We start from the raw sequence: 44,913 nt of genomic DNA, 5'->3' as shown, positions 1-44,913 counted from the left end.
AGGTGGCTAAGTGCCGTTGAACCAGAGGGGTCAGTACTATGCGGGTACGGGCACGGTAACCGTTACTGGAACGAGACGGGACGAACTGCAGGGGGTTCATCGCAGTCCCAAGCCGATTGGAGCTAGAATCGGGGGTTTCACATTCATCAACTAAGTCTTTTACTCGTTGGTCCATTGCTTCAATTTCTGCATCGGTTGCATATCCTTTTTCTTTGATAATATCAAGAACTTGAGTAATTGGATCGATTTTTTTGTATTCTTCCACTTCTTCTTTTGTTCTATATAATTGTGCATCCGACATTGAGTGACCTCTATAACGGTAGGTTTTCATTTCTAAAAATGTTGGTCCGTCTCCGCGACGTGCTCTTTCAATAGCTTCCGTCATTGCTTCTGCAACCTTCACTGGATTCATTCCGTCTACTGGTCCGCAAGGCATTTCATAGCCTAAACCTAATTTCCAAATATCGGTATGATTAGCCGTTCTTTCTACAGAAGTTCCCATTGCATATCCATTGTTTTCACAAATAAATACTACAGGAAGTTTCCAGTTCATTGCCATATTGAATGCTTCGTGTAATGATCCTTGACGTGCTGCACCATCACCAAAATAGGTTAAAGTAACACCACCCGTGTTGAAATATTTATCAGCAAAAGCCATACCTGCTCCAACAGGAATTTGCGCTCCTACAATTCCGTGACCACCAAAAAAACCATGCTCTTTAGAAAAAATGTGCATTGATCCACCCATACCTTTAGAAGTACCGGTAACTTTTCCGTAAAGTTCTGCCATTACTTTTTTAGGATCTACTCCCATACCAATTGGCTGAACGTGATTACGATAGGCAGTAATCATTTTATCTTTTGATAAATCCATTGCATGAAGAGCACCAGCAAGAACTGCTTCTTGTCCGTTGTATAAATGTAAAAATCCTCTTACTTTTTGTTGAATGTATACAGCAGCTAATTTGTCTTCAAATTTTCTCCAAAACTGCATGTCTTCATACCATTTTAAATAAACTTCTTTAGTAATCTCTTTCATTTTTAATGAATTACGGATGTTATAGAATTAGTTTTTATAATATTTTGATGCAATAAATTGCATTTCACAAATTTACGAATTGCAAAAGTAAGATATTGTAAGTAGATGTAAAAATTAATAGCCTTGAAATTGACATAAATTTTATACAGTTTTGTCAAAAATATCAACTATATCGATATAGCTTACAAGGAAGTGCTGTTGAAGGATAAAGGCAATAAATTGTTTATGGAATTGGATTTATAAATTTCGCCTTTTTCCCCCATGAAATAGATTTCAATTGGAGTATCTTGTTTGAATTCATATTCTGCAATAGATTGCCTGCAGGCTCCGCAAGGTGGGATTGGTGACAAAGTAGGGTTGCTATCTGAAGCAGCTGTAATTGCAATGGTTACTATTTTGGCTTCGGGATATACGGCACCCGCCTGATAAATTGCCACTCTTTCGGCGCATAAACCCGATGGATAGGCTGCATTTTCTTGATTGGAACCCAATACAATTTTTCCATTATCTAAAAGTAGTGCGGCACCAACCCTAAAATGCGAATAAGGGGCATAGGCTTTTTTTCTAATTGCTACTGCCTCATTCATTAACGATTGAATGTCTTTGGGCAATTGTGAAAGGTTTTCAAATACTTTAAACGTGGTTGTAATATGTAATTCTTTCATAAGTTATGAGGAAAAAAAATCCAAATTTCAATGAAATTTGGATTGATATTAATTTGTTTGAACTATTAAAGATCGTCGTATTTTTCTCCAAAATTAAAAGTTAGTGAAAAACGAAGCGTGTTTTCAAGAGGGCTTTTAATATTGGAAGCATTGAATAAATAGGATACGTCTACTTTAACTACGTTGTATTTAAATCCCGCACCTAAAGTAAAGAATTTTCTAGCTCCTTTAACAGGGCTTTCATGAAAATACCCCATTCTGAATGCAAAAGAATCTTGATACATATACTCCGTACCAACCGAATAAGTAATTTCTTTCAACTCTTCAGACATACCACCTGGAGCGTCTCCAAAAGATTTAAACATTCCAGAAACCCAGTTTATTTTTTTGTATTCGGTATTGATAATTGCTTGATCGTTGGTGTTAATTACTCCATCGCCATTTACATCAGTTAATTCTTGTGGAGTAGGCACCATTAGTTTAGCAAATTCTACGTTTAAAGCCACTTTATTGTATTCATCTAAAATAAAGTCAAATCCTCCTCCTAACCGCAAGTTTGCAGGTAAATAATTTGAAGTTACATCGTTTTTATCTGGGTCGTAACTAATTTTAGGCCCCATGTTTTGGAAGTTGAAACCAAAACGGTATTTTGCATTAAAATCACTTAGCGCAAATTCTTCCGATTGAAAGAAACCAGCTACATCTACTGCAAAAGAAGTTCCGGCTACGGCATCATTGTTTACGTCAGCAATTTTTAAATTTGATCGAATGTATCTTCCGCCAACAGCCATACTAAAGTGATCGCTTAATTTTAACGAATACGATCCGTCTAAGGCCAATTCATTTGGTTTAACCACATTCGCAGGATCATCATAATTTTGTCTTAATTCGATTTCTCCTAAGCTAAAGTAACGTAAGCTTGTTGCAAACGCACTTCGTTCAGAGATACGATTGTAGTAATTTACCTGACCTAATGAAATGTCATTAACTAATTGTGTAAGGTAGGGTGTATAGCTAATTGAGAATCCTTGTTTGTTGGATGCAAATGCATATTTCGCTGGATTCCATTGTTGAGAATAGGCATCTGCAGAAGTGGCTACCCCTTGATCTGCCATACCTGCAGCTCTTGCATCTGAAGCCACTAATAAGAAAGGTACTCCTGTAGTAATTACTCGCTCTTGTGCATAAATATTAGGATTTGCTAAAAATACCAATAACACAACTAGGTTATTTTTATTAGAGCAAAATTTCTTAATAAAATTAATTCTTTGAAACATTGATTTCATTTTTTTTTGGTGTAATTAATTAACAAATATAGTATTTTCTTATAGGATTACAAGTTTTTCATATTTTTCAGCAACATTATTGGAAGAATTTGATTTTACGGTCAGTTTATAGATATAGACCCCTTTTCCTATTTTATCTCCAAAATCGTCTTTGCCATCCCAATTTATTTCTCTTGATAAAAAACCTTCTGTAGTGACTATTTGATTGATTGTTTTTACAATTTTTCCAGTAACCGTCATGATTTGAACTTGAACTTCTAACGGTTCGTAGGGTTTGTTATGGCTGAACCAAAATTGTGTGTAATTTACAAATGGGTTAGGATAATTTAAAACATTGGTTAAAGTTACCTCTTGACTATTGGTCACCACAAATTGAATTTCGCTAGATACATAGTTATTGTAAACATCCCAAGCTTTGAAAGTAAGGGTATGCAAACCTGCTGCTAAATTACGGAACGGAAAACGAATTTTACCTTTTGTGTAATTGTTGAGTTCGGTTTCATAATAGTCGTTAAAAATATAGGGTTTAGTTTCATCCCCATCTAAAATTCCTACAATATCGTGTCCAATTCCGCTTGCAGTATTTATTCCATGTTCGTCTTCTAAAAAAGCAAGTAAATAGGGAGATTCATTCGTGATTCCGCCATTTACAAAAGTTTCATCGTTCATGTATAAGCGCACCCGAGGTGGAGTGACATCGGCTACGGCATTGGTGTTAACACCCCCCACTTTAATGTTTAAATTATATCCTGTTTTGTCTTCCAATACTTGATTTTTCTTAGCATAAAAACTTACTCTTCCATTTCCAAGAGGGATTTTGATGTCTTTAGGAACTACGAAGCCAATTTCAAATAACCCATTAGAAACGGAAGCATTCCCTCTAAAAATTGTTTCTCCAAGGCTATTTAGAGAAATAGGAGGGCTAAATCCATCATTGTTTAATGTCATCTGGGTGTAATTCTTATCAAAAACATTAATTGCAACATCTCCGTTAAAATTTGATAATAAAATTCCGTTATCATCTTGCACCTCGCCCGATAGCTTTATATAACTTAGTGCTTTTAAATCATCAACAGGCTGTGAAACGGAAACATCATTTATTTTTGTTAAAACAATTTTTGGTTTTGGAATAGCTAAAATTAGTGCTGGATCTCCAATATAGGAAGTTACTCTCACTGCAGAGCCGTCGGCATTACTAAAACTTTTAGCTTGACGTAATGCTTCAGCTACAGAAACACTAGGGGTATTTCCAAAAGAATAAAGTATACCCGAAAGTGAGCTGTTAAAATCAAATGCGTAGCTAATTTCTCTTGTCGTTGATATTAATGAGATAGCGCCTCCTTTTGGATTCCAATAAGTGTATTCACCTGCTGTTGGTCGGAAAGGGTTGTCAAAACGAGTGAATTGACACGTAATTGTAATGAAAAGTGGATACCGGTATTGATTGTAAAAATTAGCCCCATCTAATTTGTCCCACAAACGCTCGCCTGTAAGTCCGTCTTCGCCACCATGCCCTAGAAAATTAAAAACTAAGGCTCCTTTTTCGAAATAATTATTTAAATCTTCTTTTGCTTTTGGATAGCGATCACCACCGGCAGATGTTTCTTGCTGATAGGAATCCAAAATAATTTTCTTAAAATTAATGAATGGCTTGTTGGAGTATATGGTATCGGTTAGTGAATTTTGGGCCGCTTGTAATACATTGTCACCGGTTTTGTCGGTATCGTCTGAAATGGCTACGTAATTATTCCTCCAACTTCCATAGGATTTAATGTCATAATATTCAATTACTTTATTTACCATTTCTTCTGCTTGTTGCGAAGAAGAAATTAGCATTCTTCCAACTGCAATATCAGGTGCGCCGTAATTAATATCAAGGTTTCCTTCGTTTGAATCCATTTCAACAAAATAATCATCTGAAGAAAATGAAGCGGCAGTTTCGTAATAGCTATTTACGGCATGATAGATAGGAACTACATTGGTGTTATTTCGAATACGATCCTTAAAATCAAAAGAAGCATCGCCAAAGAGGTTCACATATTTAACTCTATTCGAAGTACTGGAAGCATTTTGATACACATATTTAATGAAATTTCTAATGGCTCCAATGTCTTGTTTTCCGCCTCCAAATTCAGGGTAAATAAGCTCAAGATTCACAACCTTTACATTCAAACCTGAATAATTGCGATGAAAATTTGCTAATTTTTCTGCTTGTGCATTCAAGGAGCTTGGCGTAATGATTAGATAGTCAATATCTTGAAATACACCTTGATTGTTTTTAAAAACAGTACCTTTTAAGTCTTGATTAGCAACCGATGTGTTGGCGTCTTTGGACGGATTATACGTGTCTGATAAATCAAGAGCAATGTATTTTTTTGTTTGACCTAAATCTGCTTTAAACGAAAAATTACTTTGTCCGCTGTTGGTATAGGAACCTACATTATAGATGTCGGTAATATCCCAAACTTGAGCAATTCCGGTTGCATTTGAGAATTGATATTGAGCAATTCCGGTTAAGGAACTCGTTGCGTTATTTGTAAATCGGAATTGTTTGCCGTAGCCAACTAAATTGCTTTTTGCTTTTAAATTTATAAAATCCAAATATCCTTTAGAGGTAGGAACGCCATTATTATTGTAAGTTAATTTGATGCTGATGTTTGATGCAGCAGGAATTGTGGTGTTGGCAGGTAAACTGGCTTCAGCTGCTGCTTTACCAGAATTTAACGCAACATCAACCATATTCAAGGTTCCTAAATTTGACCCATTTGCAGTTGCAACAAAAGAAGTAGCAACAACCGAATTTGCTCCAGTATGAATTGATACATTAACGGGTGTTGTTGTATCGATATTTGGAAACGAAAAATCAAAAGTTTGTTCGTTTTTTGTGCTAAAATCTTCTCCAAACCAGGTTCTTCCAAGTCGGCCAATATTGGTTAAATCAACTTCATGAAATTGATAATCATCAAAAGTATTGAATGTTGTTGTTGCAGCTGCCGAAGGCTCTGTAATGGTGTTTATTCTTTTTCCGTTCGTGGCTCCAACGGTGATGTAATAATAGGATTTGTTGGCGTATAAATTAAGGTTGGTGTTGTTTTCTGCGCTCCAATTGTCCATTCCTTCGCCATAAAACAAGATATAATCTCCATCATTAAAATATCCATCAGACTCACCAACAACCTGAATTGCATTTTCTGCAAGGTCATTTGGGTAGGGAGTGTTGTTTGATAGGGGAGCCATTCTGCCTCCAAGTCCGTAGATTTGAATTTTTTGAGGGTCAATAGAATTAGTGTTAAAGCCTAAATCAGATAAAAAACTCTTGGTAATTTTATAGATTCCAGATTTTTGGACATAGATGCGTTTCCATATTCCTGTTGCCAAAACCGAATTGGTTATTGTGGTCGTTGCATTGTTTGAAATTTGTTTTGAATTCGCGGAAGCTTTGTCAAAATAATAAGTTAATGAAATTACTTTTTTATATCCGGTTTCATCTCTAATTATTGGTGAAAAGGAGAGGTAGCAATAATTTTGATCTCTTGAAATTATGGTTTTAATAGATGCATTAATGTTGTTTTTAATTTCAGATTTTGATAAATCACCCAATTCATTTTCGGAAATAGATTCATAGGAAATTGAAGAAATTTGAAGTGAATTTTCACTTACAAAGAAATCAACTGGAAATTTTTTTATAAAAAGTAGGGATCTGTTTTGAAAATTAAAATTGTAACTATCAGATGAGAATTGAGGAATGTTTAAGTGGGTTTCTTCAATGGAATATTCTGTTTTAGCGGTCCAATCTAAAGCGATTGTGCCACCTTTTTGAGCTTTTAAAAAGCAACTAAAAAGAATAAATACAGAAGTAAGGAAATATTTCATTTGGTAAAAAAACGAAAATACAAGGCAATTATTACAATTTGGTAAAATTAAAATTAAAAATTTGGTTATACAATAATAAAAGAGGTGTTGCGTTATTAAAATATGTTGAAAAATATTTTTTCTATTTTTTAAAAATGTTGTTGCAATATCAAGGTAAATTCTTATATTGCGGCTCGAAATTTATTACCTACTTAATATGAAAGTAAACAAATTTATGGCAATTAGATTGTTACTTGTTTTAGCGATAACGATTAGTATAACAAGTTGCAGTAAAAAATCAAGTTCTAATTCTGGTTCTAAATCAACTGGATGGAAGGTGAATGACAAAAAAGGTGGTTTTCAGTATGCTTCTAAATTCAAGAAACAAGAAACTGGGCCAGGTTTGGTGTTGGTAGAAGGAGGAACATTTACCATGGGTAAAGTTCAAGACGATCCTATGCACGATTGGAACAATACTGCCAATCAACAACACGTGATGTCTTTTTATATGGATGAAACGGAAGTTACCAACTTGATGTATATGGAATACTTAGATTGGATTAAGAGAGTATTTCCACCAGATCAAGATAACTATAAAAATATTTATGAAGGTGCATTGCCAGATACATTAGTTTGGAGAAACCGTTTAGGTTATAACGAAACAATGACCAACAACTATTTAAGACACCCTGCATATGCTGAGTATCCTGTAGTTGGTGTGAACTGGATTCAAGCATCTGAATTTAGCAAATGGAGAACAGACCGTGTAAATGAATCTGTTTTGGAAAGAGAAGGTTATTTGAAAAAAGATGCTAAAATTTTAGATGTAAAAGCAGACGCTACTTTTAATACAGATACTTATTTAGCTGCTCCATCTAAAACTTTTGGTGGTGATGATAAAGTAGTTCTTAAAGGTAGAAAAAATTCTAAAGCTGCTGGTAAAGGTGGAACTAAAGGTCCTGGTGGAACTATGAAACCTGCTACAAATGTTTATGCACAAAGAACTTCAGGAATTATTTTACCTGAATATAGATTACCTACAGAAGCAGAGTGGGAATATGCTGCGGCTGCTGATTTAGGACAAAGAGAATATAATTCTTACAAAGGTCAAAAGAAATATCCTTGGTCTGGAAGCTATACTCGTTCTAGAAAAAGACAAATTAAAGGTGACCAATTGGCCAACTTTAAACAAGGAAAAGGAGATTACGGTGGAATCGCTGGATGGTCTGATGATAATGCAGATATTACAAATAAAGTGAAATCGTATCCTCCAAATGATTTTGGATTGTATGACATGGCTGGAAACGTGGCAGAATGGGTTGCTGATGTATACCGTCCTATTGTAGATGATGAAGCAAACGACTTCAACTATTTTAGAGGTAATGAGTATACCAAAAATAAGTTAGGTACCGATGGTAAAGTTGAATTAGTAACAGCTGAAACTCAAAAGTTTAAAACATTGCCAAATGGTAGAGTAATGGCCATGGATTACGTTGGTCAAATTGCTCAGGTTCCTGTTGATCAAAAAGAGACTTATCTAAGACAAAACTTTGATAAAAGTTATGAAATAAATTATAGAGATGGTGATACACAATCTAGAAGAGATTTCATTAATTCTGGATCGGAACAAACTGCTGCAAATGGAAAAGAACAGCAAAAAATGTATGATTCACCAAATCGTAATGTAGATGTAGATAGTATTGGTAATTTTAATTACAATAATTATGATAAATCAAATACTAGAACTTCTTTAATTTCAGATGAAGCTAGAGTGTACAAAGGAGGATCATGGAGAGATAGAGCTTATTGGTTGGATCCAGCACAAAGAAGATATTTCCCACAAGACATGGCAACAGATTACATCGGATTTAGATGTGCAATGTCTAGAGTAGGTCCTAAATCAGATTTCAAAAAATCTGCTAGAAACAAAAAAAGATAATATTTATAATTAAATATAGCAAAAGCCCTTTTATTAGGGCTTTTTGTTTTTTGAAAAATATTTAAAATGATAATTAGCGAAATTCATAAACTATTTCTAAGCTGTTCTTCAATTGTTATTGATACTCGAAAAATAATTTCTAATTCTTTTTTTGTTGCATTAAAAGGGGAACGATTTGATGCCAATACTTTTGCAAAAGAAGCATTAGAAAAAGGTGCTGCTTATGTCTTAATTGATAACAAAGATTATTTTATTGATGAACGAACCATTTTGGTTGATAATTGCTTAATTGCCTTGCAAGAATTATCAAAATACCATCGTGTATATCTTAATATTCCAATTGTTGCATTAACAGGTAGTAATGGGAAAACAACAACCAAAGAGTTGATAAATGTTGTACTTTCTAAAAAGTACACTACCAAAGCTACTATTGGAAATTTAAATAATCATATTGGTGTTCCTTTAACCTTACTTTCTTTTAACTCTGCTACCCAAATTGGAATTGTAGAAATGGGTGCCAATCATCAAAAAGAAATTGAATTTTTATGTGAAATTGCACAGCCAGATTTTGGGTACATAACCAATTTCGGAAAAGCGCATTTAGAAGGTTTTGGTGGAGTAGAAGGCGTAATAAAAGGCAAAAGCGAAATGTATAATTATTTAAAAGCGAATAACAAAAAAGTATTTGTTAACCTTGATGATGCCATTCAAATTGATAAAACTAGCGCTATGGATTGTATTACCTTTGGTCAAAATTCTGATGCCGCTTCAATCAATATAGAGCATGTTATCGCCAATCCATTTGTTGAATTGCAATTTCATGGTTTAACAGTAAAATCGAATTTAATTGGGCTTTATAATGCCAATAATATAAGTGCAGCCATTGCTATTGGAAGTTATTTTTCTGTAGAGGATGTTGCAATAAAAGAAGCTATTGAAAGCTACATTCCAGAAAATAATAGGTCACAGTTGCTTACTAAGAACTCCAATGAAATACTATTAGATGCCTATAATGCCAATCCGAGTAGTATGCTCGTGGCGTTACAAAATTTTTTACAATTAGATAAAAGCAATAAAGTAATTATTATTGGAGACATGTTTGAGTTAGGGGAAGAAAGCCTAGCCGAGCACCAATCGATAATTAATTATTTAAAATCGAATGAATCGGTTGAATGTTATTTTATTGGGAATGATTTTTATTCTAATAAAATAGAACAATCTAATTTCAAATTTTATAAAGACTTTAATTCTTTTGCAGAATATTTACAAACAACTGAATTTTCTGACAGTACCTTATTAATAAAAGGTTCAAGGGGAATGGCTCTTGAGCGCGTGTTAGATTATATTTAATAAAAAAGCTCCACTATGTGGAGCTTTTTTATTAATTTCCAAGTTTAAAGTTAATTACTACAAATCCAATTTGAGTCTCTGGAGCATTTGTGTCAGGGAGCCATTTAAATGTTTTAGCAGTTTCAATTGCAGGAATTACAAGACATGGATCTGTATTAGTTGTGCCTTGAGCTCTTTCCGCTTTGAAAACATTTCCTTGCCGATTTACATATACCTTAACAACTACTATTCCGTATTCATTACATGTTTGTTGCTTTTGATTATTGCTAAAGAGTTTTCTTCCTTTTAAACCCCATCCACTTCCTTTTCCAGACTTAATTCCTTCACCATCTCCAGTTCCGTCACCATAAACACTATTGCCGTATTTGCCTTGACCTAATCCTTTTCCGTCATAATTTTTCGAATTTTCGTCACCATTTTTAGAGCCTTTATTTCCTTTAACATTATCATCTCCATCTCCACCTTTTTTATTTCCTTTTATAAGATTTGCTACTGCATCATCTACTTTTCTTTCTACAGGTTTTTTGACTTCAACCGGTTTTACTACTTCGGGTTTAACGAGTACTTTTGGGTTTTTTACAGGTTCGTTTTTCGGAATTACCACATCTGTTTTATCAGCATCCGTTTCTTCTGAAATGATATCTTCTTGTGGTGTTTCCTCTGCTTCAACAAGTTGGGTGTTGGTTTTTACATCCAGCTCCTTACTGTCAAAATTATCCCCAGAACCCAATTCACTATCACCAAAATTCACAGTAACACCACCGCCGCCGCCACCACCTGTCATGGCTAATAATTCTTCATCGGATGGAGGCCAGAAACTAATTAAGTAAAGGATGCAAAGTAGGATACAATAAAAAATAGTAGCCAATATCAGCGACTTTTTTTTATCTGATGCCGAAGAATTGAGCGTTTTCTTAATTGCTAGTGATGTTAACCCCATAATCCCTTTTTTTATTTAACGACGAAAGATACTAAAAATTGTGAATTTGTTTTTAATTATTCACCTGATTTAAAATTGTTACTCAACAGTATATATCCTATACAGCCCGATAATAATGAGGCAATTAAAATCATTATTTTAGAATTATTTATTATTTGTGTACTATCAAAAGCTAAAAGTGTTACAAATATTGACATAGTAAATCCAATTCCTCCAAGAAATCCAACCGCTAAGAGTTTGTTCCAATTTATATCTTTTGGTAAATGGGTTAATTTAAGTTTGATCGATAAATAAACAAACGACACGATTCCAATTGGTTTTCCTATAGTTAAACCAAATACAATTCCAAACGAATAAGGTTCATTAATAATATTCAACCAATTAGTATCTAAATGAATTGCAGTATTGCACAAAGCAAATAATGGTATGACAACAAAAGCTACCGGATAATGTAACCAACTTTGTAGCTTGTATGAAATAGAATTTGCTCTCCCATCTTCAAATGGAATTGCAAAAGCTAATAGTATACCTGTAATGGTAGCATGTACTCCAGAGTTTAACATAAAATACCACATTAATACGCCGCCTATAAGATATATAATTAGGTTGTTTATTTTTAATCGATTGAGAAGTAACAAAAAAACGAAAATAGCCAAAGAAATGGCCAGATTAATGAAGTAAATGGTTTTGGTATAAAATAGTGCAATCATTAAAATTGCACCTAAGTCATCAATAACTGCTAATGCGGTCAAAAATATTTTAAGTGATAAGGGAATTCGATTTCCTAGTAGGGATAAGATTCCAATAGCAAAGGCAATATCGGTTGCCATAGGAATCCCAAATCCCTTTTGATAAGTAGTGTTGCTGTTGAATAATAAATAAATAATTGCAGGAATAATCATTCCGCCAAGAGCGCCACTTAATGGAAGAATTGCTTCCTTAATTTTTGATAATTCTCCTTTGTAAATTTCCCTTTCTAATTCCAATCCGATTAATAAAAAGAAAACCGCCATTAATCCATCATTAATCCAATACTCTAAAGGATGATTTCCAATTTGAATGTGCCAAAGTGAGTTGTATTGAACTGAATAGTTGGAATTGGCAAGCAATAACGAAATAATGGTGCAAAGTAATAGCACCATGCCGCCAGCTTTTTCACTGTTAAAAAATGAAATAAATAGTTTTGTTCTTTTCATCTTTAATTTAGTTATAAATCACCCCACTGCTGTGATCGTTTTTCGCGCCAGTAACGCTACTCAATACATTGATTTCATTTCTTAATTTCAAAACACCAAGTAACGCAAAAATTAATGCTTCTTTAAATTCTAATGTTTTGCCATCCGGCACTACAATTTCAATATTTGGTAGATGAAAGTGCATCCGTTCCAACAAGAATTTATTGTAAGCACCACCACCTGTAATGAGCATTTTGCCTTCTTTTTTTGCTAAAGCTAAATAAGTTTGCCACGCAATGTGTTCGGTAAAAGTGTGCATTTTATCTTCTATTGCTATAGAATGGTTTTCAATTAAAGGCAATACAATTTCTTTCACAAATTCAAAACCTAATGATTTTGGAAAGGGTTTCGAATAATACTCTAATGCATTTAATTCATTCAATAAATCCAAATTCAGTTTTCCTTTTTGAGCAATTTTTCCTCCGTCATCGTATTCCAATCCCAATTGATTGGCATAAAAATTTAATACAGTATTTACAGGCGAAATATCAAAAGCATATCGGGTTCCGTTTTCCTCAAACGAAACATTGGAAAATCCACCTAAATTCAAACAAAAATCAAATTCTGAAAACAAAATTCGATCTCCAATAGGAACTAACGGTGCACCTTGGCCACCCAACTCCACATCTTGAGCCCTGAAATCACAAACAACTTTTTCATTCACAAAAGCACCAATTTTTGGCAAGTTGCCAATTTGTAGCGTAAAGCCATTTTGGGGTTGGTGTAAAATGGTATGCCCGTGGGAACAAACCGCATCAAGATCTATAATTTTGTTTTTATCAATAAACGATTTGATGATTTTACCTAATAAATCGGTGTAGTTTTCATTCAATTCTTTCAACTCCGAATCAGAATAATTTACCGCTTCTTTCAGTTTTTGAACCCATTCTGGAGTGTAGGAGATTGTTTCGCTTTTTAATATGGTAAAACTCCATTTGTTATTTTTTATTTGGAAATTTATCTCCGCCAAATCAACTCCATCAAGCGATGTGCCTGACATGACGCCAATAACATTATAGTTTTCTTTAATCATTTTTAAAATTGCGAAATCGTTTGAGAAATTAATAAAAATGTTCTATTTTTGATGTCTAAAATTAAGTAATTACTAAATAATATCCCTCAAAAATATGGATTTTAATCTTACCGAAGAACATTTAATGATTCAGCAAGCTGCTAAAGATTTTGCTCAAACCGAATTATTACCTGGAGTTATTGAAAGAGACGAACATTCTAAATTTCCTACCGAGCAAGTTAAAATGATGGGTGAACTTGGTTTTATGGGGATGATGGTTGATCCTAAATACGGCGGTGCTGGATTGGATAGTGTTTCTTATGTTTTGGCAATGACCGAAATTGCTAAAGTGGATGCTTCTGCAGCCGTAATTATGTCGGTTAACAACTCGCTTGTTTGCGCCGGAATGGAAAGATATTGCAACGAAGAGCAAAAAATGAAATACCTAGTTCCACTTGCAAAAGGGGAGGTGATTGGTGCTTTTTGCTTGAGTGAGCCAGAAGCCGGTAGCGATGCCACTTCTCAAAAAACAACTGCAATTGATAAAGGGGATTACTATTTGTTAAACGGAACCAAAAACTGGATTACAAACGGATCTACAGCATCAACTTATTTAGTAATTGCTCAAACCGATATTGAAAAAGGACATAAAGGAATCAATGCTTTCATCGTTGAAAAAGGTTGGGAAGGATTTGATATTGGACCGAAAGAGAAAAAAATGGGAATCCGTGGAAGTGACACCCACTCATTGATGTTTAATGATGTGAAGGTACCTAAAGTAAATCGAATTGGCGCAGACGGTTTCGGATTTGCATTCGCAATGAATGTTTTAAATGGTGGTAGAATTGGTATTGCTTCGCAAGCTTTAGGGATTGCAACAGGCGCCTACGAATTGGCATTGAAATATTCACATGAGAGAAAAGCATTTGGAAAAGAAATTTTTAACCACCAAGTAATTGCATTTAAATTGGCCGATATGTATGTAAAAGTTACTGCAGCCAAATTATTAGTAATGAAAGCGGCTTGCGAAAAAGATGAAGGCAAAGACATTGCACATTCTGGAGCTATGGCTAAATTATATGCTTCCGAAATCGCATTGGAAGTAGCAAATGAAGCAGTTCAAATTCATGGTGGAAACGGTTATGTTGCCGAATACCATGTAGAACGTATGATGCGTGATTCTAAAATCACCCAAATTTATGAAGGAACTTCTGAAATTCAGCGCATTGTAATTTCAAGAGGATTAGAATAATTAGATTTCAAATCAAATAATATACCCTTTCAGAATTTCGTTTTTGAAAGGGTATTTTTTATTATTTTAGCATTTGAAAAATAGCGTTATGAAAAATGTAATTATTACCGGAACTTCTAGAGGAATAGGATTGGAATTGGCGTTGCTATTTGCCTCGCAAGGTCATCAAGTGGCAGCAATTTCGCGTAAAGTCGCTCCTCAATTATTAGGAAATCCAAATATTACATGCCTTTCTGCTGATCTTTCTACTGAAAAAGGGATAAACGAAATCGCTGCTTTTATTTCATCTTCATGGAAAAAAGTAGATATTATTATTCATAATGCCGGAATGCTAGTAAACAAACCTTTCGTAGAAATCACACCTAGTGATTTTGAAAAAATATATCAAGTTAATGTTTTTGGCGTGGCACATTTAACACAAATCTGTATTCCGTATTTGAATTCAGGTAGTCATGTAGTTTCTATCAGTTCTATGGGAGGCATTCAAGGGAGTATGAAATTTCCTGGGTTAGCTGCTTATAGTTCTAGTAAAGGAGCTTTAATTACCCTTTCGGAATTATTGGCAGAAGAATATAAAGAGCAAGGAATTGCCTTTAATGTGTTGGCTCTTGGAGCGGTACAAACCGAAATGTTACAAGAAGCCTTTCCGGGTTATCAAGCGCCAACATCAGCCAAAGAAATGGCCGAATACATTACAAATTTTGCTTTGACGGGTAATAAATATTACAACGGCAAAGTGTTACAGGTTTCTTCTTCAACACCTTAATTTTGAGTGAAGTTTTAGCTAAATATTTGCCCGAACATGCTGTCGAACCTTGTTTTGAGTTAATCAAGGCAAATCGGGTACACCTCAAAATCGTTAATGAAAGGCAAACCCGCCACGGAGATTACAGAAAAGGACTTTCTGGAAAACATGAAATTACCGTAAATGCCAATTTAAATAAATACCGATTTTTAATTACGCTTATTCATGAAATTGCTCATTTAGTAGCTTTTGAAAAATTTGGAAGAAAAATTTTGCCTCATGGAGTAGAGTGGAAGATGACTTTTCAAAGACTAATGGTTCCCTTTATTCGCCCCGAAATTTTCCCGCATTCAGTATTGCCATTAGTTGCTAATCACTTTAAAAATCCAACGGCCAGTAGTGATACCGATGCTAAATTAGCATTCGCATTAAAGCAATTTGACGAAAGAAAACCTGATGTTTTCTTTGTTCACGAAGTGCCAAGTGGAAGTTTATTTAGAATTAAAAATGGAAGAATTTTTCAAAAAAAAGGACTTCGAACAAAACGATATGAATGTTTAGAAGTAAAAACAGGAAGGGTTTTTTTGTTTAATGCCAATGCAGAAGTAGAAATTATACCTGGATAATCTTATAAAGTAGTAGAAATATTCGAATCGCTAGATTTTAATAAATATATTTGTCACTTATTTAATACCTCAGAAACTAAGTAGCTTAGTACCTATAAAAATGAATAAAAATTATTATGCAATATTAATGGCTGGTGGTGTTGGGTCACGTTTTTGGCCTGTTAGCACTGAAGATTTTCCAAAACAATTTCATGATATGTTGGGTTCGGGAAGCACCTTGATTCAAAAGACTTTTAGTCGTTTGAGCAAATTAATTCCTGCTGAAAATATTTTAATTCTTACCAATGAGCGTTACAATGATTTGGTATTAGAACAATTACCAATGGTGAATCCAAGTCAAGTTTTACTTGAACCGGCTATGCGTAATACGGCTCCGTGTATTTTATATGCGTCTTTAAAGATTCAAAAAATGAATCCGAACGCCTTGATGGTAGTCGCTCCAAGTGATCACTGGATTGAAGATGAGGAGGAATTTACATCAAATTTGCAACAATGTTTTGACTTTTGTCAGAATCAAAATGCACTCATGACCTTAGGGATTCAACCTACTTTTCCAAACACGGGTTATGGTTATATTGAGTTTTCTAAAGCAGATACAAATCCAATAAAAAAAGTAGCGCAGTTTAGAGAAAAACCTGATTATGCCACTGCTAAATCCTTTTTTGATTCGGGTAATTTCTTATGGAATGGCGGAATTTTTATATGGAGTGCGCAAACTATTGTTGCTGCATTTGAGAAATTCCAACCCCAAATGAATGTCTTATTTCATAGCGGAATGGACAGCTATAATACTTCTGCCGAAAAACAATTTGTTGAGGATAATTATGCTAAAGCAGAAAACCTTTCAATAGATTATGCAGTTATGGAAAATGCTGATAATGTATATGTTTTACCTGCTACTTTTGATTGGAATGATCTTGGAACTTGGAGTTCCCTGCATGAAAAATTGGATAAAGATCAACAAAATAATGCGGTCGTAAATGCTACCGTTATTCTTGAAAATGCGTCTAACAATATAATACGAACCGACGGCAAAAAACTAATTGTGGTAGACGGCCTAGATGATTATATTATAGTAGATAAAGACAATGTGTTGTTGATTTATCCAAAAAGTAAAGAGCAGGATATCAAGCGAATTACAGCTTTGGCAACTAAGAAATAAGTAGTTATATTTCTTCTTTATTTTGAGCTTTTCTAATTTTTTTGAATAAATTCGAAGAGTAAACAAAATCTACAATTGCTTCATTATCTGTTTTGAAGATGTCTTTTTTGGTGCCTTCCCAAGCTAAAATTCCTTCTTTTAAAAACACAATTTTTTGACCAATTTCCATAACCGAATTCATGTCATGGGTATTAATCACCGTTGTAATATTGTATTCTTCGGTAATTTCTTGAATTAGGTTGTCAATTAATATAGCCGTTTTTGGATCTAACCCCGAATTTGGTTCGTCGCAAAAAAGATATTTAGGATTGTTTACAATAGCTCGAGCAATGGCAACCCTTTTTTGCATTCCCCCAGACAATTCAGAAGGTTTCTTAGCATGTGCATTGGTTAAATTTACCCTTTGAATTACAAAATCTACGCGTTCTTTAATTTCTGCAGGAGTTTTTTCGGTAAACATTTTTAGAGGAAATCCTACATTTTCTTCTACAGTCATACTGTCAAATAAGGCACTTCCTTGAAATACCATCCCGATTTCGGTACGTAAAGCCCTTTTTTCATCATCTGATAATTCAGAATATATTCTTCCGTCAAATGAAATTGTTCCCACTTCTGGAGTGTGTATTCCTAATAATGATTTTAATAAAACCGTTTTTCCAGACCCACTTTGTCCAATTATTAAATTGGTTTTTCCGGTTTCAAAAGTGGTGGTTATCCCTTTTAAAACTTTATTATCTCCGAATGATTTTTCTATATTTTTTATTTCTATCATTTTGTCAATAATAATTGGGTTAAAATATAGTTAACCACAATGATCACAACACTGGTCCATACAAATGAAACGGTGCTGGCTTTTCCAACTTCTAGTGCACCTCCTTTCATGTAATAACCATGAAAAGAAGGAATAGTGGAAAGGATCAATGCAAAAACAATGGTTTTTATAAAAGCGTAGGTAATATGAAAAGAAATAAAATTGGTTTGGAGACCGGTTATAAATTCGTTACTAGAAACAAATCCTCCATAAACTCCAGCAATCCATCCGCCAAGTATACCAAGAAACATGGCTATGCCAATTAAAAACGGATATAAAAGGGATGCAATTATTTTTGGGAAAACCAAATAATTTAACGAATTCACTCCCATTACTTCCAATGCATCAATTTGTTCAGTTACTCGCATAGTTCCAATGCTTGAAGTAATGAATGAGCCCATTTTTCCTGCCATAATAATCGAAATGAAAGTAGGGGCAAACTCAAGAATAATTGATTGTCTTGTTGCAAATCCAATCAATTGTTTAGGTATTAATGGATTGGTTAAATTTAATGCGGTTTGAATAGAAACTACACCACCCACAAAAAAGGATATAAACGCAACAATTCCTAATGATCCAATAATTAAGTCATCAATTTCCTTAAAAATCAATCCGCGCATTACAGACCACTTGGTAGGTTTGTTGAAGACTTCTTTAATCATTAAGAAGTATTTTCCAATTTGCGATAAATAGCGAAGAAGCATCATTTATTCTGATTCAATTAAATATTCTATTTATAAATAGAAAGTGTAAAAATACTATAATTTGTTGGAAATTTTGATTTAGTTATAAAGCAAATGATTGTTTTCTAAAACAATTTTTCTTTCATTTTTTTTAATCGGTATTTTCTAATGAATTGCGCTTGTTCTGAAGTAACTAACATTGGTTTATTACTTTTCTTTGCCATCCAAAAACCTTGAATGTAATCAAAAAACAACAACGGTTTTTTCTTCATTAACGCTAATTTTGCAGAAGCAATAGCCGTGATCAAAAATCCATAACCCAAAGTATAGAAAGCCTCTCCTTGCTTATAGCGAGCGGTTTTATTATAATTGGCTCCAGTAGGTTTTAAATGCTTTACTTTTAAACTTGCATCGGTAACTACTTTCCAATCATAATATTTACAAAGCAATTCGTCTACGGTATCCCAACCCATTGCAGGTTTGAGGCCTCCAATTTGCTTAAAAGTTTCTTTTCTATAGGCTTTGAAAGCTCCGCGAATATGGTCTTTGTCGGTTAGATTTTCAAGAATAAATTCGCCATTTTTTTCAATATAAGCAAATCCGCCAGCCATTCCAATTTTGACATCCAATTGAAAATGTGAAATTATGGTTTCAAAATAATTACTCGGAAAAATCAAATCGGCATCGGCTTTTACGATCAAATCATAATTTTCATCTAATGTTTCAAATCCTGTTTGAAAGGCCTGTATTACCTTGCTTCCGGGTAAATGAATGGCATCGGAAGTTTTATTTACCAATGAAATAAACGGATATTTTGAAGCAAAATCGGATACAATTGCTGCAGTAGCATCGGTTGAATTATCGTTTACAACTACAACTTTAGTAGGTAAAACGGTTTGTTCTACCAACGATTGTAAAGTAAGTCCAATAAATTCTTCTTCGTTATGGGAAGGAATTACAATATAGAAGTTCATTTATTTTACTTTTTCTGCGTAAACAATGTAATAACGGGGCGTGAAATAACGAAGTAATGGTCGGAATCCGAACTTTTTCACAGGATGCGTAAATTTTTCTCTTGCAGTAATTTTCCAACCTGTTTTTTCTAAAAGCCAATCCAATTGCCAATCTTCAAATTCATGATAGTGGCGATCCCACATATCGGTTTTACTTCTGTATGCAGGCGAAAACCACAATCTTAAAGGAATTGAAATTAACAATTTATCACATTTTACATTTTGCAAAATGGTATATGGGTTCAATAAATGTTCGAATATTTCAAATGCCGTAAAAACTGAATACTCTTGATTTTGCAAGGCAGTTACATCATTATCTAAATCTTCTCCGGTCGTGTTTTTTACAGTATATCCATTTTCTTCCATTATTTTAGAAAAAGGATTGGGTACACCCAAATCAAAAATAGTTTCGGAAGTTGTTACATGTTTTTGTAAAAATTCTAAAGTATGCTTGAAGCGTTTATTAGGATAGGTTTTTTCGTACATTATTTGTTTGTTTCAGTTTACTATTCCAAATTGAAATGGTTGGTAAATTTAGTAATTTAACCTGAAACTTTGGAATTATTACGGTAAACAAAATTAAGTTTTTGAATTACATTTTGTATGTAATCGCATTGATATTCATTCCAGATCCTACTGAAGCAAACAAGATCACATCTCCCTTGTTGAGGCTATGGTCTTTAATTTTTCCTTTTATCAATAAATCAAATAAGGTTGGCACGGTTGCAACACTAGAGTTTCCTAATTCGTGGATGCTCATCGGCATGATTCCCTCCGGCATTTTTTGATCGTACAATTTGTAAAACCTTTGAATAATTGCCTCATCCATTTTTTCATTGGCTTGGTGAATCAAGATTTTTTTCAATTGACTGATCTCAACGCCACTTTTATCCAAACATTCTTTCATCGCTTTTGGAACATTAGAAAGCGCAAATTCATAAATCTTTCTTCCATGCATTTTTATATAGCGCACATTTGGATCATGATCTTTATTAAACGATTTTCCAAAAAATAAAAAATGTGCTTCATCATAAGTGTAGGTTGCAGTTTCATGCGCTAGTATTCCACCTTCATCCTCTGTAGCTTCAATAATTGTTGCTCCTGCACCATCGGCATAAATCATAGAATCTCTATCGTGTGGATCTACAACTCGCGATAGTGTTTCGGCACCTATCACCAAACATTTTTTGGCCATGCCGGCTTTAATATAAGCTTGCGCTTGAATTACACCTTCAACCCAGCCTGGGCATCCAAAAAGCATGTCATAGGCGATGCATTTTGGGTTTTGGATTCTTAGTTTGTGTTTTACTCTACTAGCTAAGCTCGGAAGCATATCCGACTGAATAGCACCTTTGTTTACATCGCCAAAGTTGTGTGCAAAAATGATATAATCTAAAGTTTCTGGATCAATTTTGGCATCAGCGATTGCTTTTTCAGCAGCAATTAATGCAATTTCAGAAGTTGTTAAATCATCTGCAGCATATTTTCGCTCTTGAATTCCCGTAATTCCGTAAAATTTTTCTGTGATGATATCATTGGTTAATCCAAAATTACTTCCGTCTTCATTTAAGAAAACATGATTTGAAAAATCTTTATTTTTTACTGTTACGGTAGGAATATAACTTCCAGATCCAGTGATTTTTATATTCATTTTTTAAATATTATAATAACGAATTTATTAATAATAAATCAAACTTTTCAATAGAAATTCAAAAACAATGAATTATTGTTAATTGTTTAAATAATTGATTGATTAATTAATAATATTACATTTTTCCGTCTTTTTCTTTTGCAATTTTTATTTGCATGATAGTCGATAAATTGTGCGCTTGATTTTTCATTCGCTCGCAATTGATGCCTTGATAATTTTCGTCAATTGCATTTTCAAAATGATGCAACCATATTTCAAATAACTCTTTTGATAAATAGGATTTGGCATTGACATCCAAATGTATTTGAGTCAGGTTGTTAAAATAGCCTCCAGTACCTAAAATAGATTGCGACCAAAAACTGACCAGTATAGGCAAATGCTCTTCTAATTTCACTTTTACCACATCGGTAAAAATATAACTAATGGCTTCATCGGCTAATAGTTTTTGGTAAAACTCATCTACAACTTTATATAAATCGTCTTGGTTTTGAATGTCATTCATTTGAAATAATTATTTAAACAAATTTACTTAATTTAGGTAGTGATAATCTTGATTTATATCATATTTAATAAAAAAAGGTTCCAATATTTATTGAAACCTTTTTTTGCTATGCGCAGCTAACTTAGCGCTTTATTTACATATACGCTTCAATAGGAGCGCAGCTACAAACTAAATTTCGATCGCCGTATGCATCATCAACACGACGAACACTTGGCCAGAATTTATTTTCAGCAATATATTCTAATGGATACGCTGCTTGTTCTCTGGTGTAAGGGAAATTCCAAACATCAGCTGTTAGCATTGCTTGTGTATGCGGTGCATTGTGCAGAACATTATTGTGGTCTTCTGCAGTTGCTTTTTCTATTTCTTTTCTAATCGAAATCATGGCATCACAAAAACGATCCAATTCTGCTACATCTTCACTTTCTGTTGGTTCAATCATCAAAGTTCCTGCAACAGGGAAAGAAACCGTTGGCGCATGGAAACCATAATCCATTAATCGTTTTGCAATATCAGTAACTTCAATTCCTTGTTGTTTGAATGCACGGCAATCTAAGATCATTTCGTGAGCCGCTCTTCCCATTTCTCCTGAATACAATACTGGATAATGTGCTTCCAAACGCGCTTTCATGTAATTTGCATTCAAAATTGCATATTTAGTAGCATTGGTTAATCCTTCAGATCCTAACATCGAAATGTATCCGTATGAAATTAAGCAAACTAATGCCGAACCAAATGGAGCAGCAGAAATAGCTGTAATTGCTTGATCTCCTCCAGTAGGAATGATTGGATTTGTTGGTAAAAACGGAACTAATTTTTCGTTTACACAAATTGGTCCCACTCCAGGTCCACCACCACCGTGAGGAATTGCAAAGGTTTTGTGAAGGTTCAAGTGACATACATCTGCACCAATGGTAGCCGGATTAGTTAATCCAACTTGGGCATTCATGTTGGCTCCATCCATATAAACCAAACCTCCATTTTCATGAATAAGATCGGTGATTTCGATGATGGTGCTTTCAAAAACTCCGTGAGTAGAAGGGTAAGTTACCATTAAGCAAGATAAATTGTCTTTGTGCTCAATTGCTCTAGCTCTTAAATCTTCTACATCAATATTACCTTCTGGAGTTGTTTTTGTAACGATAATTTCCATTCCTGCCATAGCAGCCGAAGCCGGATTGGTTCCGTGTGCCGAAGATGGAATCAAACAAATATTTCTATTGTGATCACCTCTTGATAAATGATATGCTCTGATAGCCATCAAACCAGCATATTCTCCTTGTGCTCCCGAATTCGGTTGCAATGTAGTTCCCGCAAAACCTGTAACCACGTTCAGTTGGTGTTCTAATTTTTTTAGTAGGATTTGGTAACCTTCTGCTTGTTCAATTGGAGCAAATGGGTGAATACTGTTCCAATTTGCCATAGATAAAGGTAACATTTCTGCAGCAGCATTCAATTTCATTGTACAAGATCCTAATGAAATCATCGAGTGATTTAAGGATAAATCTTTACGCTCTAATTTTTTAATGTAACGCATTAATTGCGATTCCGAATGATGATTATTGAAAACAGCATGCGTTAAAAAAGTAGAAGTTCTAGCCAATGAAGCTGGATAATTAGTCGTTGAAGTTAATTCACTTATTGTAAATGCTTCTTTATTTAATGCTTCCGCAAATAGGGAAATAATTTGATTTAAGTCTTTTAAAGAAGTGGTTTCATTTAATGAAATAGAGATGGTTTCGCTATCTACATAAAAGAAATTTACTTCGTGTTTTTCAGCTACTGCTTTTACTTTTGAAGCATCGGCTTTCACTAAAAGTGTGTCAAAAAAGGAAGTGTTTGTTTGGTAAACTCCTAATTTATTTAAGGCATCCGCCAAAGTCACTGCCGAAGCATGAACTTTATTTGCAATGTATTTCAATCCTTTAGGACCATGGAAAACAGCATACATTCCAGCCATAACAGCCAATAATACTTGTGCTGTACAGATGTTAGAAGTTGCTTTTTCTCTTTTAATGTGTTGTTCTCTGGTTCCCAATGCCATTCTTAAAGCACGATTTCCGTTAGCATCAATGGTTACCCCAATGATTCTTCCCGGCATCGAACGCTTGTATTCTTCTTTAGTTGCAAAATAGGCTGCATGTGGACCTCCATAACCCATCGGAATTCCGAAGCGTTGTGTAGTTCCAACTACCACATCGGCACCCATTTCTCCGGGAGGAGTTAAGGTAGTTAAGGATAAAATATCGGCAGCAACCGCCACTTTTATTTCGGCAGTATGTGCTTTAGCAATAAATCCAGCATAATCAGTTACTTGACCGTATTTGCCTGGATATTGTAAAATGGCTCCAAAGTATTCTGAAGAGAAATCGAAAGTTTCATGATTTCCAATTACCAATTCAATTCCTTTTGGAGTTGAACGTGTTTGCAATACCGAGATGGTTTGTGGTAATACTTCATCAGAAACGAAGAATTTCACTACATTATTTTTCTTTTGATCTCTTGTTCTAACATCAAATAAAAGTGCCATAGCTTCTGCAGCAGAAGTTCCCTCATCTAATAAGGAGGCATTGGCAATTTCCATTCCAGTTAATTCAATAATGGTAGTTTGAAAGTTTAAAATTGCTTCCAATCTTCCTTGAGCAATTTCTGCTTGATACGGAGTGTAGGCAGTATACCAACCCGGATTTTCAAAAATATTTCTTTGAATTACAGCCGGAACAATTGTTGGGTGGTATCCCAAACCAATGTATGATTTAAAAACTTTGTTCTTTTTTCCTAATTCTTGAATGTGACTTAAATATTCATATTCGGTCATTGGCGTATCTAAATCTAATTCCTTTTTCAATCGAATGTTCTCAGGAACTGTTTCAGAAATTAATTGATCTAAGTTATTCACCCCAATGGTTTTAAACATGTGTTGTAGGTCGTTTTCACGAGGACCTATGTGGCGTAAAGCAAATGCGTCTGTTTTCATTTATTAGAAATAAAGATAGGTTTTTGTTGTGTTGAAAGAACTGAAATGCGGTTCTTTATATAGCACACAAAAGTAATTATTAAACTTCTAATTTAAGGCTAAACAATTCGTAATATTATAAGAATTTTTCAACCAAAATCGGGTCTTATTAACAGATTGACTATTTTTGGCTCATGAATTTTTTGCATAAGCTTTTTGATTTTTACATCCTTTCATCCATTCATGTTGGTTTTGCCGTTTTTTGTTTGGTAAAAATAACCGAAATCAGTTCCAATATAATTCCGAATGCTGCTTTTTCAACTTGCGTTTTTTTTGCAACAATTTTGGGTTATAATTTTTTGAAATACATGGAGGTTTTTAAAAATGGAAATTATCATTCGGCAAAGTATTATTCGATTTTAGGGGTTTCAATAGTGGCTCTGATTGCTTTCTTTTATTTTATTATCAAACTGCCTAAAGCCTTTCAACTTTATCTATTTGTTTCTGGAATATTGGTTTTACTTTATCCTTTATTGCGAAAATTAGGTTGGTTGAAATTATTTTTTGTAAGTGCAGTGGTAACCTATATTTCTGTTGGAATTCCGTATTTAGATTCGCCTTTTTCCAATCTAGATTTTCTGATTACCGGAATTCAAAGATTCTTTATTTTATCCAGTTTATTAATTCCGTTTGAAATAATTGATAGTTCTTTTGATCCGATTTCGTTGCAAACAATTCCCCAGAAATTCGGAATAAATAAATCCAAGTTATTCGGAATGTTATTGGTGATTCCGTTCATGATTTTGGAATATATAAAAAGCAATTCCTCCATAATTTCCTTATTTATTGGATTAATTACGGTTGTATTAATTCACTTTTCATCCACACATCGAAATAAATATTACACCTCTTTTTGGATAGAAAGTGTCCCGATTTTTTGGTTAATATTACTTTTAATTTGCCGATAAAAAAAACCGAAGTATTAACTTCGGCTTATTATTAAAGTCTAATTGGTCTAAAAATCTAAGTAGTCTAAACCAATCCTGCTCGTTTCAATAAAGCATCTGCATTGGGCTCCTGACCTCTAAATCGTTTATACAATTCCATTGGTAATTCGGTGCCGCCTTTAGAAAGTACATTTTCTTTAAATTTAGTAGCCACATCTTTATTAAAAATTCCTTTTTCTTGGAAATAAGCAAAGGCATCGGCATCCAAAACTTCCGCCCATTTGTAACTGTAATATCCTGAAGAGTAGCCTCCTTGAAAGATATGTGAAAAAGAAACACTCATGCAGTTTTCGGCTACATCTGGAAATAATGAGGCGGTATCCATGGCTTGTTTTTCAAATGCTTTTACATCAGCAATTTCTTGATTTACAGCGTGGTAGGTCATGTCTAATATTCCGAAACTCAATTGGCGCAGCGTGGCAAGTCCTTCTAAAAAGCTGGCACTTTCTTTGATTTTTTCTACATACTCTTGCGGAATGATTTCTCCGGTTTCATAATGATTTGCAAATAGCGCCAAAGCTTCTGGCTCGTAACACCAGTTTTCCATCACCTGACTTGGTAATTCCACAAAGTCCCAATACACCGAAGTTCCCGACAAACTCGGATAAGTAGTGTTCGCCAACATTCCGTGTAAAGCGTGACCAAATTCATGAAATAAAGTAGTTACTTCATTAAAGGTCAATAAGGAAGGTTTTGTCTCGGTAGGTGGAGTGAAATTACAAACGATAGAAACATGCGGTCTATCATTAATTCCATTTTTTATGGCTTGCGATTTATATGAAGTCATCCATGCGCCATTTCGTTTTCCTTTTCTTGGAAAAAAATCGGTGTAAAAAACAGCAACCAGATTATTTTTTTCATCCAAAACCTCAAAAGTTTGCTCTTCTTCATGGTATTTGTCAATATCAAAAACCTCTTTAAAGGTAATTCCAAATAATTTTTCAGCGATTATAAACGCGCCTTGTAATACCTTTTCTAATTGAAAATAGGGTTTTAGGATTTCGTCATCCAAACTGAATAATTTTTGTTTTAATTTCTCCGAATAATAAGCGCTATCCCATTTTTCGAGATTTTCAATTCCGTCTAATTCTTTTGCGAAAGCGGTTAATTGAGCAAATTCTTTTTGTGCAGCAGGCTTCGCTTTTTGCAATAAATCATTTAAAAAAGTTTTTACTTTTTCTGGATTTTGAGCCATTCTTTCTTCCAAAACAAAATGCGAATGCGAGTCGTAGCCTAATAATTTGGCTCTTTTGTGGCGTAAAGAAACAATTCGTTTTACGTTTTCTTTATTATCAAATTCGTTGTCTTGAAATGCTTTTTTACCAGCAGCTATAGCCAATTCTTTTCGTAATTCACGATTTTCAACATAAGTGACAAAAGGTAAATAACTTGGAAAATCTAGTGTGAAAATCCAACCTTCTAATTCTTTAGATTTGGCTAGAGAACGCGCCATTTCTTTGGCTCCTTCTGGTAGGCCTTTTAAATCGGCTTCATTGGTTATGTGAAGTTGGTAGTTATTGGTTTCAGCCAATACATTTTCCCCGAAGGTTAATTTTAATTTGGCTAATTCGGTATCTATTTCTCTTAAAACTAATTTATCTGCTTCATTTAGCAGCGCTCCATTTCTAGAAAATCCTTTGAATTTTTTATCCAAAAGTGTGGTTTGTTCTGGAGTTAAGGTTAACGAATCTTTTTGATCGTAAACGGCTTTAACACGTTTGAATAAATTTTCATTCAAAGCCACATCGTTACTAAATTCGGTTAATAAGGGTGAAACTTCTTGTGCTATTTTTTGCATTTCGTCACAAGTTTCTGCCGAATTTAAATTAAAGAATATAGAAGACAATCGATCCAATTGTTCTCCCGAAAAATCTAAAGCAACAATCGTATTTTCAAATGTAGGGGCCTCATGATTATTGGCAATTGCATCAATTTCTGCCCTTGCAGAAGCTATATTTTCAATAAAAGCTGGAGCATAATCTTCTAATTTTATTTGCGAAAAAGGAGCGGTATTGTGTTTGGTTTGAAAAGGTGTTGTTAAAATTTTCATTGGTTGAAAAAAGTCAATTATAAGTTATAGTTGTTGCTATTAGGGCCGAACTAGCCCTGATAGAAGTGAAAATCCTTTGCATGTAGTGCAAAGATTGTAACGAATAGCAGGAAATAGCTTCTAAAACTATTTTTTCAATTCGTTTGATGCTTTATTTACGGCTTCTTTAAGGCTTTCCTTGTAGAAAACAATTTTATCTAAAACACATTTATCGTGACTTCCGATAATTTGAGCGGCAAGAATTCCGGCATTTTTTGCTCCGTTAAGGGCAACAGTTGCCACAGGAACGCCACCTGGCATTTGCAAAATAGATAAAACCGAATCCCAACCATCAATTGAATTGCTTGATTTTACAGGAACGCCAATTACAGGCAGTGGCGACATGGAAGCGACCATTCCTGGAAGATGCGCAGCGCCACCGGCACCTGCAATAATTACTGAAATTCCGCGGGTGTGGGCATTTTTGCTGAAATCAAAAAGTTTTTCGGGTGTTCTGTGTGCCGAAACGATGTCTACCTCGGTTTCGATGTCAAATCCTTTTAAGATGTCGATGGCTTCTTGCATCACGGGCATATCGGAGATGCTTCCCATTATTATGGCTACTTTGCTCATTGGTTGTGTTTGCTTTTAGATTTATTAACAAATAGATTTATAAAGTATATAAGAGTTTATTGCAAATGTGATTAAAAAAGTTGCTATTTGTAAAAACACTACTTTCAAAATATTCTTTGTAATATTTTCTTTTTTGATTTTTCTTTCAATCAAAATATTTAATATTATGATTATTGTTATTAGATATAGAAACCGTTCTATTTGAAAATAAAAACTTCGTAAAATACAATTTTTGAAATCTTCACAGCGAATATCTGTAAGCATAAAAAGCGAAGTTGTGCAATACAAAATCAAAATAACAGAAATAATATTTATAGTATATTTTAATATTTTCATCTTCAAATTAAGAAATTACTCGAATACTATTCTTAACCTGTTCAGCAATTATTCTTGCTTCTGCCATGTCTTCATTTACAATAGTTACATGTCCCATTTTTCGGAAAGGTCTTGTTTCTCTTTTACCGTAAATGTGTGGCGTAACCCCGTCAATGGCCATTATTTTTTCAATATTTTGATAGGTTACAGGCCCTGAAAATCCTTCTGCACCGACCAAATTTACCATAATTCCGGCAACTTTACTAGCGGTATTTCCTAAAGGTAGGTTTAATATGGCGCGTAAATGATTTTCAAATTGTGAAGTATAACTGGCTTCAATGGTATGGTGCCCCGAATTGTGTGGTCTTGGCGCCACTTCATTGACTAAAATTTCATCGTTTTGAGTTTGAAACATTTCCACAGCCAAAAGGCCAACATGATTGAACGCTTCCGAAACTTTTAAAGCAACTTCTTGTGCTTTTTGAGCAACAGTAGCATCAATACGGGCAGGACAAAGTACGTATTCTACTTGGTTGGCTTCGGGATGAAACTCCATTTCAACCACAGGGTAGGTGCTAATTTCTCCAGATGCAGAACGCGCTACAATTACCGCCAATTCATTTTTAAAAGGAACCATTTCTTCGGCAATGCATTCTACATTTGGTAAATGATCTAAATCGGAAACGGCACGAACCACTTTAACTCCGTTTCCATCGTATCCAAATTGGGTGCATTTCCAAACAAACGGTAAAGAAATTGTTTCAATTGCGGCTTTTAGGTTTTCAAGATTTGAAAATCGGGTATGCTTGGAAGTCGGAATTCCATTTGAAACATAAAAATCTTTTTGAACACCTTTATTCTGAATCAAACGCAACGTTTTTGGAGAAGGATAAACCGCCAAACCTTCGGCTTCCAACTTGTCTAAAGCGTCTAGATTTACATTTTCGATTTCAATGGTTAAAAGATTTACTTTTTTGCCAAATTCATAAACGGCATCAAAATTCATTAAGTCTCCGGTGAAAAATTGGGAAGCTCCAAATTGGCTAGGTGCGTCTTTACTAGGATCTAAAATGTAGGTTTGAATGTCAAATTTTCTAGCCTCAGCAAGTAGCATTTTGCCTAACTGACCGCCGCCGAGAATTCCAAGTTTAAAATCGGAAGAAAAGTAGTTCATTTGTGTTGTGTTTGCGCAAAGATAATCATTTGAAAATTATTTCAATCGCTTCAAAATATCTTTCACTGCAAAACAATATCCGGGCGATTGATTGTGTAAATCTCTAGAAAGCACTATTTTTAATTCCTCATTCACCCAACTGTACTTTTTTCCCAGTTCGAACAAAGCCCGCATGGAGTAGGCTGCTGTTGCTGCTAAATCCACATCAATTAAATGATCAAGGCAGGTTTCAATAATTTTTTCTTCCTGATTTTCGGTTAAGGTAACTTTTTTGCTTTTTGTTAAAAACAAACAAATTTTGGAGGTTGGGCGAATGGCCTGATTGACTTTAAAATGAGGTAATGCTTCGCAAAATTTATCTATGAATGGAATGAATAATTCAAGGCGTTCTTCGCAAATTAATTCTAAAATCCAACACGCTTTGTGGTGGTTCTTGTCCTTAGTATTGCAGGCTATTTCAACTAAATCGCTTAAATAATTCGGGTTTTGAAAAACATAGTTTTTATTGTCGTCTCTACTTTTTCTGTGAGCCGTGCCTATTGAGATCCGATTGTAAAATTCTGCATTCATTTTGTAAATATATTAAATTAGCAAAAAATTCAAAATACTTGATAGTAAATAGTGATTTGTTCGTAAATTTGCTCTTTACTTTAATAATCAAATCCAAATGATTCACCTTCACGATAAAACTTTTGAGCCTTTTATTTCTTCTGAAGAAATTAGTTTTGCTATTGCAAATATGGCCAAACAAATGGATGATGATTTTTTTGATGAGATCCCCGTTTTTGTTGGGATTCTTAATGGTTCGTTTATGGTTTTATCGGATTTAATGAAGCAGTATCGAGGCATGTGTGAAGTGAGTTTTATGAAAATGGCTTCCTATGAAGGGACACAAACTACCAATGAAGTGAAGCAATTAATTGGAATAAATGAAAATTTAGAAGGTAGAACGGTAGTTATTGTGGAAGACATTGTAGACACTGGAAATACCATTGAAGAATTGAAGGCGATTTTCAAAGAAAAAAAAGTGAAGCATTTAAAAATTGCCACTTTATTTTTTAAACCAGAGGCCTATAAAAAAGACATTAAAATTGATTACGTAGGAATGCGAATTCCGAATAAATTCATTGTAGGATATGGTTTGGACTACGATGGATTGGGTAGAAATTTACCCGACGTATATCAATTAGCGCAATAAATCAGATTACAGAATTTGAAATAAAAAACACAACAAAATAATTAATAACCTACAACAATTACAAAATGATCAACATCGTACTTTTTGGCAAGCCAGGAGCTGGAAAAGGCACTCAAGCAGAATTCTTAAAAGGAAAATACAATTTGACTCACCTTTCTACAGGGGATATTTTTAGATACAATATTATGAATGGCACCGACTTGGGTAAATTAGCCAAAACCTATATGGATCAAGGAGATTTGGTTCCAGATGATGTAACCATTCAAATGTTACAAAGCGAAGTAGATAAAAACCCAGATTCTGCTGGATTTTTATTTGATGGTTTTCCAAGAACTTTAGCTCAAGCAGCAGCTTTAGATCATTTTTTAGAATCAAAAGGGCAAAAAATAACTGCTACAGTTGCTTTGGATGCCGATGATTCCATTTTGGTTGCTCGTTTGCTTGAAAGAGGAAAAACCTCTGGAAGACCTGATGATCAAGACGAGGAAAAAATTAGAAACCGTTACCCAGAATACAATGAAAAAACGGCTCCTTTAATGGATTATTACAAAGGGCAAGGCAAATTTCATGCTGTAAATGGTATTGGAACGATTGCAGAAGTAACCGAAAGGCTGAACTTGGTTTTCGATAAATTTTAAAAATAATTTGGGCAAAGATTCTTTGCGTATCCCATTTTAGTTTAATCAAATAGGTGAAATAGAAACTAATTAAAAAAAGTTTCATAGGATTTCTATGCTATATTAGTAACTTTGCCAAAATTTAATTTTAATAGGTTTAACAAACTTGTTTTCCAAATAAACCAAAAAAATGACAGAAGGAAATTTTGTAGACTATGTAAAAATATATGTTACTTCCGGAAAAGGGGGTAAAGGTTCTACGCATTTACATAGAGAAAAATTTATTGAAAAAGGGGGTCCAGACGGAGGAGACGGTGGTCGTGGAGGACATGTTTATTTGAGAGGAAATAAAAGTTTGTGGACTTTATTTCATTTAAAATTCATTAAACACATTCGTGCGGGACATGGTGGAGATGGTGGTAGTTCAAGAAGTACCGGTCACGATGGTGAAGATAAAATTGTAGAAGTGCCTCTTGGTACTGTTGTGAAAGATATTGAAACCGGAGAAACATTATTTGAAATTACCGAACACGATGAAGTGCGCATTTTAGCACAAGGTGGTAAGGGAGGTTTAGGAAACTGGCATTTTAGAAGTGCTACCAATCAAACACCTAGATATTCCCAACCGGGAATGCCTTCAACCGAATTGGATGTGATTTTAGAATTGAAAGTTCTTGCCGATGTAGGTTTGGTTGGTTTCCCAAATGCTGGAAAATCTACTTTATTGTCAGTGCTGACTTCGGCTAAGCCAAAAATTGCAGATTATCCATTTACAACATTAAAACCTAATTTAGGAATTGTAGCTTATAGAGAATTTCAATCGTTTGTGATTGCTGATATCCCCGGAATTATTGAAGGTGCTGCCGAAGGTAAAGGATTGGGGCATTATTTCTTGCGTCATATTGAAAGAAACTCAACTTTGTTGTTTTTGGTTCCTGCGGATGCCGATGATATCAAAAAAGAATACGAAATTCTATTGGATGAATTGCGTCGCTATAACCCAGAAATGCTAGACAAAGACCGATTGTTAGTTATTTCTAAATGTGATATGCTCGATAATGAATTGAAAGCAGAAATGAAACAGCTGTTGGATAAATCCAAATTAGGAATTCCGTATTTGTTTATTTCTTCTGTTGCCCAACAAGGATTAACCGAATTGAAAGATACGCTTTGGGAAATGCTAAATGTAGAAGACGATAAGCCCGAAAATAGTCACGGATTGTAAATTAGAAACAAATGAAAAGCCTCGATTTATCGGGGCTTTTTTTTATTAGTAGCGGATTCTCAAAAAAAATAGTAAATTCGCAACGCTACTGAATAAAATATGTAACAAAAAACAGTTTTATTCGACAAGTAGATACAAACAGATAACCAAATATTTATAACAATGAAAAAAATTATTTTATCCTTTATTGCAGCAATTATGTTGTTGCCAATGAGCGTAAAAGCTGATGAGGGAATGTGGTTTTTAATGTTTATCGAAAGATTAAACCACCGCGACATGCAAAAAATGGGCTTGCAATTAACAGCCGAAGAAATTTACAGCATCAATCACCACAGTTTGAAAGATGCTATTGTTCAATTTAATGGGGGTTGTACTGCCGAAATTATTTCTAAAGACGGATTGGTTCTTACCAACCACCATTGTGGATATGACGGTATTGCTGAATTATCTACAGCAGAAGACAACCTATTAAAAAATGGTTTTTGGGCTGCCAATAGAGCTGCAGAGAAAAAACCATCAAGTTTGTATGTGCGTTTCTTTGTGCGTATGGATGATTGTTCAAAAAGAATTTTAGCGAAAGTGAACCCTTCAATGAGTGAAGCAGATAGAGAAAAAGCAATCAATGCTGAAATCGCTTTAATCGAAAAAGAAAATAATGAAGGTGGAAAATACACCGTTTCAGTTCGTTCTTTTTTCCAAGGAAATGAATTTTATTATTTTGTTTACCAAGATTATAAAGATGTTCGTTTAGTGGGAGTTCCACCAGAGAGTTTAGGAAAATTTGGAGGTGATACAGACAACTGGGAATGGCCTCGTCAAACTGCCGATTTCTCTATGTTTAGAGTTTACGCAGATAAAGACGGAAACCCTGCAGAATATTCAACAAGCAATGTGCCATTACAACCAAAACACTATTTGCCAGTAAACTTATCTGGAGTTAAAGAAGGAGATTTTGCTATGATTCTTGGTTACCCTGGTAGAACCAACCGTTGGATGCCTGCAAGTGGAATTGACCAAAACGTAAAATTTGCTTACCCTGCTTGGGTTGAAGGTGCAAAAACCGGTATGGATAATATGAAGAAATACATGGAAATGAGCGATGCTCTTCGTTTAGTTTATGCTTCTAAATATGCTTCTACTGCCAATTACTGGAAAAACCGTCAAGGGATGATTGATGCACTTTCAAAATTTGGCACAGCCAAATCAAAAGCGGCTCAAGAAGCTAAATTTGATAAATGGGCTAATAAACCAGAAAATAAAGCTAAATACGGTTCGGTAGTAGCTACAATCAATAAATATTACGCGCTTACTAATGAAAAATCGCGTCATGATAATTATTTACAACAATTGTTTAGAACTTCTGCATACGGAACAATCACCCGTAGCTTAGGAAATCAATTGAATGAATATGCTAAAGCAGATGCTGCAAAACGTGCAACATTAGCTCCTAGAATTATTGAAAATGCAACCGAGTTTTTTAATGATTTGCATATTCCTGCAGAAAAAGACATTCTTGCAGCGCAATTGCATTTGTATGCAACTAAATCTGTTGGATATAAAATTGCTCCTGTTGTAGAAAAAATGAATGCTGAAAACAATGGTGATTTTTCTAAAAATATAAATGCTGCTGTAGACTTAAGTATCTTTTCATCATTAGACAGAGTAAAAGCCTTTTTAAATTATCCATCGGAATCCATGTTGGCTAATGACCCAATTTATAGCTTAATGTCCAATTTATTTGCTCATTATAGTTCAAAATCGGATGAAGTTGCAAAAGCACAAAATGATTTTGGAGCTGCTTTCCGTTTATTGGTTGAAGGATTACGTGAGTCAAAAATTGGAACAATTAAATATCCAGATGCTAACTCTACCTTGCGTTTAACTTACGGAAAAGTACGAGCTTTACCTGCAGACAAACGTAATGATGCAAAAATAAACAACTATACTACATTAGATAGCCAAGTGAAAAAATACAAAAAAGGAGACGAAGAATTTGATCTTCCAACTCGTGTATTAGAAATGGCTAAAAATAAAGAGTATGGTCGTTATGCTGATAAAGACGGTTCTCTACACGTTAATTTCTTAACAGATAATGATATTACAGGTGGAAACTCTGGTTCTCCTGTGTTAAACGGAAAAGGAGAATTAATCGGTTTAGCATTTGATGGAAACATTGAAGCTATGGCTGGTGATGTTATTTTTGATAAAAAACTACAAAGAACGATTAATGTTGATATTCGTTATGTGTTATGGGTAATTGAGAACTTCTCAAATGCAAAACATATTGTAGACGAAATGACTTTGGTTAAATAACAGAAGTAATTCTATAATTAATAACTCCGATCAGAAAAAGGTCGGAGTTTTTTTATTGCTATAATATTCAAAATAGTACAGAAAATCAATAATTAATTTATATTTGTTATTCCAAAAATTTGGCATATATAATGAGGTCAAAATTATTTTTTCTCTTACTTATTTCGCATTGTGTCTTTTCTCAATCTAACTTTGAGAAAGCAGAAAAACTCTACGATCAAGGGAAATATTCACTTGCAAGACCCATTTTTGAAAATATATACAAGGAAAACCCAAGCCAAATAAAGGCAATTGAGTATTTAGGTGATATTTCGGTTCAACTTAAAGAATGGGATAAGGCACTTGGTTATTATCAGAAGCTCAAAAATATAAAACCAAATGAAGCCAATTATTATTACAAATACGGCGGTGTACTTGGATTAAAATCTAAAGAAGGCGGAAAATGGGTTGCCATACGATTAATTGGTGATATGAAAGAGTCCTTTGAAAAAGCTTTGGTTTTAAATCCGAAACACATTGAAGCGCGTTGGGCAATGATTGAATATTATTTGCAAGTTCCGGCACTTTTTGGAGGTAGTGAAAAAAAAGCACAGCGTTATGCCGATGAGTTAATGAAATTATCTCCGGTGGATGGATACTTGTCAAAAGCACATATTGATGAATACTTTGAACGGTATAAAAGTGCGGAAAAACACTATATTAAAGCAATTGAATTAGGTGGTTCTAAAAACACTTATGAGCGTTTAGCATCGCTCTACAAAGTGAAGCTTCATAATTCGGATAAAGCAAAAAAAATATTAGAACAATACCAAGAAAAAAATAAATCCTAAAAATGAGAACACACTTTATAGCCATTGGAGGTGCAGCCATGCACAATTTAGCTTTAGCTTTACATAACAAAGGATACCATGTTACGGGTAGCGATGATGCTATTTTTGAACCCTCTAAATCGAGATTGGAAAAAAAAGGATTATTACCTGAGGAGTTTGGTTGGTTTCCTGAAAAAATCACTCAAGATATTGAAGCCATTATTCTTGGAATGCATGCTAAGGCGGATAATCCCGAGTTGCTTAAAGCGCAAGAATTAGGATTAAAAATTTTCTCCTATCCAGAATTTTTATACGAACAATCAAAAAATAAAACGCGTGTAGTGATAGGTGGATCCCACGGAAAAACAACTATTACTTCTATGATTTTGCATGTGATGCATTACCATAATATCGAAGTTGATTATATGGTTGGAGCGCAATTGGAAGGGTTTGACACCATGGTTCATTTAACAGAAAACAATGATTTTATTGTTTTAGAAGGTGATGAGTACCTTTCTTCGCCAATGGATAGAAGACCAAAATTTCATTTGTATCAGCCCAATATAGCTTTACTTTCAGGGATTGCTTGGGATCATATTAATGTTTTTCCAACTTTTGAAAACTATGTAGAGCAATTCGAAATCTTTGTAAACCAAATTACCAAAGGCGGAATATTGGTTTATAATGAAGAGGACGAAACAGTTAAAAAAGTAGCTGAAGAAACTACTAATCCTATTCGTAAAATGCCTTACGCAACGCCTTCTTATACTGTAGAAGACGGAACCACCATGTTGGATACTCCCGAAGGGCCTATGCCAATTGAAGTTTTTGGAGCACATAATTTAAATAATTTGGCTGGGGCCAAATGGGTTTGCCAATGCATGGGAGTAGATGAAGCCGATTTTTATGAAGCCATTGCTAGCTTTAAAGGAGCTAGTAAACGTTTAGAAAAAATAGCAGAAGGCAAAGGTAAAGTTGCTTATAAAGATTTTGCGCATTCACCAAGTAAAGTTTCAGCAACTACACAAGCGGTAAAAAATCAATATCCAAATCGAACTTTAATTGCTTGTTTGGAATTACATACGTACAGTAGTTTAAATGCCGAATTCCTTAAAGAATATCAAGGGGCACTTGATGCCGCAGATGTTGCGGTGGTATTCTATTCGCCAGACGCAGTTAAAATTAAGCAATTGGAAGAAGTGACTTATGATCAAATTGCGCAATCGTTTCAGCGTAATGATTTAATTATTTACACCAATCCATCCGATTTTAAAAATTTCTTATTCAGTCAAAATATAGATAATTCTGCTTTATTGCTAATGAGTTCGGGTAATTATGGAGGATTGAATTTTGATGAGGTAAAGGAGTTGATGAAATAATTTTTATTGCCAAATAAAAGTCGTATTTTAGGTAGAAACTAATATCTAAAATATGTACACTCCAATAAATCAATGGGCGGAAGACGATCGACCGAGAGAGAAGTTTTTACTTAAAGGAAAAGCAGCATTATCCGATTCGGAGTTACTGGCAATTCTAATAGGCTCAGGCACGAGAAATGAAAGTGCCGTGCAATTGTGTCAGCGTATTTTAGCTGCTGCAAATAATAATTTGAATCAGCTTGGAAAACTTTCAATTAAGCAATTAATCGAGTTTAAGGGCATTGGAGAAGCTAAAGCTATCGCTATTGCAGCTGCACTTGAGTTAGGGAGACGCAGGCGATCTGAAGAAGCTGTAGAATGGGATAAAATCACTTCAAGTAAAGCAGTTTTTAATATCATGCAGCCAATAATTGGAGAATTGCTGCACGAAGAATTTTGGGTATTGTTTCTAAATAATTCCAATAAGGTGATTCATAAAGCACAATTATCCAAAGGCGGAATCACAGGCACGATTGTAGATACCCGAATAATTTTTAAAACAGCCCTCGAATACAATGCAATTTCACTAATTTTGACCCACAATCATCCTTCAGGTAAATTGCTTGCGAGTGATTCTGATAAAGACATTACTCGAAAATTGCAACTGGCCGGAAAGCAACTGGATATTATTATATTAGATCATGTAATCATTACCGAATCTAGTTATTATAGCTTTGCCGATGAAGGAATATTATAGCAAATGAAACACATAACCGATATTTTTTTTGACTTAGATCATACCCTTTGGGATTTTGAAAAAAACTCTGCGTTAGCATTTGAAAAAGTATTAAAGTTACATCAAGTGGAAGTAGAATTGGATCTTTTCTTAAAGCATTATGTTCCATTAAATGCTAAATATTGGGAATTGTATCGCTATGAAAAAGTAACCCAGGCGGAATTGCGCTATGGAAGGTTGAAAGACACTTTTGATATTTTAAATTATGAAGTTTCCGATGAATTAATTGATGTGCTTTCTGTGGAGTACATTCGGTTTTTACCCGAATTCAATCATCTTTTTGACGGAACGATTGCCATTTTAGATTATCTAAAGCCAAAATATAATTTACATATTATCACCAACGGATTTCAAGAAGTTCAGACGGGGAAAATGAAAAATTCCGGAATTGATAGTTATTTTAGAACCATCACCAACTCGGAGATGGCTGGAGTAAAAAAGCCCAACCCCAAAATATTTGAATTTGCTTTGCAAGCTGCCCATACCGATAAGCATAAAAGTATCATGATTGGCGATTGTATTGATGCTGATGTAAAAGGAGCCTTAAATTTTGGGATGGATGCAATATATTTTAATGAAAATAATAAAGATGTTCCAAGTGGAATTAAGCAAGTCAACCATTTAATTGAACTAAAAAATTTCCTGTAATGAAAAAGTATATCATAGTAGCACTTCTAATTTGCACTTTTGGGTTTGCCCAAAACCTTAACGAATATAAATATGCAATGGTGCCTTCAAAATTTTCTTTTTTAAAGGAAGAAAACGCACATAATTTAAATGTGCTCACAAAATTGTACTTTCAAAAATATGACTTTGAAACCTATTTTAACAATGAGGAGGCTCCAGAAGAATTTGTAGTTTCGAATTGCAATAAAATTTATGTTTACCTACTTGAAAACAGTAATATGTTTATTACAAAATTAACCATTGTGGTCAAAGATTGTAAGGGGACTATTCTTGCTACTTCCGAGGTAGGTTCAAGTAGAGAGAAAGAATATAGAGTAGCTTATAACGAAGCACTTCGTATGGCATTTGAAAATTTTCCAATATTGAAGTCACATCATTATCAGCCTTCACAAAAAAGTCTCGGAATTGTTGGTGAGCCTGCAAAACCTGTTGTGAAATCTGATAAAGAAGAAGAAATACAAAAAGAATCCATTTTGCAAAAAGAGCTCGTTCAAAACCAAATGTTCGAAAAAAAATATAAGGCAATGGCTACCGAAAACGGATATAATTTAATTGCAGTTTCAAGTGATTATAAGATTTTTCAATTATTTAAAACCTCCGCGAAAGAAGTTTTTATTGTCAATAGAGATGCTGTTTCTGGAGTTTTATTGAAAAGAAATGAAAGTTGGTATTTTGAATATTATGAAGGAAATGTATTCAAGTCAGAGATGCTAAATATTACATTTTAATACCCGTACTTATCTTTCCAACGGTTTTTTAAAAATTCACGCGTTCCATTCTCGCGGGAGTTACTTCCAGGGTCATAAAACTTAGTTTCTTTAATAGCATCTGGTAGGTATTCTTGTTCGCTAAAATTATTAGCGTAATTATGCGAATATTGGTAGTCTTCGCCATACCCTAATTCTTTCATTAATTTGGTTGGTGCATTTCGCAAATGAATCGGAACGGGTAAATCTCCCGTTTGTTTTACCAAAGCTTGTGCTTCATTAATTGCCATATAACTCGCATTGCTTTTTGGCGAAGTCGCCAAGTAAACAGCACATTGACTCAGTAGTATTCTGCTTTCAGGATAGCCAATCGTAGAAACCGCCTGAAACGTATTATTCGCCATTATGAAAGCCGTTGGGTTGGCATTTCCAATGTCTTCACTTGATAAGATCAGCATGCGTCGTGCAATGAATTTTACGTCTTCACCGCCTTCAATCATTCGGGCAAGCCAATAAACGGCTCCGTTGGGATCGCTTCCGCGGATGGATTTTATAAATGCCGAAACAATGTCATAATGCTGTTCGCCTGTTTTGTCATATAAAACGGTGTTTTGCTGCACTAATTCCAATACTTTGTCATTTGTAATTGAAATTTGACCTTCAGGGCTTGCGTTTACAACGAGTTCAAAAATATTTAATAGCTTTCGTCCATCCCCGCCCGAAAGTCGCAGCAAAGCCTCTGATTCTTTGATTTTTATTTTTTTTGACGAAATAATAGCATCTTTTTTAATCGCTCTGTCTAAAAGTGATAATAAATCTTCTTTAGAAAACGGATTCAATACATAAACCTGACAACGAGAAAGTAAAGCCGGAATCACTTCAAAACTTGGGTTTTCGGTAGTGGCTCCAATTAATGTTACCCACCCTTTTTCTACAGCTGCTAATAGGGAATCTTGCTGTGATTTGCTAAAGCGATGGATCTCATCTATAAATAAAATCGGATTCTTGGCCGTAAACAATCCGCCACTCTGTTTCGCTTTTTCAATAACATCACGAACATCCTTAACTCCAGAGTTGATGGCGCTCAATTCATAAAACGGACGGTTGCTTTGCTTGGCAATGATTTGTGCCAAAGTTGTTTTACCAGTACCTGGCGAACCCCAAAAAATCATGGACGGAATCACGCCTCGCGCAATTTGTTGCGTAAGCGATCCATTAGGGCCAACTAGGTGTAATTGGCTAATGTAATCTTCTAATTTCTGCGGACGAATGCGTTCGGCTAAAGGTGTTTCCATGCGGTAAAATTACATATTTATTCTCTTTTTTTTCATTTCGACGAAAGAGAAATCGTATAATCTTGATAACTTAATGCGATTCCTCATACTTCGGAATGACAAGAATGCGCTGACAAAATAGCATTATAAACTTTTTGGTTGTATTTTTGATTAACATAGATGACATTGTTTTAGTATGAGACACAACAACGAACTTAATCATTTTAAATTTTCTCCAGCTACTTGGATAATTCCTTCCTTCTTGTTGGTTGTAGTTTGGTTTGTTTTCTTTGTGAATCAAAGTTTTCATTTGCATTTAAATGAACATGGGATTTTTCCACGAACAATCTCAGGATTGCAAGGTGTTATTTTTAGTCCGTTTTTGCACAGCGATTTGAATCACATACTTAATAATTCGTTGCCGCTGCTAATCTTGACCACTGCGCTAATTTATTTTTATAGAGAAGTATCATTGAAGGTATTAGTATACGGAGTTTTATTATCTGGAATACTTACCTGGATATTTGGACGCGATTCCTATCATATTGGCGCAAGCGGATTGATTTATGTTTTGGTTTCGTTTATATTTTTCAAGGGATTACGAACGCAATATTACCGATTGATGGCTTTGTCTATGGCTGTGGTTGTGTTATACGGAGGAATGATTTGGTATGTATTTCCCGAAGTGGACAATACTATTTCCTGGGAAGGACATTTGGCAGGAATGATTACGGGGTTTGTTTTTGCAATTCAATTTAAAACCCCTGATTATTTGAAAGACATTCAATACGATTGGGAAAAACCCGATTTTGATCCAAGTACCGATCCTTTTATGAAACGTTTTGATGAGAATGGAAATTTTGTAAACCCACCAAAACCTGAAGAAGAGGAGGAACTACAACATGTTCAGCCAATAAACTATGTCTATATTTATAAGGAAGAAAATGCAGGCAGTGAAAAAGATTCAGATTAACCTCTCTGTCTCACCGTTTCATATAAAAAAGCTCCACAAGCCACAGAAACATTTAAAGAACCAATCGTTCCAAACATTGGAAGTTTTCCTTTAGCATCTACAATTTTTAATACCGATGGATTGATACCGCGGTCTTCACTTCCCATGATGATTGCAATAGGTTCGTTAAGTGAAATATCGTAAATGCTGTCTTCGGTTTTTTCGGTAGCTGCTACGGTTTTGATTCCGCTTCCTTGAAGGTAGAAAATCGCATCTTTAATATGATCTACTTTGCAGATTGGAACATTAAACACAGCTCCTGCAGAAGTTTTTACCGTATCTCCATTTACGGGAGCAGAACCTGTTTTTTGAACAATAATTCCGTCAACACCCGTACATTCTGCCGTTCTTATTATGGCCCCAAAATTTCGAGCGTCGCTCAATTGATCTAATATTAAGAACAAAGGCATTTTTCCACTTTCAACAACGCTATCAACAAGAGTTTCTAGTTTTACAAACGAAATAGGAGCAATGGTAGCAACTGCACCTTGGTGATTATTTGGAGTTAATCGGTTTAATTTTTCAACAGGAACATAAGAAAAATTCACGCTGTGTTTTTTCATAGTTTTCATCAGTTCCTGCATCAATTCACTTTGTGCATCACTTTGAACAAACACTTTGTCTACTTCTTTACCCGCATTAATAGCTTCAATAATAGCTCTAATTCCGAAGATTTGATTTTCTTTTTCCATGTGGCAAAGATAGTTTTTTTAGACTTCTTAGGCAAGGGTAGGCCAATCAGACTTTAAAAGGTAGCCTTCAAACTAATATGTACCATTGAGTTGGATAATTGTATCGCTTGATCTTTTGTGCTTCCATTGGCATAAATTAAATTAAATAATCCGTTTTTGGTAAGAAGTCCAAATCCAAATCCAAGACCCAAAAGGTTTCCGTTGAGGTTGGTAGTCTTGTCTTGAAAGTAAGCATAATCCATAATGGAATGAATGTAAATGCTAGGGGATAGTGCCAATCGGTATTCGGTAAGCAAAGACGAAAACAGATTTCCCTGCAAGCTATTTTCGTTGAATCCCCTAATGGAGTTTATCCCGCCAAAACGATACAATTCATTTGTAATGTATTCTTCACTTTGCAGTATATAGTTGTAACTTTTGATATTGAAACTGTTTTTTTGATTCAGATAAAAATTATGACTCAAATTCACACTTCCAAAAAACTGTGTGTTGCTCTGAAATTTTGAATTTCGGCTACCCGTTCCGAGTTTAATGTTAATATTGCTTTTTTCAGGAAATAAATAATCGTCTTCTTTGTAGGCTACAAATTCAAAGTTACTGGTGTAAAATTTATTTTTGAAATCGCTTAGCAATACAGTATTAGTGTTTTTAATGTCGCTCGATTCTGCCGATTGATAGCCCAAATACAAACGCGTATTGTAATTAAAATAATACCCAAAGTCAATTGCTGTTTGGGTGTTTTGAAAGGTGCTGTCCTGCTTAAAAATTTTTAACTGCGCTTTCATCCCAATCGGACTATTAAATACATATGGAATTTCGGCACCCACTCGGAAGGTTTTTTGGTCCATGCCGTTACTTTTCCAATATAATGCCAATTTTTCGCCACTGTTCATGGCGTTATTTAATGTCAAATCTAGGTAGCCATTAAAAATAACCTTTTTGTTTTCGTCATTTGAAAATCCAATAAACCCATCAAATGAATTCGATTTTGCTTTCTCCAAATACACAAAAACTTTTGTAGAATCTTTGGTGAATAATATCTCAGGATATTTTGTTTGTTTCACAAACGGAAACTGCGCAATGTCTTTGTATAGTTTCTCTAAATTCTCCTGATTGAAAGTCCTTTTTTTAAACAATTGTTTCAAGTTCTTTTTGTGTCCTTCCGGAAATTTGTCATAACCATTAATAACAATATCGTTCAGCTGTCTTTTCTTATCGGAGGTAATTATTAAATCGGCACTTATAAAATGATTGTGTTTTTTTATGTTTTTCAATTGCACTTTCGCCATAGCAAAACCTTCTGATTCTAGTTTTTTAATAACATAATTTAAAAAGGCTTCACTTTCGCCGAAAGGCAGCTTTATAGAATCATTTTTTATGGTATACAAATTCCAATTTTCAACCTTCAAATTTCTACCTATATATATATGTATAAAATTTGTTTTTGCACTTGTATTATATAGGTATGAAAAAGTGCTGTCGTTTACCTTTTTATTTTCTATTAATTGGTGTTCTAAAAATCCTACTTGAGATAATTTTTTTGAAAACAAATTAGCCTCGTCCAAAACTCCTTTAGCATTGTTAAAAGATTTTGTATATCCCAGGCTGTCTATAGTTTTCGTTTGCGCATTTGTTGCGCCTTCAATTTTTAAATACAACTGTTGCCCAAATTGCATTTGGGAAAACATAAAAATCAAAATAAAAATTAATTTCTTCAATTGTATTGTCTTTTGGAGCAAATCATTTGGTTTTATTGGCAAGGGCAATTCCCGCTTTTCGCTATTGCATGGCAACCGCTTCAATCGGGGCTAAGGAGCCAACATTTTTGAATTTTTGTTACCGATGTAAAAATAACGTAAAAAAGTAGAGATTAATATAATTTTTGTGAGGTTGAGAAATCTTATTGAAAATTAATTAATTATGATTTTTTTATTCAAAAAAAAGTACTACATTTGCAACCCCGTAAAAAGCGGGAATTTTATAAACAAGTAATTTTTAGTATTTAATTATGCCAACTATTCAACAATTAGTAAGAACAGGAAGAACTCAAATCACTAAGAAGAGTAAATCGGTTGCTTTAGATTCTTGTCCTCAAAGAAGAGGTGTATGTACGCGTGTTTACACTACTACTCCAAAAAAACCAAACTCAGCAATGCGTAAAGTTGCGCGTGTACGTTTGACTAATGGAAATGAAGTAAATGCTTACATCCCAGGAGAAGGACACAATCTACAAGAGCACTCGATAGTATTAGTGATTTGAGTTCTTCCTGTTCTTACTAATTGTTGAATAGTTGGCATAATTAAATACTAAAAATTACTTGTTTATAAAATTCCCGCTTTTTACGGGG

The 44,913-nt window shown here is 34.3% G+C and carries 38 protein-coding genes and 1 pseudogene; 18 read left to right on the top strand and 21 right to left on the bottom strand.

Annotated features, from left to right (window positions below; all coding sequences use genetic code 11):
• The 4 genes from pdhA to porU all read right to left on the bottom strand — a co-directional run.
• Positions 1-1,039: pyruvate dehydrogenase (acetyl-transferring) E1 component subunit alpha (gene pdhA / locus ACKOWY_RS07975; RefSeq protein ID WP_408940910.1), on the bottom strand; the 1,039-nt coding region annotated here is incomplete at its 3' end.
• 182 nt (positions 1,040-1,221) lie between these two features.
• The gene (gene cdd / locus ACKOWY_RS07970; protein ID WP_408940909.1) at positions 1,222-1,704 is read right to left on the bottom strand and encodes a cytidine deaminase; all 483 of its coding nucleotides are present in this window, start codon (positions 1,702-1,704) and stop codon (positions 1,222-1,224) included.
• A 65-nt stretch (positions 1,705-1,769) separates the two neighbouring features.
• Positions 1,770-2,981 carry a type IX secretion system outer membrane channel protein PorV gene (porV, locus tag ACKOWY_RS07965; RefSeq protein ID WP_408940908.1) on the bottom strand — a complete coding sequence of 404 codons (1,212 nt, stop codon included), beginning with the start codon at positions 2,979-2,981 and terminating at the stop codon, positions 1,770-1,772.
• A 48-nt stretch (positions 2,982-3,029) separates the two neighbouring features.
• On the bottom strand, positions 3,030-6,863 hold the full coding sequence (gene porU / locus ACKOWY_RS07960; RefSeq protein ID WP_408940907.1) for a type IX secretion system sortase PorU: 3,834 nt from the start codon (positions 6,861-6,863) through the stop codon (positions 3,030-3,032).
• 196 nt (positions 6,864-7,059) lie between these two features.
• Between porU and gldJ the strand changes: the two genes are divergently transcribed.
• Positions 7,060-8,781 (top strand): gliding motility lipoprotein GldJ, encoded by a 1,722-nt coding sequence (gene gldJ, locus ACKOWY_RS07955; RefSeq protein ID WP_408940906.1) that lies wholly within the window; start codon positions 7,060-7,062, stop codon positions 8,779-8,781.
• A 66-nt stretch (positions 8,782-8,847) separates the two neighbouring features.
• Positions 8,848-10,131, top strand: a complete 1,284-nt coding sequence (gene murF, locus ACKOWY_RS07950; RefSeq protein WP_408940905.1) for a UDP-N-acetylmuramoyl-tripeptide--D-alanyl-D-alanine ligase — start codon at positions 8,848-8,850, stop codon at positions 10,129-10,131.
• A 31-nt stretch (positions 10,132-10,162) separates the two neighbouring features.
• Here the strand turns inward: murF and ACKOWY_RS07945 are convergent, their stop codons facing one another.
• The 3 genes from ACKOWY_RS07945 to ACKOWY_RS07935 are packed head-to-tail and all read right to left on the bottom strand — an operon-like array spanning position 10,163 to position 13,339.
• Positions 10,163-11,071, bottom strand: coding sequence for an energy transducer TonB (locus tag ACKOWY_RS07945; RefSeq protein ID WP_408940904.1), 909 nt, complete (start codon positions 11,069-11,071; stop codon positions 10,163-10,165).
• A 56-nt stretch (positions 11,072-11,127) separates the two neighbouring features.
• A complete protein-coding gene (gene nhaA / locus ACKOWY_RS07940) occupies positions 11,128-12,267 on the bottom strand; it encodes a Na+/H+ antiporter NhaA (RefSeq protein ID WP_408940903.1) in 1,140 nt (379 codons plus the stop codon).
• Between the two features lie 7 nt (positions 12,268-12,274).
• A complete protein-coding gene (locus tag ACKOWY_RS07935) occupies positions 12,275-13,339 on the bottom strand; it encodes an anhydro-N-acetylmuramic acid kinase (protein ID WP_408940902.1) in 1,065 nt (354 codons plus the stop codon).
• Positions 13,340-13,433: 94 nt separating this feature from the next.
• Between ACKOWY_RS07935 and ACKOWY_RS07930 the strand changes: the two genes are divergently transcribed.
• The 4 genes from ACKOWY_RS07930 to ACKOWY_RS07915 all read left to right on the top strand — a co-directional run bounded on the left by ACKOWY_RS07930 (position 13,434) and on the right by ACKOWY_RS07915 (position 17,103).
• Positions 13,434-14,570: an acyl-CoA dehydrogenase family protein gene (locus ACKOWY_RS07930; RefSeq protein ID WP_408940901.1), complete on the top strand. Its 1,137-nt coding sequence runs from the start codon at positions 13,434-13,436 to the stop codon at positions 14,568-14,570.
• A gap of 88 nt (positions 14,571-14,658) precedes the next feature.
• Entirely contained in the window at positions 14,659-15,336 is a 678-nt protein-coding gene (locus ACKOWY_RS07925) for an SDR family NAD(P)-dependent oxidoreductase (protein WP_408940900.1), read from the top strand.
• Positions 15,337-15,338: 2 nt separating this feature from the next.
• The gene (locus ACKOWY_RS07920; RefSeq protein WP_408940899.1) at positions 15,339-15,941 is read left to right on the top strand and encodes a SprT-like domain-containing protein; all 603 of its coding nucleotides are present in this window, start codon (positions 15,339-15,341) and stop codon (positions 15,939-15,941) included.
• A gap of 100 nt (positions 15,942-16,041) precedes the next feature.
• Positions 16,042-17,103: a mannose-1-phosphate guanylyltransferase gene (locus ACKOWY_RS07915; protein WP_408940898.1), complete on the top strand. Its 1,062-nt coding sequence runs from the start codon at positions 16,042-16,044 to the stop codon at positions 17,101-17,103.
• A gap of 4 nt (positions 17,104-17,107) precedes the next feature.
• Here ACKOWY_RS07915 and ACKOWY_RS07910 read toward each other — a convergent pair whose 3' ends face one another.
• From ACKOWY_RS07910 to gcvP, 7 genes are all read right to left on the bottom strand, one after another.
• Positions 17,108-17,875, bottom strand: a complete 768-nt coding sequence (locus tag ACKOWY_RS07910; RefSeq protein ID WP_408940897.1) for an ABC transporter ATP-binding protein — start codon at positions 17,873-17,875, stop codon at positions 17,108-17,110.
• Entirely contained in the window at positions 17,872-18,621 is a 750-nt protein-coding gene (locus ACKOWY_RS07905) for an MlaE family ABC transporter permease (protein ID WP_408940896.1), read from the bottom strand. The genes ACKOWY_RS07910 and ACKOWY_RS07905 overlap by 4 nt, the downstream gene beginning before the upstream one ends.
• Positions 18,622-18,722: 101 nt before the next feature.
• Complete coding sequence (locus tag ACKOWY_RS07900) at positions 18,723-19,571, bottom strand: glycosyltransferase (RefSeq protein ID WP_408940895.1); 849 nt, start codon at positions 19,569-19,571, stop codon at positions 18,723-18,725.
• Complete coding sequence (locus tag ACKOWY_RS07895) at positions 19,572-20,096, bottom strand: methyltransferase (protein WP_408940894.1); 525 nt, start codon at positions 20,094-20,096, stop codon at positions 19,572-19,574. It abuts the gene before it with no gap.
• Positions 20,097-20,202: 106 nt separating this feature from the next.
• Positions 20,203-21,261: a 3-oxoacyl-ACP synthase III family protein gene (locus ACKOWY_RS07890; RefSeq protein WP_408940893.1), complete on the bottom strand. Its 1,059-nt coding sequence runs from the start codon at positions 21,259-21,261 to the stop codon at positions 20,203-20,205.
• A gap of 115 nt (positions 21,262-21,376) precedes the next feature.
• On the bottom strand, positions 21,377-21,763 hold the full coding sequence (locus ACKOWY_RS07885; protein ID WP_408940892.1) for a group III truncated hemoglobin: 387 nt from the start codon (positions 21,761-21,763) through the stop codon (positions 21,377-21,379).
• Between the two features lie 133 nt (positions 21,764-21,896).
• Positions 21,897-24,740 (bottom strand): aminomethyl-transferring glycine dehydrogenase, encoded by a 2,844-nt coding sequence (gene gcvP, locus ACKOWY_RS07880; RefSeq protein ID WP_408940891.1) that lies wholly within the window; start codon positions 24,738-24,740, stop codon positions 21,897-21,899.
• Positions 24,741-24,913: 173 nt separating this feature from the next.
• Here gcvP and ACKOWY_RS07875 point away from each other — a divergent pair, with 173 nt between their 5' ends.
• Positions 24,914-25,687: a hypothetical protein gene (locus ACKOWY_RS07875; protein WP_408940890.1), complete on the top strand. Its 774-nt coding sequence runs from the start codon at positions 24,914-24,916 to the stop codon at positions 25,685-25,687.
• A 64-nt stretch (positions 25,688-25,751) separates the two neighbouring features.
• Here the strand turns inward: ACKOWY_RS07875 and ACKOWY_RS07870 are convergent, their stop codons facing one another.
• The 4 genes from ACKOWY_RS07870 to ACKOWY_RS07855 all read right to left on the bottom strand — a co-directional run bounded on the left by ACKOWY_RS07870 (position 25,752) and on the right by ACKOWY_RS07855 (position 30,447).
• Positions 25,752-27,776: a M3 family metallopeptidase gene (locus tag ACKOWY_RS07870; RefSeq protein ID WP_408940889.1), complete on the bottom strand. Its 2,025-nt coding sequence runs from the start codon at positions 27,774-27,776 to the stop codon at positions 25,752-25,754.
• A gap of 126 nt (positions 27,777-27,902) precedes the next feature.
• On the bottom strand, positions 27,903-28,388 hold the full coding sequence (gene purE / locus ACKOWY_RS07865) for a 5-(carboxyamino)imidazole ribonucleotide mutase (protein WP_408940888.1): 486 nt from the start codon (positions 28,386-28,388) through the stop codon (positions 27,903-27,905).
• Between the two features lie 343 nt (positions 28,389-28,731).
• The gene (locus ACKOWY_RS07860; RefSeq protein WP_408940887.1) at positions 28,732-29,877 is read right to left on the bottom strand and encodes a 5-(carboxyamino)imidazole ribonucleotide synthase; all 1,146 of its coding nucleotides are present in this window, start codon (positions 29,875-29,877) and stop codon (positions 28,732-28,734) included.
• Positions 29,878-29,913: 36 nt separating this feature from the next.
• Positions 29,914-30,447 (bottom strand): hypothetical protein, encoded by a 534-nt coding sequence (locus ACKOWY_RS07855; RefSeq protein WP_408940886.1) that lies wholly within the window; start codon positions 30,445-30,447, stop codon positions 29,914-29,916.
• Positions 30,448-30,544: 97 nt separating this feature from the next.
• On the opposite strand from ACKOWY_RS07855, the gene hpt reads away from it, so the two are divergent.
• From hpt to ACKOWY_RS07810, 9 genes are all read left to right on the top strand, one after another.
• A complete protein-coding gene (gene hpt, locus ACKOWY_RS07850; protein ID WP_408940885.1) occupies positions 30,545-31,075 on the top strand; it encodes a hypoxanthine phosphoribosyltransferase in 531 nt (176 codons plus the stop codon).
• 65 nt (positions 31,076-31,140) lie between these two features.
• The gene (locus ACKOWY_RS07845; RefSeq protein WP_408940884.1) at positions 31,141-31,713 is read left to right on the top strand and encodes an adenylate kinase; all 573 of its coding nucleotides are present in this window, start codon (positions 31,141-31,143) and stop codon (positions 31,711-31,713) included.
• Positions 31,714-31,882: 169 nt separating this feature from the next.
• Positions 31,883-32,917, top strand: coding sequence for a GTPase ObgE (gene obgE / locus ACKOWY_RS07840; RefSeq protein WP_408940883.1), 1,035 nt, complete (start codon positions 31,883-31,885; stop codon positions 32,915-32,917).
• Between the two features lie 162 nt (positions 32,918-33,079).
• Entirely contained in the window at positions 33,080-35,230 is a 2,151-nt protein-coding gene (locus ACKOWY_RS07835; RefSeq protein WP_408940882.1) for a S46 family peptidase, read from the top strand.
• A gap of 131 nt (positions 35,231-35,361) precedes the next feature.
• Positions 35,362-36,060, top strand: coding sequence for a tetratricopeptide repeat protein (locus tag ACKOWY_RS07830; RefSeq protein WP_408940881.1), 699 nt, complete (start codon positions 35,362-35,364; stop codon positions 36,058-36,060).
• A 2-nt stretch (positions 36,061-36,062) separates the two neighbouring features.
• Positions 36,063-37,418, top strand: coding sequence for a UDP-N-acetylmuramate--L-alanine ligase (gene murC, locus ACKOWY_RS07825; RefSeq protein ID WP_408940880.1), 1,356 nt, complete (start codon positions 36,063-36,065; stop codon positions 37,416-37,418).
• 52 nt (positions 37,419-37,470) lie between these two features.
• Positions 37,471-38,154, top strand: a complete 684-nt coding sequence (gene radC, locus ACKOWY_RS07820; RefSeq protein WP_408940879.1) for a RadC family protein — start codon at positions 37,471-37,473, stop codon at positions 38,152-38,154.
• Between the two features lie 3 nt (positions 38,155-38,157).
• Positions 38,158-38,841, top strand: coding sequence for a YjjG family noncanonical pyrimidine nucleotidase (locus ACKOWY_RS07815; protein WP_408940878.1), 684 nt, complete (start codon positions 38,158-38,160; stop codon positions 38,839-38,841).
• Positions 38,841-39,608 (top strand): hypothetical protein, encoded by a 768-nt coding sequence (locus ACKOWY_RS07810; protein WP_408940877.1) that lies wholly within the window; start codon positions 38,841-38,843, stop codon positions 39,606-39,608. Before ACKOWY_RS07815 ends, ACKOWY_RS07810 begins: the two co-directional genes overlap by 1 nt.
• On the opposite strand, the gene ACKOWY_RS07805 is transcribed toward ACKOWY_RS07810, so the two are convergent.
• A complete protein-coding gene (locus ACKOWY_RS07805; RefSeq protein ID WP_408940876.1) occupies positions 39,605-40,882 on the bottom strand; it encodes a replication-associated recombination protein A in 1,278 nt (425 codons plus the stop codon). The genes ACKOWY_RS07810 and ACKOWY_RS07805 overlap by 4 nt on opposite strands.
• Positions 40,883-41,057: 175 nt before the next feature.
• Here ACKOWY_RS07805 and ACKOWY_RS07800 point away from each other — a divergent pair, with 175 nt between their 5' ends.
• Positions 41,058-41,834, top strand: coding sequence for a rhomboid family intramembrane serine protease (locus tag ACKOWY_RS07800; RefSeq protein ID WP_408940875.1), 777 nt, complete (start codon positions 41,058-41,060; stop codon positions 41,832-41,834).
• On the opposite strand, the gene rlmB is transcribed toward ACKOWY_RS07800, so the two are convergent.
• Both rlmB and ACKOWY_RS07790 read right to left on the bottom strand, forming a co-directional pair.
• Complete coding sequence (rlmB, locus tag ACKOWY_RS07795) at positions 41,831-42,565, bottom strand: 23S rRNA (guanosine(2251)-2'-O)-methyltransferase RlmB (RefSeq protein WP_408940874.1); 735 nt, start codon at positions 42,563-42,565, stop codon at positions 41,831-41,833. The two genes, ACKOWY_RS07800 and rlmB, sit on opposite strands and share 4 nt — an antisense overlap.
• 53 nt (positions 42,566-42,618) lie before the next feature.
• Positions 42,619-44,283, bottom strand: a complete 1,665-nt coding sequence (locus ACKOWY_RS07790) for a hypothetical protein (RefSeq protein ID WP_408940873.1) — start codon at positions 44,281-44,283, stop codon at positions 42,619-42,621.
• 290 nt (positions 44,284-44,573) lie between these two features.
• Here ACKOWY_RS07790 and rpsL point away from each other — a divergent pair.
• Positions 44,574-44,819 (top strand): annotated as a pseudogene (gene rpsL / locus ACKOWY_RS07785) (30S ribosomal protein S12); the annotation flags it as partial.
• Positions 44,820-44,913 lie beyond the last annotated feature (94 nt).

The sequence above is a fragment of the Flavobacterium sp. genome, from assembly GCF_046073885.1.
GTDB lineage: Bacteria > Bacteroidota > Bacteroidia > Flavobacteriales > Flavobacteriaceae > Flavobacterium.
Note: the sequence above shows the minus strand (reverse complement) of the source record. Positions and strands in the feature narration are given on the sequence as shown.

Coding starts and splice junctions, on each gene's coding strand:
- gcvP (WP_408940891.1), bottom strand. CDS start 24,740: ATGAAAACAGACGCATTTGCTTTACGCCACATAGGTCCTCGTGAAAAC.
- purE (WP_408940888.1), bottom strand. CDS start 28,388: ATGAGCAAAGTAGCCATAATAATGGGAAGCATCTCCGATATGCCCGTG.
- ACKOWY_RS07845 (WP_408940884.1), top strand. CDS start 31,141: ATGATCAACATCGTACTTTTTGGCAAGCCAGGAGCTGGAAAAGGCACT.
- ACKOWY_RS07935 (WP_408940902.1), bottom strand. CDS start 13,339: ATGATTAAAGAAAACTATAATGTTATTGGCGTCATGTCAGGCACATCG.
- obgE (WP_408940883.1), top strand. CDS start 31,883: ATGACAGAAGGAAATTTTGTAGACTATGTAAAAATATATGTTACTTCC.
- ACKOWY_RS07900 (WP_408940895.1), bottom strand. CDS start 19,571: ATGAACTTCTATATTGTAATTCCTTCCCATAACGAAGAAGAATTTATT.
- cdd (WP_408940909.1), bottom strand. CDS start 1,704: ATGAAAGAATTACATATTACAACCACGTTTAAAGTATTTGAAAACCTT.
- gldJ (WP_408940906.1), top strand. CDS start 7,060: ATGAAAGTAAACAAATTTATGGCAATTAGATTGTTACTTGTTTTAGCG.
- ACKOWY_RS07930 (WP_408940901.1), top strand. CDS start 13,434: ATGGATTTTAATCTTACCGAAGAACATTTAATGATTCAGCAAGCTGCT.
- ACKOWY_RS07800 (WP_408940875.1), top strand. CDS start 41,058: ATGAGACACAACAACGAACTTAATCATTTTAAATTTTCTCCAGCTACT.
- ACKOWY_RS07910 (WP_408940897.1), bottom strand. CDS start 17,875: ATGATAGAAATAAAAAATATAGAAAAATCATTCGGAGATAATAAAGTT.
- ACKOWY_RS07855 (WP_408940886.1), bottom strand. CDS start 30,447: ATGAATGCAGAATTTTACAATCGGATCTCAATAGGCACGGCTCACAGA.
- ACKOWY_RS07885 (WP_408940892.1), bottom strand. CDS start 21,763: ATGAATGACATTCAAAACCAAGACGATTTATATAAAGTTGTAGATGAG.
- ACKOWY_RS07890 (WP_408940893.1), bottom strand. CDS start 21,261: ATGAATATAAAAATCACTGGATCTGGAAGTTATATTCCTACCGTAACA.
- nhaA (WP_408940903.1), bottom strand. CDS start 12,267: ATGAAAAGAACAAAACTATTTATTTCATTTTTTAACAGTGAAAAAGCT.
- ACKOWY_RS07945 (WP_408940904.1), bottom strand. CDS start 11,071: ATGGGGTTAACATCACTAGCAATTAAGAAAACGCTCAATTCTTCGGCA.
- porU (WP_408940907.1), bottom strand. CDS start 6,863: ATGAAATATTTCCTTACTTCTGTATTTATTCTTTTTAGTTGCTTTTTA.
- ACKOWY_RS07860 (WP_408940887.1), bottom strand. CDS start 29,877: ATGAACTACTTTTCTTCCGATTTTAAACTTGGAATTCTCGGCGGCGGT.
- ACKOWY_RS07905 (WP_408940896.1), bottom strand. CDS start 18,621: ATGATGCTTCTTCGCTATTTATCGCAAATTGGAAAATACTTCTTAATG.
- rlmB (WP_408940874.1), bottom strand. CDS start 42,565: ATGGAAAAAGAAAATCAAATCTTCGGAATTAGAGCTATTATTGAAGCT.
- ACKOWY_RS07875 (WP_408940890.1), top strand. CDS start 24,914: ATGAATTTTTTGCATAAGCTTTTTGATTTTTACATCCTTTCATCCATT.
- murC (WP_408940880.1), top strand. CDS start 36,063: ATGAGAACACACTTTATAGCCATTGGAGGTGCAGCCATGCACAATTTA.
- ACKOWY_RS07805 (WP_408940876.1), bottom strand. CDS start 40,882: ATGGAAACACCTTTAGCCGAACGCATTCGTCCGCAGAAATTAGAAGAT.
- ACKOWY_RS07810 (WP_408940877.1), top strand. CDS start 38,841: ATGAAAAAGTATATCATAGTAGCACTTCTAATTTGCACTTTTGGGTTT.
- ACKOWY_RS07870 (WP_408940889.1), bottom strand. CDS start 27,776: ATGAAAATTTTAACAACACCTTTTCAAACCAAACACAATACCGCTCCT.
- hpt (WP_408940885.1), top strand. CDS start 30,545: ATGATTCACCTTCACGATAAAACTTTTGAGCCTTTTATTTCTTCTGAA.
- ACKOWY_RS07830 (WP_408940881.1), top strand. CDS start 35,362: ATGAGGTCAAAATTATTTTTTCTCTTACTTATTTCGCATTGTGTCTTT.
- ACKOWY_RS07925 (WP_408940900.1), top strand. CDS start 14,659: ATGAAAAATGTAATTATTACCGGAACTTCTAGAGGAATAGGATTGGAA.
- ACKOWY_RS07915 (WP_408940898.1), top strand. CDS start 16,042: ATGAATAAAAATTATTATGCAATATTAATGGCTGGTGGTGTTGGGTCA.
- radC (WP_408940879.1), top strand. CDS start 37,471: ATGTACACTCCAATAAATCAATGGGCGGAAGACGATCGACCGAGAGAG.
- porV (WP_408940908.1), bottom strand. CDS start 2,981: ATGTTTCAAAGAATTAATTTTATTAAGAAATTTTGCTCTAATAAAAAT.
- ACKOWY_RS07815 (WP_408940878.1), top strand. CDS start 38,158: ATGAAACACATAACCGATATTTTTTTTGACTTAGATCATACCCTTTGG.
- murF (WP_408940905.1), top strand. CDS start 8,848: ATGATAATTAGCGAAATTCATAAACTATTTCTAAGCTGTTCTTCAATT.
- ACKOWY_RS07895 (WP_408940894.1), bottom strand. CDS start 20,096: ATGTACGAAAAAACCTATCCTAATAAACGCTTCAAGCATACTTTAGAA.
- ACKOWY_RS07835 (WP_408940882.1), top strand. CDS start 33,080: ATGAAAAAAATTATTTTATCCTTTATTGCAGCAATTATGTTGTTGCCA.